Source organism: Streptomyces sp. NPDC058683, assembly GCF_042716195.1.
GTDB lineage: Bacteria > Actinomycetota > Actinomycetes > Streptomycetales > Streptomycetaceae > Streptomyces.
Genome location: NZ_JBHXSK010000023.1, coordinates 1 through 56842 on the forward strand (window position 1 = coordinate 1; position 56842 = coordinate 56842).

Genomic DNA, 56842 nt, shown 5'->3' on the forward strand with positions numbered 1-56842 from the left:
GGACGCTGCGCGTCCCGCGTCACCCGCCCTGCTGCGCAGGGCGGGTGACGCTCCGTCCGCTGCGCTCCCGGAGCTGCGGGGACTGCGTCCCCGCTTGGTGGCCTCCGCTGCGCTTCAGCCACCCTGTGGCGCTGCGCGCCACCACTGCCGGCCCCGCTGTACGGGATCGGCCAACGGGCCTACGGCCCGGGCAGCAAGGCGGGGATGGGTTGCCTCTTACTCGGGCTGAGTCACTGTCAGGGCCCAGCGGATTTTCTCGTCTGAAGCATCGACTCCTATGGTGAAGGATCCTGCCTGTACGACGCCTGCATCCATGGTCACCGAACCCACCCCCGCGGTGCCAGCGGGGCAGTCCACCGTGAACTCGGCCACTCGTCTCTGCTCTGACTCCATCGTCACCCCCACACTGCCCCCGCCTTCGCATGCCACGGTGAGCACGGTCGGCAGTCCCTCCCATGCCCCGCCGGATGCGACTCCCCCATCCCCGGTCATCTCTTCAACCCACACCAGCCCTTCCGGTCCCGGGTGAGGAAGAAGACCATCGGCCGCCATGGTGGGCGTAGCCACTAGGCCCACCATCCCGAAGGCCGCCAGCATCGCCGCCGCAGCGGTCTTCCTCGCACTCATTACGCCTGCCTCTCCTGATTACCTGTCATGACATGGGCATTCTGATGCGCGGGCAAGTCTCCGTGCATGAGTACGCGAACTCATGACAGTGGCAGCCACCCCCTGACGTTCTCTGGCACTCCGTGGTGATGCAGTGCGGATGTTGACCGAATGCTGCTCCCTGAGTTGATGCACCATGTAGAGTTGGGAAAACTGCGGCACACCTTCTCCTGGGTTGTTGTTGATTGGCGGGGCGCCTTGGTAGGGCAAGCTGTATTGGCGGAGATCTCCCGTCACAACTGGGACGGGATGGAGTGTGGCTGCAGGCGGGCCGCCGGTCACGTCCCTCAGGATTTCCTTGCCGCGTTGCGTGCGGCACCACCTGAGCGGGTGGGAGAGGGCTGGGACGCCTTCGAGCTTCTCGCGGGCTTCCCGGAAGAGAGGGAAATGCTCACCTCCTTCCGGGAGAGATACCGCGCGCACCTACCGGCGAACCTCCGTGCAGAGAATTTCGACGTGAACAGCATCGACGGGTGATGGGGCTCGGCATGAGGGCGATTACGCTCAGGGAACACCAGACCGACCAGAAGTCGAGTTTCCGTAAGTGGGTAGGATTTCCTGCAAGATTGTCTGTGCCCCCTCAGGGGGCGCGGGGCACGATCGTGTCCGCGACCGGATCGGGCAAGACGATCACCGCCGCCTCGTGCGCGCTGGAGTGCTTCCCCGGCGGCCGCATCCTCGTGACCGTGCCGACTCTGGACCTGCTCGTGCAGACCGCCCAGGCGTGGCGCCTGGTGGGCCACCGCTCCCCGATGGTGGCGGTGTGCTCGCTGGAGAACGACCCGGTGCTGAACGAGCTGGGGGTGCGCACCACCACCAACCCGATCCAACTCGCTCTGTGGGCGGGGTCTGGGCCTGTGGTTGTGTTCGCCACGTACGCCTCCCTCGTGGACCGCGAGGACTTCGACGACCCGACCGACCCGACGGGCCAGCGGAAGGTTCGCGGGCCACTGGAAGCCGCTCTGGCGGGCGGAGAGCGCCTGTACGGACAGCAGATGGACGGTTTCGCGCTGGCCATCGTGGACGAAGCCCACTCGACCGCAGGCGATCTCGGCAGGCCATGGGCGGCGATCCACGACAACGCCCGTATTCCCGCCGACTTCCGCCTGTACCTGACTGCGACCCCGCGCATCCTCGCCGTGCCCCGGCCGCAGAAGGGCGTGGACGGCCAGGAGCTGGAGATCGCGACCATGGGCCAGGACTCCGAGACGTACGGGCCGTGGCTGGCCGAGCTTGGGCTCTCGGAGGCGATCGAGCGGGGCATCCTCGCCGGGTTCGAGATCGACGTGCTGGAGATCCGCGACCCCTCCCCGGTCCTCGGGGAATCGGAGGAGGCGCAGCGGGGCCGGCGCCTGGCGCTGTTGCAGACGGCGCTCCTGGAGCACGCGGCGGCGTACAACCTGCGTACCGTGATGACTTTCCATCAGAAGGTGGAAGAGGCGGCGGCGTTCGCGGAGAAGATGCCGCAGACGGCCGCGGAGCTGTACGTGAACGACGCCTCCGACGACGACCTGGCGGCCGCGGGCCGGCTCCCCGCGTCGTCGATCGACGCGGAGTTCTACGAGCTGGAGGCCGGTCGCCACGTACCGCCGGGCCGGGTGTGGGCGGCGTGGCTGTGCGGCGACCACCTCGTAGCCGAGCGGCGCGAGGTGCTGCGGCAGTTCGCAGGCGGCATCGACGCGGCCGGCCGCCGGGTCCACCGCGCGTTCCTCGCCAGCTGTCGCGTGCTCGGGGAAGGCGTCGACATCACCGGCGAGCGGGGAGTGGAGGCGATCTGCTTCGCCGACACCCGCGGCTCCCAGATCGAGATCGTGCAGAACATCGGCCGCGCGCTCAGGCTGAACCGCGACGGCTCCACGAAGATCGCCCGCATCATCGTGCCGGTCTTCCTGCCGCCCGGCGAAGACCCGACCGACATGGTCGCCTCCGCCAGCTTCCGCCCCCTCGTAGCCGTCCTCCAGGGCCTGCGCTCGCACGATGAACGCCTGGTCGAGCAGCTCGCCTCCCGTGCCCTCACCAGCGGGAAGCGCAAAGTGCACGTCCGGCGCGATGAGGACGGGCGGATCATCGAGGCCGGCGGCGAGGGCGAGAACCAGGAGCAGGAGCAGGACGACACCGACGCCGCTGCCGAGTCGGCCCTGCTCCGCTTCTCCTCTCCCCGGGACGCGGCGACCATCGCGGCCTTCCTGCGCACCCGGGTCTACCGGCCGGAGTCCCTGATGTGGCTGGAGGGCTACCAAGCCCTCATCCGCTGGCGGAAGAAGCACCACATCACCGGCCTGCACGCCGTCCCGTATGACACCGAGACGACGGTCGGCGTAACCAAGGACTTCCCGCTGGGCAGGTGGGTGCACCAGCAGCGCAAGGCGCTGCGGGCCGGGGAACTGGAACCGCGGCGCAAGGAGCTGCTGGATGCCTGCGAAGCCGGGATGGTGTGGGAACCGGGCGAAGAGGCGTGGGAGAACAAACTCGCCGCGCTCCGCTCCTACCGGCAGGCCACCGGGCACCTCGCCCCGCGCCAGGACCAGGTATGGGGCGACGGCGACGCGTTGGTGCCCATCGGGCAGCATCTGGCGAATCTCCGCCGCAAGGCCGGCCTCGGGAAGGACGCCGACCGGGCCCGGGCACGCGCGGAGCAGCTGGCCGCGATCGACCCTGACTGGGACTGCCCATGGCCGCTGGACTGGCAGCGGCACTACCGCGTCCTCGCCGACCTGGTCGACGCCGACGGCATCCTGCCCGACATCGCACCCGGCGTCGTCTTCGAGGGCGATGACGTGGGCAAGTGGCTCGCACGGCAACGCGAGGCGAGCACCTGGGCGCAGCTGTCCGCCGAACAGCACGAGCGGCTGTCCCAGCTGGGCATCACGCCCGCTGAGGCGCCGTCTCCCGCCCCGGCGGCCCCGCGGTCGACGAAGGGGCCGAGCAAGGCGGAACTGGCGTTCCAGCGCGGCCTGGCGGCCCTCACACAGTGGGTGGAGCGGGAAGGCCATCGGCCTGTACCACGCGGCCACACCGAAGAGATCACGGCCGACGGCGAGACCGAGCCAGTGCTCGTCAAGCTGGGCGTATGGGTGTCGAACACCAAGTTTAGGCGGGACAGGCTTGCTCAGGAGCAGCTGGACGCGTTGCGGGAACTGGGCATGAAGTGGGCGTAGCGCTCCTTCACCTGCGCTACTGCCGTGCTGGGTGCTGGACCTCCATGATGTCGGGATGAACTTGCCGTCCGGAGTGCCTGTGTTCAAGCTGCGGGATGCCACCGCGGAGACTCTGTGGGCTCACGTAAAGGCTCAGCGGCTTGCGGCGGTGGCGAGTACCTGGGGCTCGACCCGCAGCAGCCAGACGAAGATCCGTACAACAGCAAGAGGTCCTACGTTCACGCCCGTCTGGAGGACAAGCCGCTCCCCGATCTGATGGCGATAGCCCGTCGAGTGGTCGATGAGTACGGCGACGACGACCTGCAACCGTTGCTGGCCCAGATGGGATTGCATGGCGTCTGCGGGGAGTTGAAGAACCTCATCTTCGCCGCCGACGGCCCCAAGCCGCAGATCGTGCTGCCGGACTCCATCAGCAACACCATCCGCATCGTCAAGAACGAGCAGTATTGCCTGGTGTACGACCAACCGCTGGAAGACCGCGGGCTGAGCTGGCAGGACTTGGTTACCTGGTGGGTCCGCCAGCAACTCAAGCACTCAGGTGACCCGAGGCAGGCGCGGATCTCTCTACGGGGGCGGTTGCGGCGCTCGCTGGACAACAACGGTGCTGAACTGCTGGTGTTCGACACCTACCTCAAACTCGGCTTCGACCTCCCGGCACTCATTCCCCAGGTCTACCTCCACTACGACCCCTACCCCAAGAGCGAGTTGGGCGGGGCCAACCGCCTTGCCCGGCAGAGGATGGACTTCCTGCTGCTGATGAACCATCGGGCCCGCGCGGTCATCGAGATCGATGGCATCCAGCACTACGCCCGCCCTGCCGACCGCGCTGCGGCGCAGCAGCCCGGCGCCGGCTGGCTTCCTGATCCTGCGCGCTACGCCCCAATGGTGGCGGAGGACCGCGAGCTCACGCTCCAGGGCTATGAGGTCTACCGCATCGGTGGCCGCGAACTGTGCGATGACACGGCAGCCGAAATGCTCACCGACTTCTTCGTACGTCTCCTGCGTCGCCACGGCCATACCGACTCGAGCTGACTACCGCTGACGGAGGCTCCACACCTCTCCGTCGCGCAACAAAACCGGTGAATCTCAAATGCCCATTTCACTACTGTGTTGTGATGACTGAGCAGGAAAAGCCGGCTTCCCTTCAACAGCGCAGAGCCGTATGCCCCTACCCGGACTGCGCCACTGGCACCGTGATGGACATGGTCGATCAGCGCATGATCGCTCCGGAGAGCCGCGAGTACGCGTATGGCGACTTCGGCGACGAAGGGTCCTTGCCCGTTCACCCCCACACCTCCTGGATGCAGCAGGAATGCTGGGTGTGTCAGCTGTGCGGTCGCTCGGTCCTGGAAGTCATCGAGTGCAAGCAGACAGGCTGGGGCAGAGACGCCCATGTCGAAGAGCTGACGCGGCTGGTGCTGTGGCCCTCTCCCCCACCCCGCGTGCTGCCCCCAGACGTACCGGAGCGGATCCGCAGCGCGTACGAGGAAGCCTCACGGGCAGAAAACGCTGGCGCGGCCCGGCTCGCCGGCGTCGGATACCGTTCGGCGGTGGATGAGCTGTGCAAGGACCAGGGCGCCACACATCACAACCTGCACGGCAAGATCCAGGAGCTCGCGGCCAAAGGCCTGCCTGCCGACGTCATCACGGCTCTGGACGAGACGCGAGTCGTCGGGAACGACAGTGTGCATCACGGCGTCGCGTACTCCGCCGGAGAACTCGCTGACATCGCCGAGTTGGTCGCCGAAGCCGCGGTTCTCCTCTACGTTCAGCCCGCGCAGCGTCGACGCATGGTGGAATCGCGCAGAAAGCGTCACGAAGCAGCTCAGCAAAACCCGTGAGGCACGCTTGCTGCAGTCGACTCATCGTTGGGCTCAGACGGCGGTTGACGCCTACGTGGTCTGCCTATGCCTCTGAGTCGTCTTCGGCATCCTCGGCCATGGCGATCGGTGTGCTCATGTCGAGTTCCAGACGCTGTGTAGGGAGGGACAGAGACCGCTCTTCTTTACCGCTGACGTTCGTCGCTGTCGCCCGCCATTTCCCGGCGACCGCGTCGGCGGCTGCTCCCTGGATGCTGTAGAGCGTGATCGGGTCGAGGGTGGCGGTTTCGTGGGGGCACAGGTCCACCGGATCGAAGCGGATGATGGTGCGGCCGTCTTCTTGTGTGATGTCTGGTGCATGCAGGGATGGCAAAGCGAAGGCCGGCGACCGCAGGGCGACCATACCCGCGATCATCCCGGCCCCGATGGGCATCGTCCCTGTTCCGTACTCCTTGGGCCGGTCCGGCCAGTCGACTTCCTCATCGTCGTCCGCGACCTGAGCCAGGACGGTGTCCGGAAGGCTCAGCACGACTTCGACCTTGGTGAGGTTCTCTTCGCCGGGGTTGGTGAGCTTGAGCGTCAGGGGTGCCACGAGGGCGCGGACCGCGTGTGCCAGGGACTGCTGCATGGCCTGGTCGAAGTCGTTCAGGTACTGCTCCACCTCCTGCCGGAATTCCTCGGGGGAGCGGTAGTCGGAGCTGGCGTTGTACAGCGCCGCGAAGGAGTAGGGACGTGCCGCTGCGCCCTGCCTCCTCGGGCATGCGGTGTCGAGCTGCTTCATCAGGTCTGCGCGCAGAGAGTCCAGGATGTGGTTGCGCCTCTCCGCCAGGGGAGGCAGCAGGGCGACGGTGCCGGTGACCGCGGCAACGTCGACGTTCACGCGCTTGGCTGCCCGGCGTGCCCGCTCGGTGAGGGCGTCGATCTCGGCTGCGCGGGCAGGCATGGTCTTGCCGGCATACCGGTGGAAGACCGTGCCGGGGTAGAAGTTCTGGTGCTCCTTGCGCAGAGGGTGGATGGGATCACCCCAGCGTGGAGGGAAGACATCGACGAGCATGGCGTGCCGCGTTCCCTCGCCGTTGTCGAAAGGGACGTAGGTGAACTGGTAGCGGTCGAAGTCGCCGATGTAGCGCCCCAGCCAGGCGTCGACCTTCTCGATGTCATGTGTGGCGACCCCGTGCAGCGCCTCTTCCTCAACCCCGACCAGGAGGTAGGCGTGACCTCCGGCCCGCTGCGCTGCTACGTCGGGCATCCGGTTGGCGAACCCGAGAATCGCCTTCGAGACGTCCAGGCGGGACTTCCACTCCAGCCAGCGCGTTTCGTCCGCGCTGCCCGCGTTGAGGACGGCTTCGATCAGCGCTCGCTGTCTCTTCAGCCCGACTACCGGTTGGTCTGCGTCGAAGTTGAGAGTCATGGTCGTCCCGTGGTCCTTCGTCTCAGTGGGACCTCCAGCATGCGGGGTCGCACTGACAACACCGACCGGATTTCAGCTGGGGCGGCCGTGCCAATAGCAGCGCACCACCGTGCCGTCGGCGTCACACCGTCGTTGAACAGCACGACTCCATAAAACCGGGCTCCGGGATGTAGCTATTCCCTGGGGCCCGTGGGGTGTCCGGACGCAGGTCAGGTGGCGGTGATATCGGCGGGCTGGCTGCGTGGCGGGGTGGTGGTGAAGAAGGTGCGCAGGGGCCGGTCGATGTGGTGTTCGCGGCCTGTGTCCTGGGCGGCGGCATCGAGCAGGGGCGCGAGGTCGTCGGTGTCGGAAGGGGTCAGTACGAGCCAGCGCAGGATGACCTGCAGTGTGAGGAGCCGGAGGGTTCGCAGCTCTTCCAGTTTCTCCTGCTCTGACTGGTCTTTGATCACGTCGCCGTGTACGTAAGCGGATCGAGCCGTGTAAGCACGTTGGACGATGCCCATGGCCTCTTTTTGGTGGTCAGGGGCGAGAAACAGTGCGGCCGCGCGGGAGCGGATGTTGTCGGCGATGCCTTCGCGTGTGTCGTTGGGGCTGATCAGCAGGGCTTCCAAGGCGATGACGTAGTCGAGATGCAGTTCGTCGGCCTCCACCTCCCATACGGCGTCGTCGTTGTAGGTACGCTGGTAGGCGGCCAGGAGGTGCCGGGCGGCGCGTTCGAGGCGCCTGGCTCGCCGGTTGAGGATGCGCCGGTTGTGGGTCGCGCCTGCCATGACCGCATCGATCTTCGCCGAGATCGCGACGCAGAAGTCAGCCAGGGCCGGAAGACATGCGGCCGGGACATGGAATTCGCTGGTGTCGCGGACCTCGACCTCCTCTCCTCTCCCGTGCCGGCCTTCATAGACCTGGATGGTCGTCGGCACATCTCTGGGGTTCAGATCAAAGCGGCGTCCGCGCGCGACGGTGAAGACCGAGTCCACCCGGAGAAGTTCGCTGTCCCACAGCATCAGAGGAAGAAGGGCCTGCCAGTGCTGGGCTTCCGCACGCGGGCCGGTGAAGTCGAACCAGGTCGGACGGCGGGTGACCGTGCGGCCGGGATCGGGAACATGGAGGAACGGTGCGCCGGTGATCAGGCCGAGATCGCGGCTCCGGGGCTGCAGGCCGTTCAGCGCCGGCATCGGGACCGTCTGACGAAGCTCGTCCTCGGTGAAGGTCTGCAGGGTGTGGCGCCCCAGCGGAATCCGTGTTCCCTGGGGGAAGGTGCCGTTGAGGAGCAGCCATTGCTCGGTGACCGGTGCCGGGCCAGTGCAGAAGGTGACGAAGCTGTCCGCGACCTCGGAGACGGGGACCGGTGCGCCCTGGGCAATCAAACGTGCCGCCGCAAACAGGCCCGACTCCTCCAGCAGCGTCAGGGGGTTTGGGGCCCCGTCTCCGTCGACCTTTGCGTAGAGGTCGGGGTGCTCTTCCCTGGGCGCCGCGGCGGCCACCGCTTCCACCACGGTGCTCCAATGGGGCAGGAGCATCAGCATCCCGATGGACTGAGGTGTAGGCGACAGGCTGCCAGCGTGCTCGAGCCACAACAGCACGGCCTCACGCAGGGGAAGATGCTTGCTCATACGGCCTGAAACTAGCTGCCCCAGTCGCCTGTGGGCAGCGGTTTTTCAACGGCGGAAGGTGCTGGCCCCGGGAGGCCATGGTGCCGCTCAACTACGGGGCGCCGAAGGCTGCAACTGGCCTCGCAGAACGAGCCCGGCATACCGCCGGCACCCGGGCCGACGGCCGCGGTCGCCGCACGCGCCTACGCCCTCAACCACCAGCCCGAGCAGGCCCGCGCTGCTCTCACCGCCGCCCACACCCTCATGGAACAGCTCCCCGGGCCTGAGCGGTCGGACACGTGGCTGGCGTACTCCGAGCAGAAGCACCACGTGTACATGAGCCACGCGCTGACCACGCTCGAGGACACCCGTCGCGCGAACGAGAGGCAGCAGCGTGCCCTGGCGCTGTCCGCGCCGACCAGCACCATGACACGCACCCTGCTGAGCATCGACGGCGCCGCCTGCTTGAATGACCGGCCGCGAACGGCAACGCAGTCCAGAGTCATTTCCACGATGGGGGTACGGCGCGCGTTGATCTCGGTGAGGCGGAGTGCCACCGTGATGACGAACTGGCGGCAGAAGTCGAACTCTTCCTGGTTGGGGGCGTATCCGGTCTCCACCGAGAAGCGGGGCTCTGGCGAATTGCCGTAGTAGCCCACAGACGGAGTGAGCTGGTTGAACCGCTGGTACTGGTGGAAGTCCATGCCCAGCACCATCAGACGCATGGCCTCTTGCAGGGCTCGGGCGACGTCGCGGATCTGCGTGTACTCATCGGCGAGCCTGTCCGCACTGCGCGCGGGCACACCGCGGCGCGAGGCGTGGTCCGGCTCGCGCAGGATCGCGCGGACCTCATCGGTGCGCAGGATGTGGCGTGGCAGCCGCTCGCCGAAGCCGTAGACCGACAACCGGCGCGGCACGTCCTCACCGTGGATCTGCGCGTCCATGAGGCCCTCGATCGCGACCGCCAGCGTGCCCATGGCCTCCATGCGGCTGCCCTGCGAGTCGAGTTGGGCAGCCGTTTTCAGGTGTTCGCGGGTCCGGTCGTGCTGGACGACTTCGGCAAGGTCGATGTCGTCGAAGGCGAGGCCGAAGACGCGGGGGGTGTTCTCTTCGAAGAAGTGGGCAGTGTCGGCTTTGACGTCCGTGATGGCCACCGGGCCGGGGAAGCCGGCCGTGTGTTTGAACCCGTTGCGCAGATCGTTCAGGCGCTTGATCCCGTACTGCCCCTGGAGTTCGACACCCTCGGCGAAGTTGCTCGGGTGCAGCCCCTCGAAGAACCGTTTGATGAACGGGTCCCGGTCTTTCACGACAGCGCCAAGGTGCTCGGCTGTGACGATGAGGAACAGTTCCACAGCGTCGTGGAACGTCAGTACCGAGGTGAAGGAGAGCGGCTCGGGAAGGAGCGACTGCTCGATCCCCTGGCGGTGCAGCAACCTGATGAAGGCCAGGTTCTTCATGTTCTGAGGCGAGACCGGCTGATGTCGGCGCTCCTTGCTGTGAGAGGGGTGGCGTCCCAGGGGGATTCTGGTCCGCAAGGCTGCCTCAGCGCCTCCGGTTTCAGCCGCTGCGGGGAAGGCACGCTTCCTTGCGGCCCAGCCGGGCATCTCGTCTGCCCGCCGTCGCGCGCGGCCCCGCCGTCGCGCGCGAGGAACACCGGCGGCGCCCGATCCCCTCGCCCGCCGCCCGTGGCCTGTCCCACCCACCCACTTCTCTGTTCTTCCTGCTGTGGGGCGTGGATTCGGGGGCGTAGAGGGGATGTCGGCCTCCCGACCACGGCAAGACCAGCATGGTGACCTGCGCATTCGAGGGCAGGCGCAGCAGAGGGTGCGGACGGTTGTCGGACGGGTTGTCGGACGGGTTGTCGGCGGGTATGTGGGCCTGGTCCACGGCGGTGTTGTCGCTTCGTGACCGTGGTCGGGCCTTCGTGGTCGGGATTCTGGTCGGGGCCGGCTGCTGCCGTGAGCGGTACGCGCGGGGCCGGGCAGGACGGCGCCGCACCGTACGGGAAGCGAGCAGATTCGTGATGATCGGCGTGGACGTGGGCAGCGGGGACCGGATGGCGCTGGGGGTGCTGGTGCAGTACCGGATGGCCACCACCAAGCAGATGCACCGGGTGATCGCCCCTGCGGTGCGCATCGAGCAGACCCGGCGGCGGCTGGCCCGACTACGGGAGGAGGGGCTGGTTGACCGCATCACACTGCCGCAGGCCGGTCGGATGAGGGTGTGGTTCCCGACCTCGTACGGCGTGCAGCTCGCCTCGGAGTGGCCCGAGATGCGCGGGCACCGGCCTTCCAGGACCGTGTCCGATCCGACCGCTGTGCGGCTGCGGGCCGGCCACACGCTGACCGTGACGGAGACCGCGCTCGTCTTCCTCGAGGACGCCCGCCGACGCGGTGATGTGTGCGAGCCGCTGGACTGGATCTGCGAGGTCCACCATCCGATCGGGAGCGGCGAGGCCGTCATCCCCGACGCGCTCCTGTACTACCAGCACGGCCCCGCCGCCGGTGACAACGGGCCGATGCTGCGGGCATTCGTGGAAGTCGACCGGGCCACCATGGGCCCCGAACGCCTCGCCGCCAAGCTCACCTCGTACGAGCGCCTCCACCGCTACGTGCCCGTGGTCCCGGGGCGCCGGCCGACGCTCCAGGAGACGGCGGTTGAGGAGTGGCGGCGGCGCTACCCGCTCTTTCCTCGCGTCCTGTTCGTCCTGGACGGCACCGGACCCGCCGGTGTCGAGAACCGGATCAGCGCCCTGCGCGCGGAGGCCGGGCTGCTGGCGCCGTCCCGCTTCCTCTACGACGTCCCTGTCCTTGCGGCGCCGCTGGACGACCTGTTCCATCGCGGCCCCTCCGCACCCGTGTGGCGCCCTGTCCACGACCCCGACGAGAGAGTCCCCTGGACCGGCTCCGGGTATGGGCAGGTGTGAAGCGCGGCCGCCGCACAGCTGCGTCGGCCGTGCGCTGACCAGCCATGGTCGGGGCTGGACACGGCATGGCCGTACCCGTGGTCGGCCTCATGGTCGGGGCCGGGTCGGGGCGTTGCAGCTGTGCTCCGGTCAGCGGTCCACGGCGGGCAGGTGGGCCAGGCCGGTGTCGAGCATGATGCGGTCGACGGTCTCATGCAGAGCGCTGCCGGCGCCGATGACGGTCTCGATGCCGCCGGGCAGCAGATCGCGTGCCCGGTACCAGTCGCGCAGCTGCGTCTCGCTGACGTCGTCGGCGATCGGCTTGGTGGCGTGCCGGGTGAGGGTTTCACCGAACGGGACGTCCAGGTAGTAGCCGTGGGTCGGGCCGCGGTGGTCGGCGCGCAGCCCGGTGAGCATGTCGCCGTAGCGGTCGGCGCAGAGGATGCCTTCGACGACGACGTGGAACCCGGCGTCCAGGGCGTAGCGGGCGGTCAGGCCGATGTTCGCGGCGCCGGGCCGGTCGCGCTCCCGGAGCACGATGCGGCGGAGGTTGTCCTGGCCGACCACGGCCAGGCCGCGGCCGAAGCGCTCGCGCAGACCGGCCGCGACGGACGACTTCCCCGAGGCGCTGTTGCCGCGCAGCACGACCAGCCGGGTCTCTTCGGTGCCCACCATCACGGCCCTCACGTTATCGACGGCCGGTGACAGCGCCAGGGGCGTTCCGGGACCGCGTCGGCGGCGACGCCCGGACGGGTGACTTCTGCGGGTATCTCAGCGCATACGCCCGGGTACGTGGCCTGTTTCTGAGCGGATCATGACATGACATCGCTCGGTTCCGGTGTTTGCCCGGCTCAGAATCCGAACGGCATGGGTGTGGACGGCGGGTCGGCTGGTCGACGGCTGACGGCCGGCCTCACGGTTGCGGATTGCCCCGCGCAGCATCGTCAGCACTGCGGCGGGCAGCTGGTTGCCGTCCAGGGTCTCGCAGTTCCGTCTCGGTCCCGGCGCCGCTCCGACGGCCGGCCGCGCGGCGCCGGCGGCCACGACGCCACCCGCGAGCAGCAGGGTGCCGGGCAGCACCCCGGCACTGCCGAGCTGCCCTGCCGATCCTGCACGCACGGGGCAGCGGCCACCTCGTGCAGATCTCGTCCATCGGCGGCGGGAACTTGGCCGTAGCCGAGGCTGGGGTCAGGGGGTGGGTGGGCCGGTTTCGGCGATGGCGCCGGCCCAGCCGAGCATGGCGCGGGTTTCGAGGCCGTCGTCGTCCCGGTTGAGGGCGTGGGCGCAGGAGTGGCCGGTGTGCTGGAGAGAGGCGTTGATCCAGGGGAAGGGAGGCCACCACGGGGCGCTGTCGTGTGCGGTTCCGCTGAGGGCCCAGAGGGTGACCAGTTCCCGGTCGCTTTCCGTGATCCGGTCCACCAGGCCGGCGTGGTGGATGGGCTGGCGGGTTTCGATGATGCGTGTGCCCCGGCAGTTCTTCTCGGTGCGTGTGGGGCTGCGGGGGTCGGTTTCGATGTCGACCTGGTCGGCGCGGGCGACGGCGGGGTCGGTGGTGATGCGCAGCAGGTTGAACTGATTGCGTGGAGCGTGGGCGAGGACAGTGGTCTGGGATTTCTCGTCGGGGCCGAGCCAGGCGTGGTCCCAGGCGACGGGGCCGACCTGGATCGTTTTCGGGTCGGGGTAGGTGGTGTAGGTGTTGTAGCGGGCGGCCGGCCCGTAGTTTTCCTTCACGGCCTCGGTGACGGTGTCGGTGCGGGGGTGGCGGCGGTTGCCGTCGGCGGTGACGGTGCTGCCGGTGATCTCATACATGGACACCAGGACCGCGACCGGCGTATCCCCGGAGTTCTCCAGTGTGATGGTGGCAGTGATCTCCAACTGGCCGCCCACGACGCGGACTTGTCTGATCTTGTTCTCCACCGACACCACCGGCGCGGAGGCGTACGGCTTGTAGCGCACGGCGTACCAGAACTGGGGCAGCGCAAGGCTTGCGGCCAGCAGTGTTCCCACGGCCCCCAGAGCAGCCGCGAGCATCGTGGCCCGAGCCGACAACGACTGGTGCGTGTCCGCAGCGCCGGCGGGTTGGGGGGTGGCAGGGGCGTGACGGGCCTGTTGGACGTCTGCCCAAGCCAGGAACGCCGCGATCACCAACGTCGTCGTCACGATGGCCAGCACGATGGTCAGACGCAGCTGCCAGACGAAGTTCGACTGGATGCGCGAGAGCAGCCACAGGTTCGTCACCAGCGCGCTGGTGTCGGCGGCCACAAGCAGGAAGATGCGTGGGCGCTGGGCAGCCTCCCCGGAGAACGACGCGACGCACCCCTGCACGGTCACGAGGGCGAGGCACCCGAGCACTGCTCCGTCCATACGGATGCTCAAGTCGTCCCCGGAGAGCAGATCCGCGGCGGCTACTGCCCCCACGGTCAGGGCATAGACGAGCAGAACCCAGCGAAGCGCGGACCTCAGGCGATTCCACAGTGGGCTGGTGGAGTCGCCGTCAAGCGTGGAGCCGCCATTGTCAGCCATCGCCCGCCCCCTTTGCGTGCCTGAGGCGGAATCGTAGGGAAAAGCGCCGAGGATGGGGAGAGCGCGACGACCTGACGCCATCCGTTGAACATCGTCCCCCTCGCGGGTGCTCAGGAGGCGCGCCGGGCCGCACCGGCCGGGCCGATCGCATGAGGTCCGAACTTGGCGCGGACTCGGTCAGCTGCCTCCTCCATGACCAGCCGGGCTTCGCGTCGGGGATCGAGGCTGAGCTGCTCAGCAGCGGTGCCGGCGGCGACCGCGTCGTCGCCCTTCAACACGATCCCTCTCAGGCACCCGCGCTGGAGACGCGTCCATCAGCTGGGAGACCGCCATGCGCAGGTCGTCCTCGTGCGCGGACGGCTCCCGCAGACGGCGGCTCTTCTCCCCCCGCGCGCCGCCGGCGAAGTGCAGGGTGAGCGTGACGGCCCGGGCGGCCCGGCCCCGGCCGCGCAGCGTGACGCCGAGCCGTACGACCAGCTCCAGCAGCCGGGCCCGTACCTCCCCGCCCCGTCCGGCAGGTCCCGCTCAAAACCAGCTGGGACGCTCACGGACACCGGCAGGGAGGCGGGGGTGACAGGGCGGGGATCCCAGCCACGGGCCCGCTCCGAGGCGGTCCGCCCGGCACGTGCTCCCAGGATCTGCTGCACCGTCCCCGCCGGCAGCGCGGCCAGCCGCGCCACCGTGTCGATGCCGTGGCGGCGCAGCACTGCCGCATGCCGGGGACCGGTCCCGTGCAGCGTCTCTTTCGGGAACTCGCAGCCACCGCCCTGCGCGGCCTGGCAGTCCAGTGCATCGACCTCGGCTACCACGCCGAAGCAGTCCAGCTCAGCGAAGCCTGCGTCACCTACGGCCGCGGACCCGACAACCCGCGCGCCGTGGCCTACTACAACGCCACACTGGCCAACGCCGCCGCCCAGGACGACGACCGCCGCCTTGCCTCCCAGCACCTCACCCTTGCCGGAACCGCCATCGGCCGCCCCCAGCCCGGCCCCACCGGCTCCTGGGCCGCCCCCTGCTCTCCCGGCCGCTGAGCCCACGAAACCGGCATGATCCCCAACCGCCTCGGCGACCTCAAAGCCGCTGAGGAACACCTCCTCCTCACCCTCCACATCCACGGCCTCGACCGCCGCCGCACCCGCGCCATCGTCACAGCCCACCTCGCGGGGGTCCGCCCGCGCCAAGGCGACACAGACGGTGCTCTCACGACGTGGGCCGACTTCCTCGACTGCGCGGAGGGCGTCCGCTCGATCGAGATCCGCTCGGCCCTCCAGGACATGTCCGTTCGCCTGCTCCGCCTCCCGGACAATCCCACGGCACAGGAACTCAGAAACCGCGCCGCCGCCTTCGCATGAGATCCGCCTCCGCACGTCCGCCTGGCTCACCCGGCCCAACAACGACGACTCCGGCGCAGCAAGACGTCGCGGCCGACGCGAGAACGACATGGCCCTTCGTCACTGCGCCCATCGTGCTCCCCGCCCCTCTGTCCTGTGCCGCGCGGCCATCCGGCTGACCGGCTGACCGCCCGCGGGACGTCGTACATCTTGGGACTCCTCGACAGCCCCGCTGCTCCGGGGCGGGCAAAGCTCATGACACTCGTCACTCCCCTCTCCCGGCCGCAGGCGCCAGCTGCTTCGGATCCGTCTGCACACCGTCCGCCTACGGGATCCCGCGGGCATCGGCCGCACGGCGGCCGCCGTGCGGCCGATGCCCGCACACCGCAGCGCGGCCGTCCCTCCCGGGCGCCCTGACCGCACTCGGCGGCATCGCCTCCGGCCCTGGGCAGCAGCAGGAAACCGACTGACGGAACCTCCCGCCCCTCTCGGCACGCGCGCCGTGCCGAACGCCCCGTGCCGAACGCCCCGTGCCGCAGGGGCCTTCCCTCCACGATCAGGTGTTTCACCGACCGGTCCAGCACGTCCGCGGGCGGGGCAGACGACATGTGGTCCGGTGCAGCCGGCCGGACAGGTCCATGGTCTGCCCAGGCACCGCCTGGGCAGCGCAGAGGCGTGGTCAGGGGCGGACGGCAGCGGCGGGACGGATCCTCCGAGCGCGTGCAGCTCACCTCCGGGGACCACGGCGGGCCGAAAGACAAGAAGCCACAGAGCGCGCGCAAGTCCACCACCCCGGGCGGCAAGGCCTCACGCGCCGCGCACCTGCGCGAGGGCGGGCGGTTCCGGGAATCCATCCGCGCCGCCGAGCAACGGCGCACCGCACGCCAGGACTCCCCCGCCGCGGCGCCCCCGGCCGGCCCGGACCAGCACCCACCGGCGCCCGAGCACCCCGCCGACGCGGACACCGCGCTGCAGGCTCACCTCGCCGCCTGCATCCAGGCGGCCCAGACCCACGACTGGAACAAACTGGCGGCCCGCGCCCGCCAACTCGCCGAAGCCGCCGGCCGACAGGGCGCCGAGGCCCGGCCGCGCGAAAGCACCCGCCAGCACAGTGAGACCGGTCAAGCACACAGGTCCTGCACCGTACGGCCCGGCCCTGGCCGCACGCTGCACAAACCGGCCGGCCCTCACCGCCGTCACCGGCGGCGCAGCTATCTCGGCCCAGGCCCGCAGAGGGATTTCGCGCGCCAGGTTGTCGCCGCGGCACCGAACTGTGGCACGGAGTATCCGGACGGGCCGGCCCCGGCCCGCCCCGATCAGCGCCATGAGGCGTCCACGCCGGCGGAAATACGGGCGGCCCGCACATCCCCCAGGCAGCCGCGGGGCCGCAAGGTCTCGTGTGTGGCGGGCAGCGGGTCCCTGACGGCGCTGGAGACCGACGACGTGCCGGACGACCGCCTTCGCTTCGGCCAGGGCCGCGGACCTGCCCTTGTGCATCAGCCGGCAGGCCGGAGCCGGGAGCAGCTCCACGACCTCGCGCCCGGCACTGCGACCAGCGCCGGGCGTCAAGAAGGCCGGTACGCCTACCGCGTGGCGAGTTCGCGTACCGTCGCCATGTCGCTGAACGGCAGCAGTTCCTCGTTGACGATCTGATAGGGCTCGCTGCCTTTGCCCGCGACCAGGACGACGTCGCCGTGCCCTGCGGCGGACAGGGCGAAGGAGATGGCACGGCGGCGGTCGGTGAACCGCTCGAAAGGGGTGCCGCTCGCGAGCAGGCCCGGGACGATCTGATCCATGATCGCCCGGGGGTCTTCGTTGCGGGGATTGTCCGACGTGAGAACGCACAGATCGGAGTAGGTGCCGGCGATCTCCCCCATCCGGGCGCGCTTGGTGACGTCCCGGTCCCCGCCGCAGCCGAAGACCGTGACGACCCGGCCGGAGGCGAAGCCGCGGATGGTGGTCAGCACCTTCTCCAGTGAGTCCGGGGAGTGCGCATAGTCCACGATGACGGACGTGCCGTCCGGGGTCTCGTAGCGTTCGAACCTTCCCGGGATCGGGGGCATCTGCTCGAGTGCGGCGACCAGTCCGGCCAGATCGCGCCCCATGAGGTGGCAGGCCGCGACAGTGGCCAGTGCGTTGGAGACGGAGAAACGTCCAGGCACAGGGATCGCCGCCGGATACTTGTGGCCGGCGTGGTGCAGGATGAAGCGGGTGCCGACTGCGTCCATGGCAAGATCGGTCGCCCGGTAGTCCGCCTCCGCGTCGATGCCGTACGTGACGACCGCGCCGGGCATCACCGCCCCGATGCAGGCCCCGACCGGATCGTCGGCGTTGACCACCGCACGCCGGCACAGCCCCTGGAACAGACGCAGTTTGGCGTCCCGGTAGTTCTCCATGGTGCCGTGGTCGTCCAGGTGATCCTGCGTCAGGTTGGTGAACACCCCTATGTCGATGAACGAGCGGTCGAGGCGGTGGGTCAGCAGGCCCATCGACGTGGCTTCGAACGCCACGGTGCCGACACCGCGGTCACGCATGTACCCGAGCAGATACTGGAAGTCCGGCGACTCCGGTGTGGTCAGTACCGACCTCGGCATCGGGATCAGTTCGTCGCCGATCCGGCTGCCGCCCGTCCCGATGACCCCCACCCTGGCGTGCTCGGCGACCCTCAGCACCGACTCCACCATGGAGGAAACCGACGTCTTCCCGTTGGTGCCCGTGACGGCCACCATCTTCATCTGCCGGCCCGGCTCCCCGTGGTAGCGGGAGGCGACGACCGCGGCCGCCTTGCGCGTGTCCGCGACGGCCACCACGCATACACCAGCTGCCGACGCCCAGGCCGCGCCCGGAAGTTGCGCCGCCGCGGAGTCAATGAGTACCGCCACCGCGCCGCGTGCCAGAGCCGGTCCGACGGACCCGGGGCCGCCCCCGCGATGACCGGGTACCGCGATGAACAGGGATCCCGGAGCGGCACGGTGGGCGTCGAAGCAGATGCCTGCGGTGATCCCCGTCCCCGGATCGCCCTCGACGACTTCATGATCGTGCCCGGCGAGCAGCTCGCTCAACTTCACAGGGGTCCTCTCGAAGATGCACCGGCCGCCGGTCCTCCGGCGGTCGGCGCGCAGGCGGCGCCAGGCCACCAAGGGATGAGAAAGCAGGAAATTGTGGCGAGGACCGTCGCCGCGCGGTCACAGAGGCGGGCAGGGACGGCCGCACAGAAAACGGCGCCTACAGGAGCGGAATGACCTGGGAAATCCCGAGAACTGCCCGGAATCGCTAGCCGTGGCCGTGCAACGCGCGACAGCAGACCGCCGGCGCGTTCACCGGGTCGACGGCCGTCGCGCACGCGGCGGACGGGCACAGGGCATGAGCGGCCCGGAACAGGCACTCCCTCACTGCGCACGTACGACCCATGCGTGGAGTGTACGTCCACCCGCAGGGGCGATCGCCCACCGCCACCCGTCCGCACATCTGCGTTACCGCTGCCGCGCCCTCTCCGCCACCCGCGCCGCGAGGAACGCCCTGCAGTCGCGCAGCCGCAAGCCCAGCGACTTGTACAGCCGGACGACGTCGGTGCTGCGCGCGGAGGTGTGCAGGAAGAGCCTCCCGCCGCGGACACGGACCCCCGGGGCCACCACCAGGACCACACGGGCGGCTGGACATTCCCGCCGCTCCTGCCGCGGTCCCGGCACATGTGGTGCCCCGCACGCCACAGGGCGGCCACCTGTGACAGCAACCTCAGCTCAGTGGCTATGTCCATGAGAACGAACAGCACCAGGACACCACGCTGTCGCGGCCGAACCAGGATGCCCAGCCACCGGCGAGCGGTCACAGGTCACTGAGCAGCTCTGCGACGAACACGTCGCCGCAGCCGTGCAGCCGAGTACCGGTGAGCAGCACCTCGACGGCGCGGCCCTCCGCCTCGACGGGGACGACGGCACCAGCCGGCGTCACCGTGTCCCGGTCGTTGCTCCACACGCGGGGCACCGGGGCGCCGGTGCCGTAGACCAGCGCCTTCGGCATTCCGGTCCCACCTGCAAGCAGGGGCTCGTGCACCACGGCTCGCACCAGGGTGAGTTGACCAGTTCCCCGGTGCACCGTCATTTCCGGGGGTGGCCACGGCGGTGCAGTCACGGACGGGGGACACATGACCGCACCGGGGTGGGTCGTCGTGGCGGCGGTCCTGTGGAGTGCGGTGGGTGCTCTGTGGCTTGTCCGGTATTCCGGGGGGTTGGACGTACGCGTTCCACGAGGAGCACCGGGAGGCACGCCAGGTCCTGGAGGATACCCGCGGAGCCGTGCGCGGGCTGCGCCGGACAGCTCGCCGTGAAAGGTGACAGGCACAGGCTGCGGTGAAGCAGGCGCAGTGGACCCACCGGCGCCGGGTCCGCCGGGCAGAGTCCGAACGGGAGCAGCTGCGCACGCCGCACCACGGGGCACGGACCGAGCAGCTGGGTGAGATCACCTTGAACGAGCATGCAGCCGTCGTCCGCGACGACGAGGTTACGCTGGCGGGCCTGCAGGTCCGGTCCGAGCCGGGCAGCTCCAAGGGCACGTCGTACATGCATCTCACTCCGCCCGACGGACGTGAGCGCATGGAGCGTCACGGTGACGCGGAGCACGCCCAGGACGCGGTGCGCCGGTTCGCCGTACAGGACCAGAACGCGGTCGCGGCGGCAACCGAACTGCGGGAACCGCAGGTCGACAGTGTCCGTGCGGCCAAGACCGGGCTGCGGAAGGCTCTTTCGGCGACGGAACAGGTGGAGGCGGCGAAGGAGCGGCCGGAGAAGATACCGGCCCGCCAGGACGCGGACGTCAGGCTCCCGAAGACGCGCGTGGCTCTCGATGACGCCCGAAGCGCGTGGCAAAGCCGTACAGGACGCCGTCCTCTCCAGCCCGCGGCTCAGCGGCGGACTGCCGCCGGCTCACATCGGCGTGTGTGCCACTTCAGGCTGCCTCATCGGCCTCCCGGCGTCCCAGGCCGAGGATCCACGGCCGTCCCGGCACATGCCCTGCCAGGCCAGGAACACGGCACCGGCGGACACCGCCGGGGGCGGTCGGCGACTCCGGCTCCGGCTTGAGGCCGCCGGCCATCGGATAGACAGTGAGAACCATGAACCGGCACCGGCAGCCATCACGGCGGACTCCGTGGATAGCGGGCGGAGCAGCCGTGGTCGCCCTGGGGGCCGGTCTGGCAGCCTGGGCGCTGGTGTCGTCCAACGACGACGGCAGCACCCCCCACTCGACACCGTCACCCTCAGTGAGGGCATCACCCCCGGTGACGGTATCGCCGTCTGTGACGATGTCGCCGACGCCGAGTCCGTCCCTGTCCCCTTCGAAGCGGCCGTCGGCCCCGAGTTCACCGGTCCCATCGGCCCCGAGTTCACCGGCCTCGGCGGCACCGAGACCGACACACACCCCCGCGCCCAGGCCGACCCGGACCGTACGGCCGGTGCCGACCGCCACCCGGCCTGCGCCCCACCGGACGACCCCGGCTCCCCCGCCGCCGGCGCACACGCCGACCACGAAGCCGGCACCTCCCCACACACCGACGCCCAGACCGTCCGTGACCCCGCCCCGGCCGACCCCGCCCCGGCCCTCGCCGTCCCCCACGACGCCCCGGCCCTCGCCGTCCCCCACGACGCCCCGGCCGAGCCCGCCCCCGGTCACCTCGCAGCCTTCGCAGACACCGGTGCCCATGACTCCCGCCCCGACGACCACCGGCAACGGACCGGGAACGACCACCTGGGTCACCTCGCCGCAGGCGGTGGCCGCCGCCAAGCGGATGGCCGCTGCCAAGGCGGTCGGCGACCCGGTCTGCTCGCTGTCGGCCGTGGGACAGCCGGACCCGAACCTCGTGCCGCAGGGCCGGCGTATCGCCATCGGGCACTACGGCGACTACTGGTGCCTGATCTGGTAGCCCGCCACGGACACAGCCGCGGCCGGCCCGCGCCGACGCGCAGCCGTTCCCAGGACCCCACCCGTGCGAGCCGGCGGCGGGGGTGGGCACGGCGCCGGGCAGGGCGCGTCCGGTGACGCGTTCACTCGACTGGGCGATCGGGCACCTCCCCGCCGCACGCTGCCCCCTGATCGGCCGAGCGCCGTCGGCCGGCCTTCCGACCTCTCCGACCGGCCCGCACCGGACGCCAGGCCGGGTGCCGCCGGCGGGAGGAGAGCGGCCCGGCGGCGCCGGCGCGAGGCGTCGAAAGGGTGAACGCGGGCGCGGTCTTCCGCCACGGCGCCGTGGCGGAACGCCCGGCGCCGCGTACCGCACACGCTCTCCATGCCCATCTCCTCACACTCGCAGAACACCGGTTCGACACAGCTCCGAGGCCGCTCCGTCCCACCGCGGACGGACGAGAACAGCTGACCTTCACCCCCGGCCACGTCGCCCCACCGCCCTTTCCTCGCCGGGTGATGACCGGGACCGCAGTGCAATCGGTGGAAAACCTGCTGCGGCACCCGCACGACGCCGGCGCGGCCATCACAGCTGACGAACACGCCGAGTGGCCCCGACCCCCTGGCCAACCCGACGGGAAGAACGATGCTGAGCCAGACCCATCGGACCGACGAGGATGGCCGAATGACGATCACCTCGCAGGCCCGTTCCTTCGACAAGGCTGCCGCCAGCTATGCAGCGAACCGCCCTTCGTATCCGCCCGCCCTGCTCGATGCGGTCGAGGAACTCGCCGACCGCCCCTTAAACGGCGCCCGCGTCGCGGACATCGGCGCCGGCACGGGACTGGCAACCGCCCTCCTCCACGCCCGCGGTGCCCACGTCATCGCGGTCGAGCCCGGCCCCGCAATGGCATCCCAGTTCCGCCTCACCCAGCCCGGCGTCCCCATCGTGCTCGGTGACGGCAACAACCTGCCACTGGCTTCAGAGTCCGTCGACATCCTCACCTACGCCCAGGCCTGGCACTGGACCGACCCGCACAAGTCCGTCCCGGAAGCCCTCCGAGTACTGCACCCCGGCGGCGCACTCGCCCTCTGGTGGAACGACTCAGACAGCTCCGTCGGCTGGATCGCCGCCCAGGACACCCGCCTGCGCCGCCTCTTCGGCGCCGGGGACACCGAACCCGACCCCATGGCCCGATTCCGCCACCTGCCGCACCAACTGAACTTCGTCACCCGGCAGGTGCCGTGGACGAGGAGCGTCCCACTCGAAACGCATCTCGCGAACCTCGCCAGCTACTCCGACTTCCTCGTCCTCGCCAAGAACGCCACCGAGACGTTCCTGGCCGCGGAGCGCGGCCTCCTGACGGAAGCCTTCCCCAACGGGACGGTCGAGGAGCGCTACGTGGTCAGCTTGGCCGTTGCCACCCGCTGACACGGCAGCAGGCCAGCGGACGGACCCGTTCCCGCGATAGAACCCCGACCTGTGCCGAAGCCCCGCTCACCTTGCCATGCGGGGCACGGACACAGACTCTCAGCTTGCTTTTCATGGTCCGGGACCCGCGCCACTGACTGTTCATGCCGATTGTCTTACGGCTATCGGCGGTGACTGAGCTGCTTCCTGAGTCCCCGTACCACCCCGACCCCGTCGCCACAGGCGTGATCATGCCTTCCCGCACCGCCTGCACCTGCTGTGGACAAGAACGCGGCTATGTCTACAAGGGCCCGGTCTACACTGCCGACGAGCCCGGAGGCCCGCTATGCCCGTGGTGCATCGCGGACGGCAGCGCCGCCGAACGGATCGACGCACACTTCACGGCGGGCACACGCCTGGGCGACGACGTACCCCTCGAGGTCTTCGCAGCGGCCGACCGGCACACCCCGGGCTTCACCGCATGGCAGGAACCCCAATGGATCTTCCACTGCGGCGACAGCACCGCATTCCTGGCCCCGGCCGGCTCCGCCGGCCTCGCCGCACATCCCGAAGCACTGGAGACGGTACGGCAGGAGACCAACGGCTGGGGCCGGCCGCCGGACCAGCTTGACCACTTCCCCGGCTCACTCGACAAGGACGGTGAAACGACCGCATATCTCTTCCGGTACCGGGTCTGCACAGCCCACCTCGCCTACACCGACTTCGCACAAGCCCTGCACACGAGTCGAACAGCACCCCGAACAGCGTCACCCACCCGGGAGTCAGGAGTACCCGCACGGCGGTCCTGCCGCGATCCTGCATGCCATCCACAGCACACTGTCCACCAAGTCCATCGGAACCAAGACCGCCACGAATGAGCCTGCCGCACCACAATCCCGGCACGAGACGTTCGACTTCACATCCCACTCCCGGAACGACCTCCACACCCGTCCGACCCGGCACGATGACACACCATTCGAACTGCGCGACACCATGCCCTACGAGAGCAGCCCCGTCACCACACCGGCCGACACCCGCCCCCAGCTGTCGACGAGCTGCGCCCACGCCAGCCCAAGGCGCCGGCCCATGACCCGGAAATAGCCGCCCATGTGCTGCGGGAGACCATGGAGGTGCCGACCAGCGACTTCCAGGACCTGCAACTGCGGCGCCGGCAGGGCGCCGATCTGGCAGCGGGACCGGCCGAGGAGTACCGGCGCCCGGTCCTGGCCCCCATGACCTTGGTCAATCCGGGTCATGTCAGTGAGATCTCCGGTGCGTTGAAGGATGCGGGCATCGACATCCACCACCTCTCCCTGAACGTCTCCCGAGAGGTTCTCGAGAAGCGGACCGACCGCCCGAGCTTCACCCCGGACACCCCTCAACAGGACAAGAAGGTTCGGCGCTGGTGCAAGGAAAAGAGCACGCGGTGCATGGCCGCGGCCGACACCCTGCCCAGTGACACGGTATTCCTGGACGGCGAGTTGGCCCCGCAGGAACTGGCCGACCAGGTGCCGGCCCGGGCCCGGGCCGGCGCAACCTCCGGGATATGACCGCGGCGGTGGCGGCTGCGGTCAGCCACTGTCCTGCTCGGCCCTGGCCCTGGCCCAGACGGCAGGAGTCCGTGCCGGACTCGATGATGTCACCGCCGACACCGGTGATCCCACCCCCGACTGCCGCATAGAGCCTTGAAACCGGCCCAGGGACCGGCCGGCGATGGGACCGCTTGAAGTGCCAGGGAGTGGTGTCAGTGGCGGCCGATAGCCTCGCGCCCCATGAGTGATCAACGGCATGAGGTGGTTGCCCGGAGGGCGGAGCACGCAGACGCCGACGGCCTCGTTGCGTGCAGTGGCGCCCTGATCGCCGAGGACGCGGGAACCCGTGATCCGAGCGTCAACGTCAACTGGCCGCGTGAACACCGACGAGAGCGTTTCACAGCCGGCATCGACGATCCGGACCGGTTGCTGCTCGTTGCCGACCAGGACGGCGAGGTTGTCGGGCATCTCACCGGCGTCGTGGCCGAGGGCTCAACGATGAAACCCATCAGGGTCGCCTCGCTGGTGAGCATGTATGTGCAGCCTGCTTATCGCCGGAAACACATCGGCAGGCGCCTGACCGGGGAGTTCACGGCCCGGGCGAAGGGGAAGGAAGCGGAACTGGCGGAAGTGACGGCGTACCCAAGTAACACCGAGGCCATCCGGTTCTATGAGAGCAATGGCTTCGCGGCCAAGTCAGTGACCTTGGAGACTCCTCTGTAGACGTATGCGGCGCGGCGCCGGCCGCCGCACGACCGGTGTAGCGGCCCGTCACTTCGAGTGCTTCTCCTCGGCTTGCGCCGTGGTCTTGGCCAGGCAGATGGACTCCGGTGCCGGTCTCGATAAGGGAAGCGTCACCGATCCGGTCCCCGTTCAACCGACCCTCAGCCTCGCCCCCCCATCGACGCCACCCGGAACACACGACTCCCGGCTACCGCCTCGCCTACCAGTTCCGGTGCCAAGGAGACCACGTCATGATCCACCGACAGCGTGACCCCCGCCTCCCGCAGTTGCTGCAAGGGAAGTTGCTCCAACAGCGTCCGCAGGTGACCTGCCACCACCGGATCCGCCGCGTCCCGGCCGGGATGAAAGGGGGGCGCGGTGCGGGAGTTGGGTGTAGCGACACGGCGGTCGGGTGATCGTCGTGTCGCCACCGGACCGCCACCGAAAGGCAATCTCATGCCCCTGCTGCGTCTCGGCGTCTCCCTCCAACCGCGCCGGCCGCTCAACGACGGAGCCATCGTGCTCCACACCGCACGCCATGCCGAAGAATTGGGCTTCGATCACGTAGCAGTCGGCAACCGCCTCCTGGACAGCGGTTTCGGCCTCGACACAGACCCGCTCGTTCTGCTGTCGGCCGTCGCAGGGGCGACGACCCGCCTGCGGTTGCTGACGTCCGTACTCGCCGCTCCGTACTACCCGGCACTGGTGCTCGCCAACCAGGCAGCCACCCTGGATGTCGTGTCCGGCGGTCGCCTGGTCCTGGGCATCGGCACCGGCAGGAACCCCGACGAACTCGCCGCCGTGGGCGTACCCGCCCGTGAACGCGGTGCACGCACCGACAACCACCTTGCCGCCGCCAAGGCCCTGTGGACACAGCGGCCCGCAGACTTCGACGGGCCGTTCACGACCCTGCACGCCGCGCACCTGGGAGTGCCCCCGTTCACCGCCGGCGGTCCGCCCGTGTGAGTCGGCGGCCACAGCGACGCCGCCCTGCGCCGTACGCTACGGTTCAGCGACAGCTGGTACGGCACCCGCACCCACGCCCCGGAGGTCACAGACATCCGGCGTCACCCGCGTAACCTCACCGGCGCCGAGAACACCGACCGCCTGACGCTCGCTTCCGCCGCGTTCCTCACTCCCCCGGATGTCCCCGCAGCGCTCACGCCACCAGGACAGCCGCTCGGCGGCCCTGAGCCCACCGCGGCAAGTGCCACCGACGACCTCCAGCAGCTCACCGAAGCAGGCCTCACCGCTCGCACCCTGTGGCTGCCCGTCACGGCTGAACATGCCAAGGAGGCCATCGAATGCGTCGCAGCCGAGGTAGCACCACAACTCACCTCACACCGTGACAGCCAAAGCCACCTGACGGACCAAGCTGGTCGTTAGTCGCACATCGACTCATTCAGGAATCCGGGGCAGTACCCACTGCGTTGACTATGCGGCGCGGTCATTTCGCAGGGCCTGGATGAGCCAGGGGTACACCGGGATCAGATTCGGTACCACCTGCCAGCCGTTGACGATCCACACCAGCCGCCAGTACCGGTCCACCCGGAGATCGTGCGCCTCTTCGAACTGCTGGGCCATCCAGTCCCGGAATCCCGTGTCAGGGATGCGCGCGAACACCTCGGCGAAGCGGTGCACGAGGTCGTCGATGACGGGAGCGCCCCCATCGCTGACCGGGTCGATGCCTGACTCCATGGCTTCGGCCACCCTCTGACGGGTGAACTCCATCAATCCCTCGCCGGCATCGCGCTCGATGTCGAGCAGGCGCCCGGCGGCCTGGCGTGCGGCCGTCCGGCGCATCCGGGCACGGAAATCCTCATCATCGACCAGCTCGGCGAGCTCCACCCACGCGGCGACCTGCTCGCTGGACGGATCATCAGGAAGGTCGGGAGTGGCAGCGCGAACCATGGCAACCGCGGCCGGGTCGGCGTCCACGTTGCCGAAGGTGCCATCCACGAAATCGTCGATCAACCGTCGGCGTTCCTCGCCGGACAACTGTGTGAGCCTGTGCACGAGCTTGATCTCCTTGGGATCGGACCCGTATCCGGCCACGACTCGCAGAACGCTCCGACGCAGTTGCAGCATCCGGATCTGGACGTCCATGGCGTCGGCATGCGCCGCGGCGACTTCCGCCACCGAGAGCTCACAGTCCAGTACCCGTTGAATCGTAGGCAGGTCCATGCCCAGCTCGCGCAGTGTGCGCAGGAGTTCCAGACGAAGCAGTGCGTTGAGGTCGTAGAGCCGATAACCGGCGGGACTTCGGGTGGTCGGCGCTACCACCCCCGAATCGGAGTAGAACCGGATCGTCCTCACAGACAAGCCGGTCCGCCGAGACAGCTCCCCGATCGAGTAGAGGGTCGTAACGTCCATGTCCCCCACTCTGCCGTCTCCAGTCACTGGAGACTCAAGGCTGTTCCCCAGCTGTCCCCCGACCGAGACGGCCTCCGAGTTGCTGAAGCATGCGTCGCGTGCTCTCCGCTGACCTCCAAAATGAAACGGGCACGCCCTGCACGTGCTGGGCGGGCGATGGCAGCGACAGGCGTCACCGCTCGCTGGCGGCCTACGGCTACGAGCCCTTGGCTCAATCATCTAGGCACGGCGAGGGCGATCACGGCTTAGGTATGGCGTTCCCCCTCAGCGCGCTTGCGGTCGTAGAACGTCCGGGAGTTAGGGTCGTAGCGGACACTCGTCAGGGCTGACATGTAGAAGATGCGCTGAAGGCCCCGGTGGTAGTGGCGGGGGCGGTGCAGGTTGCCATTGTGCTTCCCGGAATCGTTCGGTGCCGGCGCCAGGCCGGCGAATGCTGCCAGCCCGTCCGGGCTGGCGAAGCCCGCAAGGTCAGGGCCGATCGCGGCAAGGAACTCGGCGCCCAGCAGCGGGCCGATGCCGGGCATGCTGGCCACGATCTCGGCCAGCTCGTGCGCGCGGAATCGAGCCTTGATGAGCCGGTCGACCTCGGCGACTTTCTCGTTCAGAGCCCGGACCTCCTGGGCAAGCGTCCGAACGAGTTGGGCGATCACAGCCTCGCCAGGAACGACGGTGTGCTGCCGCTCTGCGGCCTCCACCGCCTTTCTTGCGAGCTCCTCGGGGCTGCGGACGCCGCGGGCGCGCAGCCATCGGGTGAGCCGAACGATGCCGAGGCGGCGGAGGGCTGCCGGAGTCTGGTAGCCGGCCAGCAAAACAAGCGGTCCGGCGCTGGTCAGGATGAGCGTACGTTCCAGCGCGGGGAACATGCCGGTCAGGGCAGAGCGCAGCCGGTTGATGGACCGAGTGCGGTCGCGGGCCAGGTCGGCGCGGTGGTTCGTCAGCAGTCGGGGTCGCTCGCCGCGCAGTCCGGCGTGCCAGCCGTCGTGCCGTTCGTGGACCGTCTTCCACCTGCAGAAACGCTCGGGAGGATCACGCCAGCTGATCCCAGTCCGCTTCCGTCGCAGGGCTGCCTTGATCACCCTCCTGTGACGGGCCCATCTCTCTCCACGCCGCCCGCTCAGCAGGCCCTGAGGCTCCAGCGACGCGACGCCGGGTATCAATGGCGCTTCCGCCGGCCGGGCAGGAACCGGGGCGGGAAAGCACTCCGGAGGTACAGCGGTGGCCCCAGGCCGCCGAGTGGCATATTCATGAAATAGCAAAGTCGGCGAACCAGGGAGAACGGTGCGATGACGTCAGGCGACAAAGCAATCACCTGTCCATTCGACTTCAGTAAGGGCCTGGAGTTCGATCCCTCCCTAGCGGCGCTCATGGACCGTGGATCCATCGCCCGGATCCGGCTCCCCTACGGTGACGCCGATGCCTGGCTGGTCACCGGCTTCGAGCAGGTGCAGCAGGTGACAACTGATCAGCGGTTCAGCCGGGCAGGGATCATGGGGTCCGACTTCCCCCGGCTGACGCCGGAGCCCATCGTCTCCGCCGAGTCGATCAATGTGATGGACCCGCCGCACAGCAGCCGCCTGCGCCACCTGGCGTCGCAGGCGTTCACCCAGCGGCGGGTGGACGCGATGCGAGCAAGGATCACCCGCCTCGCGGACGCCCTGCTCGACGAGATGGCTGAGCAGGGACCGCCGGCGGATCTCGTAGGCCATCTGTCGAACCCTCTCCCCCAGCACACCGTCTTCGACCTGCTCGGCATTCCCCGGGGCGACTGGAGCCGGATGCAGCAGAACCTGCAGCGACTCCTCGCCACCGGCCCGGACAGCCGCACGACCGCCGCAGCCGCCAAGACCGAACTGCGCGACTACTTCACCGCGCTGGTCGAACAGCGACGGAGTTCTCCCGGCGACGACCTGATCAGCGCGTTGGCCACCGCGAAGGACGGCGAGGACACACTCGACGACCAGGAAGTGGCCGTCATGGCGCTCACGCTGACACTCAGCGGGCAGGACACGGCCACCTGCCAGATCAGCGATATCTGCTACCTCCTCCTGACCCGGCCCGAACTGATGAAACGCCTGCGCTCCCGACCGGAGACCCTCACGGACGTCCTGAACGAGCTGCTCCGCGTCATCCCTTTCCGCAAGGGAGTCGGCATTCCCCGCGTGGCACGGGAGGACGTGGAGATGGCCGGGGTACGGATCAGAAAGGGCGACTTCGTCCATGTGTCGTACCTGACGGCGAACCGCGACCCGCAGCGATACCCGAACCCGCAGTCCATCGACCCCGACCGGCCCCCAGCACCGCACATGACCTTCGGCTGGGGCGGGCACCGCTGCATCGCCGTACCCCTGGCCATGGCAGAACTGGAAGTAGCCATCGGACGGCTGCTGGACCGGTTCCCCGGTCTGCGGCTCGCGGTCTCACCTCAAGAAATCGTCTGGGACACCCAGACAATCCGACGCTTCCCGATCGAGCTGCCCGTCGCCTGGTAGGAGACGCGCACTGATCCCGCCACACACGCCCACCCGACTCCGGCAGGCACACCCAGCACCTCGTAGCAGCCACAGCGCGAACCCGACACGCAAAAGGACTTTCCCCATCGTGATATCGAGCCCCACGCGTGACGGGACGTGGTCACGTCCGCGTTGATGTAGAGAGTGCTGTCCGGCGTCACGTTGACGGTGGCACCGCTCCCCGCCTGCGCCGCCGTCGGTTCCGTTCTGGCCTGCAGCGCCGGTGGCCGTGACGGACAGTTGGGTGACCCCTGCAGGGCGGCGGTGGAGGAGGTCGCCCCTCGGGAGCCGGTGATGGATGCCGTGATGGGGGCGCCGTTCAGGCGGGTGAGGACAGGCACCTGGCCGTGCAGCGGGACAGCGAGCGTACGGCCGCCTGATCCGAGCCGGTCTGCCGCACCGCCGAGCCCACCGCCGCCCCACCCGGCGTCGCAGATGGTCGGCAAATCCGGACGCCGGACGCCAGGGTCGCGGATCAGGGCTTCCAGGTGCGCAGGAGAGCGGCGATCTGTTCGGCGGTGCAGCGCGGACTGTTCAGCTCGCGGGCCAAGGCCGAGAGCTGTTCGCGGGTGGGGTCGACCGGGATGTTCGACGCCGCAAGGTACATGACGGCGACGGCGCAGGCGACGGTGAGGTTGGAGTGCTCCAGCCACCGGCAGCGTCCCAGCGAGTGCACGAGGGCCGCGGCACGCGCGTAGGGGCCGTCGTAGACGGGTCGGTCGAAGAACTCGCCGCGGTGACGGGCGACGGCTGCGACCGGAACGCCGTAGTCGTCCACGCTCGGATCGCGATGACCGGCCCGTTCGGCGACTTCCAGGATCCAGGACTCGTCGACGTGCACGATCACGCCGCGGCCCCCGGGCGCACGTCGCCGGCCGGCTCGTCGAACTGGCGCTCCAGGTCATCGAGGAAGCCGCCGTGCCGGTCGATGAGGCGCTGCGCTGCTTCCATGCCGGCGGCCCGCGCGCCGGTCGTGTCTTCCACGATCAGCCGCTCGACATACTTGTTGAAATCGAGTCCGCGGGCCTTCGCGGCGTCCTTGCCGGTGGCGAGGACGTCGGGCGAGAGGCGGAGCTGGGTCTGCTTCCGATCAGAGGCCATACCAAATGGTAGCAGGGTGGTAGCAGTCAGGAAGGTTCGTGACCAGATCACGGAGTGACCCAGCAGTCCATCCCGGCCCTGTCCCGGGGGCAGCTGCCCCCGGGGAGGCGGGCCAAGTATCCTCAGACCCACGCTTGGAAGGTAGGACAAGCTCGCGGCGGGCGCGAGCCGCTGGACCTGGGCGCCGCAATCGACACGCTGGTGACCGAGCGGGCCTGGGACCTCCCAGCGGCCGGCGCCGCCCTGCCGCGGCCCTGGTTAGAGCCGGTCACGTTGAGCGGGGCGGGCCGCAACCGGCAGCTCCAGGGAAAGTGTCTCAAGGGGATGTGACCGCACATCGTCCCCGACGCCGGACAGAGAAGCGCGGTCTGCGCCTGTGGCCGGTCGGCACCGTGCTCGCCCTGACCTTCGCCGCCGCCGTCCTCGTGGCGGCCGCCGTGTTCTACACCGGGTGGGACCTGCTCGGCGCCCGGGAACTCAAACCCGAGCACCGCATCGACTCCAAGACGCTCTTCGACCTGGTCAAGCTGTCCTTCGGTGTGGTCGCCGGCGCTGGCGCCCTGGTTGCCCTGGCGGTGGCCTACCGGCGTCAGCGTGTCGACGAGGACGGCGCCCTGCGCGAGGCCACCCGCCTGCACACCGAGCGCTTCACCGCCGCCGTCGCCCAACTCGGTGACGCGTCCCCTGCGGTGCGCCTTGGCGGGGTGCACGCTCTGGCGGGCCTCGCCGACGACGCCCCCACCCGGGACCTGCGCCAGACGTGCATCGACGTCCTGTGCGCCTACCTTCGCCTGCCCCACACCAACGAGGCCGACCTGCCCGCGAACGACACGGAAGCCCGGCACGCCTACCGGGCTGTGCGGGAAGTCCGGCACACCGTCATCCGCCTCATCCGCGACCATCTCCGCCTCGCCCCCGAAGACCCGCACTCCTGGCAGGGCCACGACCTCGACCTCACCGAAGTCAGCTTCGACGGCGGAGACCTCTCCTTCGCGGTGTTCTCCGGCATGGTTGACTTCCGCGGCCCGACGTTCTCCGGCACTACGGTCGACTTCGGCTTCGCCCGGTTCTCCGGCACGGTCGATTTCCGCGGCGCGGAGTTGTTGCTCGGTTGTGGGCCCAGCCCATGCAGTGGGGTCGGTCCTTAGGGATCTTGCTCATCAATCGGTTGATACATGAGTGGCGAAAGTGTACGGGGGCTCACGCGCTGCGGGCGCGGGCGGCCAGTAGGGCGGCCAGGATGCACGGCGCGAGCAGCAGTCCGAAGGCGGCACCGTAGCTGACGGCGTCGGTTGAGCCGGCGCCCAGGCAGGCGTTGAACAGGGCCGAGGAGACGCCCAACACTGTTGTCTGGCCCAGGTTCTGGGCGGTCTGCATCGCGCTGCTGGCATAGCCCTGCCGACCGGGCGGACTGTGGGTGAGTGACAGCACGGTAAGGGAAGGGGCATAGATGCCCATGCCGATGGCCGCGATGACCATGGCCGGTGCGGCGGTGTACGCGGGCGTCGCCGGAATCGTTCCTGTGACCGCGACCAAGACCGCAGCTGCCTGCACGAGTGCACCGGCCACGACCAGGCGGTGGCGAGGGCAATGCTCCAGCAGACGGCCTTGCACCCAGGAGGAGCCGGCCCAGGCCACGGCAGCACCGGTGAAGGCCAGGCCGATCATCAAAGGAGGCGCGCCCCGGTCGGTGACCAGCAGCAGGGGCACGTAAGCCTCCAGAGTGAAGAACACCCCCGAACCCAGGCCACACAGCAGCACCGTGGCAGGCAGGCCGCGCGCGGCACGCCAAGTGCCCGCAGGCAGCAGTCGTGATGCGAACGCCACCAGCAGGGCGGAGCCGCCCGCTGCGAACAGCAGATGGTGTATGTCCCAGCCCGAGACGCCGTACTGTCCCAACGCCGCACCCAGGCTTACCGCTGTCGCGACCATCAGCGCAGGGCGCGGCGGTCGGTGGTTCGACGGGGCGGGTGTGGCCGCCCAGGAAGGGCCGCACAGCACGGCCACCACCATCAGCGCGGGCAGCACGGTGAGCGCGGCCAGGCCGAAGAACACCGCGCGCCAAGACCACCACTCGGCCACAAGTCCCGCCAGCGGGGGACCGGTCAGCGACGGGACGATCCAGCAGGCACTCATCAAGGCCAGCGCGCGCGGCCGCAGGCGGTCCGGATATGCCTGGCCAATGGCAGTGTTGATCGACACCGCGACCATCCCGCCCGCCAGGCCGTCCAGGAAGCGTCCAGCCGCCAGCTGCCAGATCGACGTGCTGGCGCCCGAGACCAGCAGGGTGACCACGGCCAGCGCCATGCCCGCCGCCAACGGACGCTGCGGCCCGACACGGTCTGCCCAATGACCTCCCAGGACCCCGCCGAGCAGACTCGCGGCCACGAAACATCCCGCCACCAGCGGGTAGAGCGACACCCCGTCCAAGTCTCGTGCGGCCGTCGGCAGTGTGGGTACCACTGCCAGCGCGGCGAGCCCGGTCAGGAACATCACCGCCGCGAAACACGATGTGGCGGCAAGGTACGTCCCGGAGAACAATCCCTCGGCTGTTTCGGATTGCGCCAGCGGACGCTCAGCCGCCGTTGTCGTGTCGGAGACCTCCACGTTCGGTTCGGTGGGTGCAGGCGGCCCACTGGATGAACGCTTCGGATCATCAGTCACGAGCGCACAACCTATTTGGAGCACGCGATTGCGTGCCACGCCTTTTCGGCCTGCCCCGCACCTCGGACGCGGACCGGTCCCTGCTATCTGACCAGCGCAAGAAGCCTAGGGCGCCGGAGTCGTCCGAGTTGACTCCGAGGGCCTTTTCGGTCATGCGCCTGAGTGGAGGCGTACCGATCGTGGCGGATGGTGTGGTGCGGGACCAGCCGAAGCGGCCGCTCCCCGGGGGGGGCAGCGTGTGGCTGCCTGTTCTGCCCGGGCTTTGGTCTGGGCGAGGCAGTAGGAGTCCGTGCCGGTCGAGGTGCCGGAGCCGCCTCCGATGCTGTTACCGCCCGCGGAGCTTCCCCGTACCCAGATCATCGAACGCAACCGCCACCGCTACGAGGACATCCACCGCTTGGTGGACAAACGCTGGACCATCAGCGCCATTGCCCGCCGTCTGAACCTCGACCGCAAGACCCTGCACCGATTCCGTGACAGGGACCTCGACGAGTTGCCGGCCTCCGCCCGCGAGCGCCGCCCCAACAGCGTCCTGGAGCCGTTCAAGGCATACCTCAACTCCCGCTGCACCGAAGCCCAAGGCCAAATCAGCGGCACCCGGCTGTTCCTAGAGATCCAGGCTCGCGGCTACCGAGGCAGCCACCAGGTCGTCCGCAAACACCTCGCCGCCCTCCGTGCGGGCACGGTCGAACCGGTCCGGGCCGACATTCCCAGCCCTCGCAAGATCGCCTCGTGGATCATGCGGCCGCGCGAGACCCTCACTGAAAGCCAGGATCAGCGCCTGCTTCAAGTCCGGCTCGCCTGCCCAGACATCACCCGCGCGTGCGACTTGGCCCGCGCGTTCGCCGACCTGGTACGTCATCGGCGCGGAAACCTGCTACTGGAGTGGATCCGCCAAGCCGAGCAGGACGCCCCGAAGCCAATGCAGGGCTTCGCCGGCTTCCTCCGTCTGGACCTCGACGCCGTCACCGCCGGCCTCACCCTGCTCTGGAGTTCCGGCGTCGTGGAGGGACACGTGAATCGCGTGAAGACCCTGAAGAGAGCGATGTATGGCCGGGCCTCGTTCGAACTCCTCCGAATCCGCATCCTCACCCAGCCATGACTCGGCATACCCGATACTTACGCAGGTGGGCACACCTACCAGCGATGACAGCGACAGACCGCTCGATACCACCCTGGCCGACATGGCCAACAACGTCTGCGGCATCCTCGACGGGGGCATTGATCCCACCCAGGTGGCATCCCGATTGGGCTCATTTGGCTGGAGGACACGGTCGTCCTCCTGGTACTCCTACGAACGGAAACCGCTTGGTGCCGCATCGAAATCGATCAGACCGACGACGGGACAACCCTGATCAATGGCGTGATCGACCCTCAGCGGATCGACGACTTGGCCGCGCTCCTTACCAGACTCGACTGGCAGCACAGCCTCGAACTCTCTGACGAGAACGACAACGTCATCGAAGAGCGCCACCACTGACCGGCAACCTCACGAAACTGCGGACAGAGCCGTTTTCAAAGAGCGTCATCAACGTCGGGGTGGCAGTTCGGAAAGGCCCCTGTTGCGAGAGAGCCGGTGACAGATACTGACGTCCATGGCGATGAGCGTGGGCCTGGAGCCGAAGGAGCAGAAGGCAGCCCTTGAGGGTGTGATGCCCTGGCTGACCCCGACAGGTCTTGCGTCGCAGGCGCTGGAGAAGCTCGACCGACCGCTGCTGGCCTGGATGCAGGACACCGAGTTCCACATGTTTGACTCGGCGGCGCACTACGCCGAGTACGCAGACGAGCCAGGTGGCCTGTCCCGGCTGGAGCGGAAGATCGCGAAGCTGCCACCCCGCCCGGAATGGGCGATGGAACGCGTGTGGTCTCCGGACGAGGAGACCGACGAGGCGTATGACGCCGCCTACGCAAAGACGTCTGTGACGATCGGCGGCCGCCGGCTGCATCCGCGTGACCTCGATGCCTACACCACCATCGCCTACGAACTCGCCGACCTTGCCGACCAGGACGAGGACTTCGACCCGAATGACGTGGAGAACGAAGACGATCTCGTCCGTGGTGACCTGGAGGCCGGGTTGGCCTGGGCCGCCGCCGGGGTCTGCGTCCTGCAGCAGTCGCTCCCCTACCTCTTTGGTTTGGCGACGTCCTGCCGTACAGCCCGGTCGACAACCGGCCCGCTCACCGCCTGGTGTACGCCTATGCGAACCTGCTAGAGCTGAAGCACCCGCGCAAGGCCGCCGCATGGTTCACGGCGATGGTCTACTTCAGCCCGACGGACAACATGGGCGCCCGCTTCCTCGCCCCAGAAGGGCCGTCAGGCTCCTTGTCCTTTGGAAACTGACTCCCCCAGCGGTAAGGGAACCGGTGGTCCCGGCGCGTGAGTCAACGCTCTGCAGGCCGAACTGCCCCCGGACAGCGACCTGACGTTCACACAAGGCCGCCACCGCTGAGAGCAACTCACGTACGCTTTCCGGGACTTGGACGCATGGGGAGGCGACGCGCTGTGAGACGTAACGCTGCTCGGCTGGCTGCGGCCGGCGGACTGGTGATCCTTTTGGGGTCGTCGGCGGCCTGCTCGTCCGAAAAGGGCCCCTCGCGCAGCGGCAGTGCGGCTCCCTCCCCCAGCACATCGGCACCCGTCATCACCGTGGCGGAGGCTGAGCGGGTCTTCGAACAGTACGACCGTACGAACGCGGCCGCCGACGCCGCCCTCGACAGCTCAGCCATCCGTGGGGTGCAGACTGGTGTCCTGCTGAAGGAGTCACTCGCCACCTATGACATCCACCGCAGGGCCAAGACCACGGACACGGCTTCCCGCCTCACCCAACCCCGGTTCCTGATCCCGGCCGCAGACGCCTCCCACGCCTACCCCCGCTCCTTCGCCGTCCTGAGCAAGAGGAAGGGAAACGAGGACGACCGCTCCTCGTCGCTCTTCTACTTCACGCAGACGGAAGCGAAAGGCCCCTGGAAGGCAACCGCCGCCACCTGGGCAGTGACAGAACCCTTCACATCACCGTCGCCCTCGGCAGCCACGCCGACTCCTTCCCCCACCCAGGACGGCAAGACCGTAACCGTGAAACCGAAGCAACTCCCCGAGGTGAGTCAAGTCGCCTCCGGGACGGCACGGTTGTCGACAACGGCGGCGGCCGACCGTGCCGTGTGTAACAGCTTCGCCGACTACCTCAGCTTTTCACCCCCACACGGGCAACCCACCGACGACCGCTTCACGCAGGGCGGCTTCACCAGCCAGCTCGTCCGGTACTTCAACGGCTGGGCGAACGAGGCCCTCGAACGCACCATCAACTACACAACGACCGGCGCGGATCTTCCCGTGTTTCGCCTGTCCACCGGAAGCTCCCTCGTCGCCTGCACGTACGTCCGCGAACACCGCGTCTCAGGGGTCGGTGCGAGCGGCACCGTCCGCTTCGACAAGGGCACGGACACCGACGCGCTGCTCGGCGGCGGCAGCCGGCAATGGCACGGTGTGAGGGAAGTCAGCAGCATGACGGCACTGATCGAGGTGCCAGCCCGGAAAGCCGCACCAGCCACCGTCCTGGCGTGTGACTGCTATGACCCTCAACTGCTGTCAGCGACCGGTGTCCAGCCCGGAAGCTGAGCTTACGAATTGCGCGAAAACGGCCTGCACAGCCCGGATATGGGTGGATGCCGGCCCCGGGGATCAATCGAACCGTGTTTGGCGCTGAGATTGATCATGGCCGTCCAGCACAACTTCGAGATGCGGGGTCAGGCTTCTCCGGAAGCCCATTGGGCCCGGATGATGGGTGGCTACCCCCCGCCGGGTGCCGGTGGAATTTCTGACTGATGAGCAAGCGGCGGCGTTCGGACGATTCGTGGCGGAGCCGACGTGGCCCGAGCTGGAGCGGTTCTTCTCACCGCCAGTGTCCCGGACGCCGACGCCCTGCGCCCGCTGCGCGATCCTGACTTGCCGGAGCTGGACGAGGGCGACGACGGGAGCGGTCAGGAGTGACGGGCAGGACCTGGCCGGCGGCGCACGGCACGCGGCCCCCTACTCAGGGTGACTGCGGGGCGCCTTGTCGCAGGCCGTCGAAGAGGAGGGCGGTGATCTGCCGGGCCTCGACCAACCAGCCCTCCGTGGCGCGCATTCCGCAGATGCCGCCCAGGGCGCGCAACAGGGTGGAGCCTGTGACGTCGTCGCGGACGGTGCCGGCCGCGCTGCCGGCTTCGAGCAGCAGGGAGAGGGCGTTGGCCATACGGGTGCGTGCGTCGTCGAAGACCGGTGAGTCCGTCGCCATGATGCTTTCCAGCACACTGGACATCCCCTTGCCCACCGCCGCGTGGTCCACGAGCAGCAGCAGGAAGCGCCGCAGCGCCTCCTCCGGGGCGTGTTGGTCCAGCAGGAGGCCGGGCGCGGCGCACAGGTCGTCGACCTCTTTGCGGTAGACCTCCTCGATCAGCGCTTCGCGGGTTTCGAAGTGGCGGTAGAGCGTTCCGACGGCGACGCCGGCGCTGCGGGCGATGTCCTCGACGTGCGCGTCGGTGTCGCCGCCGAGGAACGCCTGGCGGGCCGCGGACAGCAGTGCCTCGCGGTTGCGTCGCGCGTCGGCGCGCAGCGGGCGTGATGCCGGCAAGAGAACCTCCATAAGGTGAGTCCGGTTCCGTTTACGTGTACCGTTTCCGGAGTCAGGTTCATCTTACGGAGGAGAGACCCCATGCCCATCACGGACAGCAGCCTCGACGGCCTTCGGGTACTAGTCACCGGCGGCAGCCGGGGCCTGGGCGCGGCGACCGTGCGCCGCTTCGTCGCCGCGGGCGCGATCGTGCTGACGGCCTCCCGCAGCCGGCCCGAGGAGGACAGCGGTGCCACATTCCTCGCGGCGGACCTCTCCACGCAGGAGGGTGTGGCCGAACTCGGCCGCCGCGTCGTCGAGCAGGTCGGCGGCGTGGACGTGCTCGTGAACAACGCGGGCGCGGCCAGCGCCCCGGCGCCGACCCTGAGCCGGTCGGACGAATCCTGGCAGGCGGACCTGGAGATGAACCTCCTCAGCGCCGTGCGCCTGGACCGGGCCCTGGTGCCGGGAATGGTTGAGCGGGGCTCCGGCGTCGTCGTGCACGTCTCCTCGATCGCCAGCCAACTGCCCCAGCGCACCGAGGCGTCCTACGCCGCCGCCAAGGCCGCGCTCAACACCTACAGCCGCGAACTGGCCACCGAGGTCGGCGAGCACGGGGTGCGCGTGGTCTGCGTCCTTCCCGGCTTCGTCGTCACCGACGGTGCCACCGCCCACCTGAAACACATGGCCGAGAAGCAAGGCATCACCACCGAAGAGGCCACGCGACAGATCGTGGACCACCTGAAGGTCCCCATGGGCCGCCCCGGAGATCCCGAGGACGTCGCCGAGATGATCGCCTTCCTCGCCTCCGGCCGCGCGAAATGGCTCACCGGAGCACAGTTCCGCGTCGACGGCGGCATCATCCCGACCGTCTGAGCAACCACCGACAGCACGAACGGGACACTCCCATGCCCATCATCCTGACCTCCGTGATCATCGACGCCGCCGACATCGAGAAGGAGAGCTCCTTCTGGCACCGGCTGCTCGGCGGCTCCCTCACCCCCACGCCGACCCACCACTTCATTCAGACCCCCGGCCTCCCGGTGATCGTCGTCCAGTCCGCCCCCGGACACACCGCCCCGAACTGGCCGGACGGCACCTCCCAGCAGATGCACCTCGACTTCGGCGTCGACGACCTCGCAACCGCCGACTGCACGGCCACCGACGCCGGCGCCACCCGACTGCGGCCCACCGACGAGATCACCCCGGAAACCCGCACCGGTAGCCGCGTCTACGCCAGCCCGGCCGGACACCCCTTCTGCCTGCGCTCGACCTGAGCCGGTCGCCGATCTTCAGGCTGTAGCCGACGGCAGTGCCTCGACGGAGACCGACGTGAACACCAGCGGTCGGCCCGTGGTCTCGTCACGTCCGTAACGCGTCTGAAGAGCGGTGACCACCACTTCGCTCCAGTGAAGACCGATCACGTCCCCGCTGGCCGGCACGGGGAGCAGGCCCTCAACCCGGTAACTCACCAGCTCTGTCTCGTCTGGGGACAGGAACGTCATGCCGTGCTCCGGCAGTTGACCCATCAAATCGGGAGTCGAGTCCTCGACCTTCCCGATTTCGTCGTACACAGACAAAGCACTTCTCCTTCGTCCGCCGCGGTGACCACCTTGCCGCCACGAGGCGCAGGGGTTCAGAAACTCCCAGGACCTGCCAGGTCTACCGATGGCCTTGAGGGTCTCGGGGCGTTTGACGGTCTTGCCGACGTCGTAGCGGGGTGCCCGGCGTTCGTTCTTGGAGCCAGGTGGCCGTCCGGGGCCGGTGCCTGTGAGTTTGGGAACACGGGTCGGGCAGGCGAGGCGAGCGCGGATGTTCCTGAACCCCCGACGGACCCGGGCCGGGGTGAGTCGGTCGGAGACGGTGGATTTCTCCCAAGGCCGACGGAGGTCCGCGGCGAGGGGCCGGGCGAGCCGGAGCTGAGTGTGAGCGACGATCACAATCCTGGTCCAGTGGTCCGCCGCCTCGGGAGTACGGAGTTTCGGGGTGGTCCAGCCCAGGGTCTGCTTCGCGAAGCGGAAGGTGTTCTCCAGATCGAAGCGGCGGAGAAATGCCGCCAGCAACGGTCCACATCGTCCGGGATGGCGCCGGTCTTCGAGGACCACAACCACACCGGCGGGGCATCCCGGTCCTTCGACAGATGCTCGGCCCTCAACCGCATCAGAGTTCCCTCAACCAGCGGAAGTTCACCATCATGGTCGAGCCGTGAGGAACGGTGAGTGAGTCACGGGTGGACCCGGTCCCAGGCCTGGGTTTCGGCCTTGCCGTAGTTGGTGGTGTGAGTGACCGTGGTGATCGCGGGCTCGGGCCAGGTCTCCGGCTTGGCGAAGCGGAATTCCGGGCCGTGCTTGGGCGGCCGGCCGTTGACGCCGTGCATCCGCGGTGGCTTCGGCAGACGCATGACGCGGTCGGAGCGGACGCGGCCGACCAGCTCGACCGGCAGGTCACGCAGGACCCAGGCCAGGCGGGTGACGTCGTAGCCGGCATCACCGACGATCACGATGTCCGGGTCCCCGGCCTGCCACTGGCCCGCGGTGATGAGCCGCTCCACGACACCCCGCACCTGAGCGGCGGTGATCGCGGTCGCGTCGTCCGCCGGGCCGAGCCGAACCGCGTCCAGGATCGCGGTCCATGACGTGGCGCCCGGCTCCAGCACAGCGACGAAGGAGTAGGGCCAGCCCGGAATGAACTGCGACGCCGTCTTCGCACGGCCGTAGACGTGGCAGAACAGGCGCTCTGCCGAGCATGGCGCGTCAGAACGCAGCCACGGCGGCACATCGACCGCCAGGACCAGGCGCCCGCCGTCGAATCGCGGAAGCGACAGCCTGGCCAACACCGCCCGCAGCCGATCGACGTCGTTCCAGCCGTGGTTCAGGCCGCCGTACATCGCTCCGAGCCCACGACGATGCTCGGGCAACAGCGTCAGATCGACCACGGAATTCACCGCACGGTCCGCACACAGCACCGCGTCCACCAGCTCGAAATTCGTCGCGCCGAGCGGTCAGACACCCGTAGAACTCTCCCCAAAAGGCTGACGCCTCCACGAACGCTTCCCTCCGGACAGCATCAGCCAGCAGACTCACCCTCACGGCCTTCGTCTTGGTCATGTGCACCTTGGTCGGAGCACAGGATCAGACGAAGGCCGCCCCCACGTCTGGCGAATCCCCATGCGACCGAATCCGTTCGAGACGCCATTCGAGACCGTGGCACCATGTACCGCATGACGACGAACCGAAAGGTCCATGCCGCGTAGACGGCCAGGACAGATCCGTGCTGGCGCCCCCGCCAGCCACCGGACAACGGGTGCAAGGCCAGTCATCGACGGCCTGTCTTCGCGTGCACTGTCCGAGATCATCCGTCTCGAGCACACCCGCAACTATCTGCAGCCAGGCGACGTCAGCGCGGCTGTGGGCCTGTGGAAGGACTACGTCCACCAGCCCGAGCGCGATCTGTGGCACGACTACGAGTGGGGCAATGTGCACTGGTACTGCTGCGGCAACCCTCTCGAAGCCCGAGCCCTCCTCGACACCGTGATGCTGGCCGTATCGCCACGAAGCGCCCGCGAGCTTCGAAAGATCATCAGCCGGTCAGACGCCGTCTGGAACCTTCCGTCCCCGCCCTACGACGCGGACGGAAGATAAAGAACAAGCTCAAACGCCGGGCCGGCAGAGGACGTCAGGACGGTGCTTCGGGGACAGTTCCGACCCAGTCGTGCGCGTCATAGCCAAGAGCCACCCGGGCTGCTGCGCGGAAGTCACGGAGCGCGGCCTGCTGCCACGCCGAATATTCCCCAGGCTGGATACCGCTGGTGTCCTGTAAGACGTACGCACGCGCCGTCACGAGGCGGGTCGCGTGCTGGTGCAGCTTCCGGGCGGCTGACACCACGCGGGCCGGGCCGCACAGTTCGACCAGGGAAAGCGCGTCGTAGGACGCCCCCCACGCGGCCTGGCGCACCTCTTCCAACTCCGGTGGCAGACGCGGGTCGTTGTTGGGCGCATTCCCCTCCAGTTCCATGCCGGCCTTCTCGCACTCCATGCTGGCCGCCAACATCGCGTGATAGGCCACCTGCCGCTGATCACGAATCCAACGCTCATCGTCCCGTCGCAGCTGCACGGAGAAAATCTCCAGGCTCGACCGTGCGGTCGCCTTCGCGCCCCACAGGGCTGCTACCGCTCCAACTCCCGCGCCCAGCAGGCCGAACAGCCCACTCATCCATTCACCCATGCGGCACAGTCTCGTCGCCCCGGCGGCCCACAAGTACGCCACCAACCGGCTCGACGGCTCTCCAGGAGATCAAGCCTTCAGATAGCGAGCAAAACGGGCGTTCGCCCCGCACGGGCAGGGTGCATCGTGCAGTACGGCAGCGGGGCAGTCCTCGGCGTGCTCAAGCGAGCCCTCGGCCGGCGCGAAGTACATGGCCATGGGGCCCGTGGGCTCCATGAGGGGAGGCTGTGTCACCGTGCCGTACGCGTCGCTCCATCCCGCAGTGCGGCAGTCCTCGCGCAGAGGACCACGGCTCCGAGAACTCGCCATACCCGAGGCACTCTCCGTCAGCGGGCGGCAGCACGAACACGCCATCAGCCCGCATACCGGGGTGACGAGTGCCGGGATACACGATCGTGTAGTAGCCCTTGCCGTTGTCACGGACCTCACCCCACGTAGTGCCGTCAATCCCGATCGGCTCTCCGCTCTCGTCACCGCACTCGGTATAGACGTACAGGTCCACCCATGTGCGGGGGTCGATCATGCTGCCGGGGCGTCGGTCGACGTGGACGAGCCGCCGCGGGCACCGCTCCTCATCCACCGCGAAGCTCCTGTCCAGAGAGGCCGGGCAGGGCCCATCGTGTTCGCACACTTCACGCGGGAACACGCCGTCGTAGGAGCCCCCTGAACAACGACACGGGAGCTCAGGCGGACTGGGGCGCAACAGCGCCTCGGCTCGCGCCCGGCCCGTCTTGCCCAGGAGCGGGAGCGGGACAGCCAGCGGCAGCCGTGCCGAGCAGTCCGGTCAACGCAGGGCTCGGATCCGGTATCCGTCCTGGTGGCCCGAGCACCACCTACTGAGTGGGGAGCACCTCCGGGACCTCATATTCCTCGTGCTGAACGTGCTGGTGGTCCTGTGGGTGGTGCTCGACCAATACTCGATCTGGATCTTCCAGCCGTACACAGCGGGGGCCACCGACTCGAAGATCGGTGGCCCCCGCCTTTCGAGACCGCTCAGCCGAGCCAGACGATGTCCACGACGTACAGGCGTCCGGCGGGACCGTTGATCCAGTAGACGGCGGTGAGCTGTCCGACCGCGGCGGAGTGGACGTCCTCGCCTTCGGGGTCGCGCGCGTTGAAAGGCTGGAAGGACCACGGGTCGCGGCCGGCGATGTCCAGGACGTTCCTCAGCATCTCGCGGACGTGGTCGGGCAACTCGGCTGCGGTGCCTGCGGCCTGGGGCGACAGCGGGCGGGCCAGGGCGGTTATCCGTCACTCACGTACAGGCTCCGAGGACCTGGTCCAGGTCGATGCCGTCGGAGTCGTCGCAGCCGCCGGCGAGGAACGCATCGACCGCCGGGACAGCGGCGAGGCGGGCCTGCCAGGTGCCGATGACGGTGTGGACCGGGGCGAGACTGAAACTGTGCCGGGCGTCGTCCAGGGCACGCGCCCAGCCCTGCTCGAACAGGGGCACCCAGGTGTCGGCTCGGCGGTCGGCGCGCAGCGCCTGGAGCAACTGGGCGGCGGCCGGGGCTGGCTGGGCGCGAGCTTCCTCGGGCTGCGCGCTCATCGCATCCTCCAGGCGGGTCGTATCGCCACCGTACGCGGAGTGCGGGGCGGCGGGGACGGACATGAGGTGATCCCTTTCCCGTGGGGCGCCGGTCGACGCCCGGGCGGTGGTCATGCAGGCTGCTGGGCGGAGTCTTCCCAGGCACCGCACCGGCAGCGTGCGGCGCGACGTACGAAACGTGATCACCTCAGCGGCCGGCTCCACCGGCTCCACCACCACACCGGCTAAATGCGGCTACCACCGCCCCAAATCGCCTGAACCGTAAAGCCAGTTGATGCCCAGTTCAGACCGGCTCTGTCACAAGATCTCCGACAGAGCCGAAAAACTTGATGGCCGACAGTTGCCGCCTTGTTGTTCGTCAGGAGCACCGGAAGGGCGGCGCTGCGGAGCCGCCTGCGCCGAACGCCTGTACGCCCGCCGGCCCCGAAAGTAGTGCCAGGATCGCAGTGATGAGCGTGAACAGGACCCATACCGTCCTCGCACTCCGAAGTGGATGCTGCCTTCCCATTTGCCTTCCGGCATTTCCTTGAGCCTGGGGACAGTCACGCATGGACGGACGGCCTCATCCCCACCACGGACTGCAGTAGGAGACTCCGGAGTTCAGGCCGATGGGCACGCCGCTGCGATGCAGGCAGATACGTGCGGAGACCTTCTTGCGGTGGTTGTACGCCTTGTTGAAGGACACGGTGCTCTTGGTCACCTTCGACTGCCCGCCGAAGCGTCCGTCGACCCTGAAGATGACGACGACCTCGCGGTTGCGCGGCGCGTAGTAGTGGTGCAGCGTGCCGGTCATCTTCCCTGTGTAGTTGCCGGTGTACGTGTGCTTGATGTCGACGTATCCGTTCGCGCCACCGCCAACCTGAGTCCACAGCCGGGTCTGGTGAACAACACGAGGCGCTGCTGTCTCGGCGCTGGCCTGGGATGGGATAGCGGCGGCCAGACCTGCGCCCAGAGACAGTGCGGTGCAGGCAAGCCCGATCCGCTTGCACACGGCGGTGATGGCCATGTTGCGTCCTTTCGTTGTTGACGTAGGTGTCTGGACACCGAGTAAGAAAGACGAACACCTGGCTCGGTTTCCCTTCCAATGCGGGACGCCGTCGCCCACCCCCGTGAGGGCGACGGCGTCCCGCACCGGCGCCGCTGCGAGGCGGCGCATCACCGAGTTCAGCGGGTCCGGAATTGAATGGGCAGCCGGTTTTGCCCCCCGGTCAACCGGATCTTGAACTCTCCGAGGTTTCCACTGCCGGACGGCCGCGGCTTCCCCCCTCACGTCGCGACCGTCCGGCGGTGTCCAGATTGGACGGCTGATGGTTGAAGGCACGACCTGATTCGGTCTAGACCGAACAAGGACAAAGCGGAATGATCTCAACGCTGTGCACGGCGTGTCAGGGGATCCCATGGTTTTTCGTATTCACTTCACGGCTGAAGACTTAGCGCGGACGAAGGTGGCCGAAGCGCCGATGCCACTGGTGGAGTTGAACCAGGCAGCGCGGGCCCTGCAAGGTCGCGATCAATCGGCGCGGCTGAGCAGCTGGCGCAACCGTTCCCTGACACAACTGTCTGCGACGGCACGGACGGCTCTGGACTTCATTCCGTCCGTGGGCTGGTCGCCGACTTTCATCGGTGCGCCGCAGGCCGGCTCACCGCAGGAGCTCATCGAACAGGTACGCGCGACACCAACCCGGCAGATTCAGACGGCGCTGGAGACAATCCTCCCTCAAGACAGCCGCTCGAGAGTCCCGTCCCTGACGCGCCGCCTCACCGACCCTGACTTCCTCGGCCTGGTATGCGATGGCCTCGGCGCCCTCCACGAAGTCCTGCTCGCCCCCTACTGGCCGCAGATAGTCGACGCCTACACGGCCGATCGGTCCATGCGGATGCGGCAGGTACTGCACGGCGGCGTGGAGCAGTTGCTCATCCAGGCCAATCCGACACGCATGCGCTGGAAAGCCCCCGTGCTAGAGATCCGCACGCCGACGGACAACACCGAATACGATCTGCATCTGGAAGGCCGGGGCCTGCTGCTCCTGCCCTCGATGTGGATGCTGACGTCACCCGTCATCCACTACGACGCCGAACCCCAGCCCGCCATCAGCTACCCGGCCCTTCCAGACCAACCCCTGCGCCGGTTGACCGCCTTCGCCTCCACCGCCTCCCCCGCCAAGGCCACCGCACCAGTTGCCGCGCTCCTCGGAGCCACACGAGCCGCCGTCCTCACGGCCATTGCCGAGCATCCAGGCTGTTCAACGACCGAACTCGCAACCTACGTCGGGCTGGCCTCATCCAGCGCCAGCGAACACGCCACCGTTCTGCGAGAAGCCGGACTCATCACGACCATCCGGCACCGCAACACAGCGCTCCACAGCCCCAGCCAACTAGGACTCAGCCTCTTGAACCGCACGTCAGCCAGGTTCGTCTAGGACTTGTCCGGGCGATCATGTCGGGGCTCGGCGATTTCGGCCCAGGGGTGGCTTTTCACCCCTGCTCGGTGATCATCTTGAGCATGGCCTGGGCCGTGTTGTTTTCGGAGTCGATCCCGTGCACCTCGGTGCCGTCAAAAGTGACTGCCTCGGCGCCGCGGGCGAAGAGGGCCTGTTCGTACTCGGTGAGCGCGGCCTCGACGTCGTCGGGATTCGCGGCGAGGGCCCTGCCGAGTTCGGCGCCGTCGAGCATGGCCAGGTTCGCGCCTTCACCGTTTGGGGCCGCGAGGTGAGCGGCGTCACCGAGCAGGGTCACCCCCGGCCCTCGGTCCCACCGATGCTCGGCCGGCAAGGCAAAGTGGGCGCGCAGAACAGGCGTGACATCGGCGTCCGTGATCAGCGCGGTGAGCTCCGGCGCCCAGCCGTCGAACTCCTGCGCAATCCGCGCGGCCGCGACGCAGGCATCGGTGAAATCGATGGCGGCAAACCAGTCCCGCGGCCTGGACAATGCCACGTAGGCGTGCAGGGTGTCACCGCTTTCCCGGTGAGCGAAGATCTCCTTGCCCGGCGAGGGCGCGATCATCGACCCGCCGCCGACCACCTTCGCCGTCCGGGTGTGCCGGGTGTCGGCGTCGAACAGGTAGGTCTCGACGAACGACGTGCCGGCGTACTCGGGTGAGGCGTCGGAGAGCAGCGGCCGGACCCGCGACCAGGCGCCGTCCGCGCCAACCAGCAGACTGGCGACGCCGGTCCCGCCGTCGGCGAACGTCACCTCATAACGGCCCTCGCCGAGAGCACGGGTGCCAGTGACCTTGTGTCCCCACCGGACGGTGCCGGCCGGGAGCGAGTCGAGCAGGATGCGTCGCAGCTCCCCGCGCTGCACTACGGGGCGTCCGCCCGTGCCGTCCTCGGCCATCTCGTGCAGAACGGTCCCGTCCTGCTCGACAAGCCGCGGTGTCTGGCGGCCCTCGATGACGATGGTGTGGAACTCCTCCATCAGGCCGGCCGCCTTGAGGGCGAGCTGCCCGTTGCAGTCGTGGATGTCGAGCATCCCACCCTGCGTGCGCGCCGACGGGGAGAACTCGGCCTCGTAGACGGCGACCGGGATTCCGTGGAGATGCAGGACGCGGGCCAGCGTGAGGCCGCCGAGTCCGGCACCGACGACCGTGACGGGCGTGTCCATGATGGCTCCTTCGGGAACAGGACCGCCCAGCGATCTCCAGCGGCCGTCCCAGGAAAGGTGCCAGGCCCCGCCGACAACCCGCCGACATCGGTCCGACAGCCCCCGACAGACTGCCCACACCCACCCCGAACGGCGCTCGGCTCGACATCCGGACCGATCCCGTTCATGGCCCGCGCTCTCGCGTCGCTCCCCTCAGCGCAGACGCCACTACTCCCCGCCTGGGCTGGCGCGCCTCAGCCACGGATAGCCCGGAGCTACCAGGCCTGAACGGGGACCCTGAGTAGATTGTTCCGGTTCAACCCGCCCGGACTCGCGACAGCCCCGGCCGTCGGTGTCGATGGTTGCGTCCATGGAGATGGTGTACGGGTTCGACCTGATCCGGGGGTTTGCTCCGGCGTCGGGGTGATGCCCGCATAGACGAACGGCCACCGGCTGATCTTCGAGGTGTCGAAGCCCGAAGGAGATCAGCACGATGACCGCTCCAGACAGTCCGCCGCTGCATGCCCTCGCCGAGGACACCTCGCCGCGGCGAGTCCCGATCTGCTGCGCGCGATGGTGAAGACGTTCACCGACGCGCTCATGTCCGCGGAGACCGATGCCCTCTGCAACGCCGAATACGGGCAAGTCAGCGAGGAAAGAGTCAACCACCGCAACTGGGGGTTGCCCCCTCCGGGGACTACCGCCCGCGCGAGTGGGACACGAGGGCCGGCACCGTCGAACTCGCCATTCCCAAGCTCAGGTCCGGCAGTTACTTCCCGCACTGGCTCCTCCAACGCCGGCGCCGGGCCGAACAGGCCCTCATCTCGGTGGTCGCCACCGCCTACCTGCTCGGCGCGAGCAATTGCCGGGTCGAGAAGCGCGCCGCCTCCCCCGGCGTCACCCAGCTGTCGAAGTCTCAAGTCTCGGCGATGGCCAAGCACCTGGACGAGCAGGTCGCAGCCTTCCGCAACCTGCCCCTGGACCAGAGCCCCTACGCGTTCGTCTGGGTGGACGCACTGACTCAGAAGGTCCGCGAGGACGGCCGGATCATCAACGTCCACGCCTTGATCTCGGTCGGCGTGAATGCCGACGGACACCGCGAGATCCTCGGCATCGCCGTCGCCACCGCCGAGGACGGCGCCGGATGGCTGGCCATCCTGCGCTCGCTTGTGGCCCTTATCTTGCTTCGGCTCACCACAATTTTGTGGTCGGGTAGCCGGATCACGTTTCAAGACCAGGCTGTTCAGAGCCCGGCTTCTACAGGTCGAACTCCAGGTGTTCGATGTCCGTGAAGCGGACCTCCTCCAGCTGGCCGGCGCGGCGGCCGTCGTCCTGGAAGTAGGTCTCCTTGAGCGCTTCGGCGGCGATCTCCTGAAGCTGCTGGTCGGAGGCACCCTGTTCCTGAGCGGTAAAGAGGCGGGCGGCGTACTGGGGCGGCAGTGCCACGGTCAGGTGACGCAGCCGGTCCTCGTCGGTCGTGCCGATGGGGGCGGTGTAGCCGATGCGGGCGCGGGTGTCGATGACGATGCCGTCGGTAGTGACCGCCTTCTTGCGGGCCTTGGCACGGATCTGGGGCTGCCAGTGCTTGTTGACCTCAGTCTTCAGCCGGGCCGCAAGTTCGGGGCGGGGCTTCTTGGCCTGACCTGCCACATACCGTTCCACCTGACGCTGGGAGATCCCGAGCAGCCCTGCAACCGTTTTGGTGTTCTTGAGCTGCTTAACGAGGTAACGCATCTGCGGGCCGGCCGACTTGGGTGCCGGACGGGTGAAGGACTTCTGGACAGCCTTGTCCAGGCTGTCCCCGAACAAGCTCATCGCGTCCTACTCTCCTGTGTCCTGGTTGGTGACCTCGCCGGTCTTGATGTATCGGGCGAGGTTGAGTTCGGGGGCGTTGAACTGTTCGCGGATGCCCTCGCCCCACAGCACGCTCTGGGTGCCTTCGTGTTTGACCATGCCGGGTGAGACGCCGATCCTCCAGCCTCCCGGGAGCGGCTTGCCGTCCCGGTAGGGCAGGAAGTCGATCGGGCCGGTGCCGTTGACCGCGTAGACGACGCAGTCCGAGAGGATCGCGACCGGGTACTGCCCGGTGAAGGCCGCGTGCTTGAGGATCTTGCGGTGCATGTTGGTGCGGGTACGGGAGATGACCGCGGCGCGGATGTCGGGGCGCCAGGTCGGCCGGGCGAGGGCCCGCCACGGCTGGCCGGGCTTCCAGCCCTCGCCGCGCGGGCGTTCGGCGAACTTGCCGATGGTGCCTTTCGCGGTCATCTTGATCGCGTCGACGACCACCGCCAGCTGCGGGTCACGTTCCCGCAGGCCGTGCCGGGCCATGAGGAACTCCTCGGGGGTCATGTCGGTGTGGACGCCGAGGTCGGCCATGGTGGCGATGTAGGCGTCGCGCAGCCGGTTGTACCAGCCGTCCAGGTAGCGGCCGTTGTCGTAGCGCACCCAGGCCTCGACCGGCGTGATCTCGTAGCCGAGTTCCGCCGCATAGGCGACGGTCGGCGTCGCATACCAGGCCGGTCCTGTGGGTTGTTCGCCGCTGGGGGTGAAAGGGCTGGGCAGCAGGCCGCCGTCCAGTTGCACCCACTCCTTGCCCAGCTTCACCCGGGACAGGTCGACGTGGGACAGGTCGACCAGCCAGGTTCCGGGCAGCTTCGGATCGAACACCGGTGCCTTGACGTGGGTGGGCGCGCCGAGGCCGACGGTCAGGCCGTTGGCGCCGGCCGCGAACGCAAGGTTCACGTCGATGCCGACCAGGTTGGGGCGCAGGCATTCGTCGTCGGTGAGCGGGCGGGCCCAGTCGAGTGCTTCCTCGAACAGTTTCTCCGCCGGGGTGCGGCGGTGGAAGCGGGGCAGGTCGGCGAGGACGGGGTGTCCGTCGGGGGCCTCGCACGGTGCCGGGTCGACGGGGTCCTTGCCCAGGGAGCCGGGATTGTGGACGCTGTGCCGGCGGCCGGTGTCGTCCGGGGCGCTCGCGCGGGTCGGCGGGTGCAGTGCGGTCAGCAGTTCCAGGCCTGTCACCGCGGTCGAGCCGCGCGGTGTCATCACCCGCGCCGCGTAGACGCCCAGAAGCCGGGCGAGGTCCGCCGGTTCGAGCTGCCCGGTATCCCCCCAGCTGCGGGCATCGAGCGCGTTCCAGGACGGGATGCACAACTGTACGCATGAGCGTTCCGAGCCCTGCGCGGGGCGGTAGATCCGCGCCCACGGCCCGAACCCGCGCTGGGTCAGCTTCCAGTCCGCGCGGACCAGTTCCTTGATGACCTTGTGGCCCTCCGGGAGCCGCCCCGCGAGGCGCTGCTCGTCGGTGAGGGTGACTGGCAGGCCATAACGCCGGCATGCGGTCTCGGTCAGGACGATCAGCGGGTCGCCGTCCTTGCCCGCCCCGGACAATCTCGGCTGTCCGAGCCTCGCCTCCTTGAGTGTCCACTCGACCAGAGCCGGAAGGGACTTGGCGGGCACGTCCATGATCAGGCCGCCAACGCCATAGCCGGTTGTCTGGTGGTCGTCGGCGTCGACGACGAGCAGCGGCCCGTTCGTGAACCGCGCATCGGCGCCCGTCACAGGAGCGTTCGTCGAGGCCGCGTCCTGTGTGGACGGACTCCGCGACGTCGATGTCTTGTTGCTTGCGACAGTGGCAGAGGCCGTCGGTACTGCTGCGGGCACCGCCGCTGCCGTATACGGTCGGCGAGCACTGTCACGTTGGCTTGGCGCGGGTGCGGGATAGCGCCGGGCGAGGCCTTCGAGCAGTCTGCGGTAGGCCTCGAGCCGCTCGCCCCTGGGCTCGGAACGGCCCGCCTCCCATGCCTGGATGCTCGGCACACGCACGCCGAGGGCCTGCGCGACGGCGGCCTCGGTCAGCCCGGCCGCCTCGCGCAGTCTGACCCTCTCATCCGGGGCGGGCAGCACGGTGCCGTCATCGACTGCGGCGAGCAGCGAGTCGACCGCGGTGAACAACTCCTGCGGCTGGTCCGTCATCTTCTGCTCCTCTCCCCTACCGGACGCCTTGGCGGATTTCTTCGAGGCGGGTCATCAGGCGCTGGTAGCGCTGCGAGGCTGCCTGGGAGGAGTTCAGCCTCTGGTGTTGGGCGATCTGCCGCCAGTCCATGCTGCGGCGCCGGGCTTCGATGACTATCTGGGTCTCTAGCCGGTCCAGGGTCGCGCGCATGTCCTCGAACAGGCTCAGTCCGGCCCCCAGATCGTCAGCTGTCAGATCAGGGGTGTGTCCGCCGCTTTGCTGATGGTTGGCGGCGGTCATCAGTAGGCGTCCCAGGAGCGCGGCGTCTTGCTCCAGACGGCGAGCGGGAGCCCAGCTGGCAGTGGGATCCTCCGCGAGGGCGGAGAGTCTGCTGCGAGCGGTGTTCTGAGCATCGGATGCCATGCGGCCATCCTATCCAGTTTCCAACAGAACAACATTCTGTTGTTCTGTTGGTTATGGAGGTGAGGTCTGGGCTGCCGCATCCTCAAGCGTGCTGTGCTCCTTGTTCTGATGTCTCTCGGTGCTGCTCAAGGATTATGTAACCGGGCCTCGATGAGCTTGTCGATCTCGGCGACCTGCTGGTTGAGGGCAATCACCTCCTGCGCCAGCGTGCGCACCATCTGGGCGGTCAACTTCTCCTCGGGCGCGCTGGTCTGCTGGCGCCCGGCGGTCTGGAGGGCGGTCTCGGCCAACTGATCGGCGTTGCGAACGCTGCGGTTGCGCAGCCAGGTCCCCAGGCGCTTGGCGCCGATTCGGCGCAACGCGGCCGGGGTCCGGTAGCCGGTCAGCAGGGTGAGAGGGCCGACGTTGGTGAGGTCCAGGGCCCGTTCCAGGACGGGGAAGATGCCGGTGAGCTGGGCGCGGAGGCGGTTGACGGTGCGGGTCCGGTCGGCGACCGGATCCATGCGGCGGCCGGTGAGGATCTTGAGGTCGGTGACGGTCTCATCTCCGGTGCGTAAAGGGTGCAGGTCACGCCGGAGGCGAACCTGGTCGGCGATGACCGCGGCGTCCCTGGCGCCGGTCTTGCCCTCGCCGCGGTAACCCTCGGAGGCACAGTGGATGGCACGGCCGGATAGGTAGAGCACCGACTGGTCGTGGTTGAGGAGGATCGCGATGGCCAGGGCGGCTCCGTCGCACTCATTGTCGGCTCCTCGGCTCCAACGGTGCGCGGCGCGGCGATCCCTACTCCGTTTCACTACGGTTCTCCTGACCGGCCGCCAGCCATGCCGAAAGCCAGGGATCCAGTTCGTAGGCGAATATCTGACTCGGCTCACTGTGACGAGAGTCGAGATCAGCGGTGACGCACTCCGGGGCGCGTGTGCGACCGGACGGGGCGGGTTCTGATTCGGTCGGCATGTGTCCTGGGGCGGTATGCGTGGCGCTCATCGTGCAACACACTCTCTATTCCGACGGAGCAATGACTACCAACACAGCCAGTGTTGATCGGGAAGGCATTCGAGGCATCGCATAATCTGGTGAGTGCTCGGTGTACGGTCAGGACTTCCTGTGCGTCATCGCATGGCCATGAGACTGTCGCCGGATGAGCGGATCTTCGCTCGCTCGCGCGCAAGGTCATGAGTCGAAACGGTCGGGATCCGCGGCTTTCCAGTTCGCCGCCCAGGACTCGGGCGGTTCGATCAGAAACGGCCCGAGAGCCAGCCATTCGTAGAGCTCCGCGTAGGACTGGCCAGTAACCGGGTCCAGGCGCCGGCGCAGCATGTGGGGGCGCAGATCAGCGGGTTCGCGCACGCCCAGCGAGGCGATGATCTGCTGTGCGCTCCTCACGGTCGCGGACTGGAAGCGGTGGACCCGCGCCGATTTGTCGTGGCCGTTCACGCGCGTGGCGCGGGTCCTGGGTGGCGATGCCGACGGGGCACGCATTCGTGTGGCAGCTCTGCGCCTGGATGCACCCGATGGCGAACGTCATGGCGCGTGCCGAGTTGGTGAAGTCGGCGCCCCGCACCAGGCGCTTTACGATGTCGGCTCCCGTGGCGAACCTTTCCACTGGCCGCGATCCTGATCCGGTCTCGCAGGCCGGTGCCGACCAGGGCGTTGTGGACGGTGATGAGTCCCTCGGTAAGTGGACTGCCGAGGTGGTCGGCGAACTCCAGCGGAGCTGCTCCGGTACCACCCTCCGCTCCGTCCACGATGATGAAGTCCGGCGCGGTGCCCTCTTCGATCACGGCCTTGCACCCCGCCAGGAACTCACGCTGGGAGCCCACGCACAGCCTGAAGCCGACCGGCTTGCCCCCGGCCTGCTCACGCATCTCCGCGATGATCCGGATCAGCTCGCGGGGCGTGCCGAAGGTCTGGTGGGAGGACGGCGAGATGACGGTCTGCCCGTCGGGACCGTCGCGTACCCGGGCGATCTCGGCCGTGACCTTCTCGCCCGGCAGCACTCCCCCGATGCCGGGCTTGGCTCCCTGAGACAGCTGGAGCGACACACATTTCACGTGGTCGTGAGCAGCCTTCTCGGCGAACCTCGCACGGTCGAAACCGCCGTCCGCCGTGCGGCAGCCGAAGTATCCGGTACCGATCTCCCAGACCAGGTCGCCGCCGTGACGCAGGTGGTACTCCGACAGGCCGCCCTCACCGGTGTCGGCTGCCCCCGGTTGAGGGAGAGGATGGCCTTGGAAGACAGCGAACCGAAGCTCATCGCCGAGACGTTGAGCAAGGACATGTTGTAGGGCTTGGTGCAGTCCGGGCCGTCGATGCGGACCCGGGGCTCTTCGCCCCCCGCCGGGAGTGGTCTGATCGAGGTCTCGACATATTCGTATCCCTCGGCATAGACGTTCCGCTCGGTACCGAATGGAAGCTCGGCTTCGGCTCCCTTGGCGCGCTGGTAGACGAGACTGCGCACATCCCGGTCGAATGGCCGCCCATCGTAGTTGCGCTCGATGAAGTACTGCTGCAACTCCGGCCGGATCGACCCCAGCATGAAACGGGCATGCCCCAGTACCGGATAGTTGCGCAGGACTGAATGGCGCCTTTGGAGCAGGTCGTGAGTGCCTGTTCCGGCTATCGCCGCGCACAACAGGGCTATCGGCCACCACCATGGGGAGACGATCGATGCCATGGCACCAAGGGCGATTGCGACGGACCCGATCACCGCAGTTCTGATCATGTGCGGAACGGGTGTCTTTCCCCGGTACGGGCGAACCTCCAACCGAGGTCCAGTGGTTGACGATGTCGGACCTACGGGTCAGCTGACGTACCCGAACGCCACGAGCTGGCCCCGGATCCAGGGATCGTGCGCCTCCGCGACGACACCTGCCCTGGTGGGGGCAGAAGCTGCCGGTGGAAGGGTGGCCGCTGTCGCGGTACCTCCGGCGGTGAGGAGAGCGCCTCCGACGACGGCGAGAGACGCGGCTGCGGTCGCGATGCCCCGTACGAGCTTTTCCATTGCCATTCCTCCTTGCGTGAGCAATCGCTGACACAATGAGTGTTGACCGGGACGGGGTCGGGTACATCGCGCAATCTGGCGATTGTCCCGTGCACCGCACATACCTGGAAAAGTCGCATCCCTCGCCGATCACTTCACCCCGGGAGTAAAGGACGAGGGCGCAGTCTTCGGTATCCACCAGGTAGATGCGGCCGTCCAGTGCATAGGCACCGGGACGCTTCACTGACCTGCGTTTCCTCTGCGTTCGCCGGGGCTTATCAGTGGTGCCGGCGAACCGCGAAGCAGTGGAACTGGACGCTGACACCGAGCAGGTACACCGACGTCGTGGTCACTCCGACGAGCCCCCACAGGAGGGCTCCGGAACAGCACCGGGTCAGCAGCAGGCCGACCAGCGCGGCGCAGGCTGCCATGGGCAGATGGAAGGCCGCCCAGATCCGTGTGCCGGTCCGACCGCGCCCGTCCGGCGTCATTGCGGCACCGCCGTACGCGACAGCGCTGAGCGCGACGAAGGCGAGCGTCGCACCGGCGAGGAGCGCCAGCACTTCGGCCGGTCCTGGGGCGCCGCGCCCGGAAGACGTGACCGTGGTGGCGGTCCACAAGGCGAGGGTGTATCCGTGTGGGGCCGCGCTCGCGGACACGGCGGTGCGGAGCTGGTCGCGGTATGTGCGCTCCTGGCCCGTCGGGGAACCGGATCCGGCTGCCCCGGGCCGCGACCGGCTGTTCGTCTGCGACCTCGATGCGCGTCCGGGCACGCCGCTGCTCCTGTCGGTCTCGCTCCGCCGGCTCGTCTTCGGTCACGCTCGGATCCGGCGGCGTTGCCGGTCCGGAGGACGCCGTGCCGGAGGCCGCGCCGTCGCGTCCAGCGTCGCCGGTGCGGCCGGAGCCGGGCGTCACCTATTCAGGGGATCTCTGTCACCTGACTCCCCGGTCGGTGCACCCGGTCAGTCGGCCGCTTCGGTGCCGGTGCCCCGCTCGATCGCCAGCCGGGTCAGCTCGACCCGTGAGTTGATGCCGAGCTTGGCGAAGATGTGCTTCATATGGGTGTTGACGGTGTGCACGGACACGTAGAGCCGGTCGGCGATGGCCCGGTTCGTGAGGCCCCCGACGACGAGCGGGATGAGTCTCCGCTCGGATTCGGTCAGGTCCTCCCATCCCTGGGGGCCGGCCGTGTGGGTCCGCACGGGGCCGGACCGCACGCCGAGCCGCCTCAGACGCCCCCGGATTCGCTCCTGGTCGCGCCCGGCCCCTGAGGCCGACGTCAGACGGCCCGCTTCTTCGAAGTACGGGATCGCCGATGTCGTGTCGCCCGCTTCCGCCATCAGCTCGGCGAGGTCCTCACAGGCCGCCGCCAGGGCCAATGGCCTGCCGGTGTTCCGGTAGCCGGTGACGGCGGACGCCAGCGCGCCGGAGTCGTGCTGGAGCAGTCCGTCCACGTGGGCGCGGACCGCCCCGATGATCTGCCGGCTCTCATCCTGTGCGTCCAGGCTGAGCAGGGCGCCCGACACGGCGTGGGCGAGCGACGGGTTCCCGCCGCGGAGCGCGGTGCGCACGATCTCGGGCCAGTGGCACGGGGGCAGTGCCAGCAGCCGCGCCGGTTCCTGGGTCTCGAAACTCTCCGCGAGTACCGCCGCCGCTGCGCCGGCGTCGCCCTCGGCGTCCGTCAGGCAGGCGCGGGCCAAGGACACCCAGGGGCCGTACCGCTGGGTGTGTGTGCCGGAGCCGGTGTCGGCGGTGCCGAGGTGGTCCTTGGCCTTGGCGAGGTCACCGCGTCTGATGTCCACCAGTGCCAGGACGGCGCGGGCCTGCGGATTCGGCAGGGTGATCTCCAGTTCGTCCGCCACGGCCAGGCTGGCCTCGGCTTCCACGGCCGCGTCGTCCAGCGCTCCCTGTTCGAGGAGCGCGCA

52 protein-coding genes and 6 pseudogenes (1 of these 58 cut by a window edge) are annotated in these 56842 nt (G+C 68.5%); 24 read left to right on the forward strand and 34 right to left on the reverse strand.

Translation table 11 applies throughout. The features are described from left to right. Positions 1-777: 777 nt before the first annotated feature. The 4 genes from ACFWXC_RS25145 to ACFWXC_RS25160 all read left to right on the forward strand — a co-directional run bounded on the left by ACFWXC_RS25145 (position 778) and on the right by ACFWXC_RS25160 (position 5665). Entirely contained in the window at positions 778-1143 is a 366-nt protein-coding gene (locus tag ACFWXC_RS25145) for a hypothetical protein (protein WP_384482138.1), read from the forward strand. 11 nt (positions 1144-1154) lie between these two features. Beyond that, entirely contained in the window at positions 1155-3824 is a 2670-nt protein-coding gene (locus ACFWXC_RS25150) for a Helicase associated domain protein (RefSeq protein ID WP_384482140.1), read from the forward strand. Between the two features lie 114 nt (positions 3825-3938). After that, the gene (locus tag ACFWXC_RS25155) at positions 3939-4856 is read left to right on the forward strand and encodes a hypothetical protein (protein ID WP_384482142.1); all 918 of its coding nucleotides are present in this window, start codon (positions 3939-3941) and stop codon (positions 4854-4856) included. An 83-nt stretch (positions 4857-4939) separates the two neighbouring features. Continuing rightward, a complete protein-coding gene (locus ACFWXC_RS25160) occupies positions 4940-5665 on the forward strand; it encodes a DUF4145 domain-containing protein (protein ID WP_384482144.1) in 726 nt (241 codons plus the stop codon). A gap of 64 nt (positions 5666-5729) precedes the next feature. On the opposite strand, the gene ACFWXC_RS25165 is transcribed toward ACFWXC_RS25160, so the two are convergent. The 3 genes from ACFWXC_RS25165 to ACFWXC_RS25175 form a co-directional block, all read right to left on the reverse strand. Beyond that, positions 5730-7055 carry a hypothetical protein gene (locus ACFWXC_RS25165; protein WP_384482146.1) on the reverse strand — a complete coding sequence of 442 codons (1326 nt, stop codon included), beginning with the start codon at positions 7053-7055 and terminating at the stop codon, positions 5730-5732. Positions 7056-7264: 209 nt separating this feature from the next. Continuing rightward, positions 7265-8668 carry a hypothetical protein gene (locus ACFWXC_RS25170; protein WP_384482148.1) on the reverse strand — a complete coding sequence of 468 codons (1404 nt, stop codon included), beginning with the start codon at positions 8666-8668 and terminating at the stop codon, positions 7265-7267. A 182-nt stretch (positions 8669-8850) separates the two neighbouring features. Then, positions 8851-10104 (reverse strand): hypothetical protein, encoded by a 1254-nt coding sequence (locus ACFWXC_RS25175; RefSeq protein ID WP_384482150.1) that lies wholly within the window; start codon positions 10102-10104, stop codon positions 8851-8853. A 566-nt stretch (positions 10105-10670) separates the two neighbouring features. Between ACFWXC_RS25175 and ACFWXC_RS25180 the strand changes: the two genes are divergently transcribed. Then, positions 10671-11573, forward strand: a complete 903-nt coding sequence (locus tag ACFWXC_RS25180) for a replication-relaxation family protein (RefSeq protein ID WP_384482152.1) — start codon at positions 10671-10673, stop codon at positions 11571-11573. Between the two features lie 129 nt (positions 11574-11702). Here the strand turns inward: ACFWXC_RS25180 and ACFWXC_RS25185 are convergent, their stop codons facing one another. The 5 genes from ACFWXC_RS25185 to ACFWXC_RS25205 all read right to left on the reverse strand — a co-directional run bounded on the left by ACFWXC_RS25185 (position 11703) and on the right by ACFWXC_RS25205 (position 14561). Then, positions 11703-12227, reverse strand: a complete 525-nt coding sequence (locus tag ACFWXC_RS25185; protein ID WP_384482400.1) for a kinase — start codon at positions 12225-12227, stop codon at positions 11703-11705. A gap of 96 nt (positions 12228-12323) precedes the next feature. Next, positions 12324-12671 (reverse strand): hypothetical protein, encoded by a 348-nt coding sequence (locus ACFWXC_RS25190; RefSeq protein WP_384482154.1) that lies wholly within the window; start codon positions 12669-12671, stop codon positions 12324-12326. Positions 12672-12740: 69 nt separating this feature from the next. Continuing rightward, positions 12741-14075 (reverse strand): hypothetical protein, encoded by a 1335-nt coding sequence (locus tag ACFWXC_RS25195; RefSeq protein WP_384482156.1) that lies wholly within the window; start codon positions 14073-14075, stop codon positions 12741-12743. Between the two features lie 110 nt (positions 14076-14185). Continuing rightward, a complete protein-coding gene (locus tag ACFWXC_RS25200) occupies positions 14186-14353 on the reverse strand; it encodes a hypothetical protein (protein WP_384482158.1) in 168 nt (55 codons plus the stop codon). After that, positions 14310-14561: a hypothetical protein gene (locus tag ACFWXC_RS25205; RefSeq protein WP_384482402.1), complete on the reverse strand. Its 252-nt coding sequence runs from the start codon at positions 14559-14561 to the stop codon at positions 14310-14312. Before ACFWXC_RS25205 ends, ACFWXC_RS25200 begins: the two co-directional genes overlap by 44 nt. Before the next feature lie 245 nt (positions 14562-14806). Here ACFWXC_RS25205 and ACFWXC_RS25210 point away from each other — a divergent pair, with 245 nt between their 5' ends. The 3 genes from ACFWXC_RS25210 to ACFWXC_RS25220 all read left to right on the forward strand — a co-directional run bounded on the left by ACFWXC_RS25210 (position 14807) and on the right by ACFWXC_RS25220 (position 17059). Further along, complete coding sequence (locus tag ACFWXC_RS25210; protein ID WP_384482160.1) at positions 14807-15106, forward strand: hypothetical protein; 300 nt, start codon at positions 14807-14809, stop codon at positions 15104-15106. Between the two features lie 15 nt (positions 15107-15121). Beyond that, complete coding sequence (locus tag ACFWXC_RS25215; RefSeq protein ID WP_384482162.1) at positions 15122-15427, forward strand: hypothetical protein; 306 nt, start codon at positions 15122-15124, stop codon at positions 15425-15427. Positions 15428-16126: 699 nt separating this feature from the next. Then, complete coding sequence (locus ACFWXC_RS25220; RefSeq protein ID WP_384482163.1) at positions 16127-17059, forward strand: hypothetical protein; 933 nt, start codon at positions 16127-16129, stop codon at positions 17057-17059. On the opposite strand, the gene ACFWXC_RS25225 is transcribed toward ACFWXC_RS25220, so the two are convergent. The 4 genes from ACFWXC_RS25225 to ACFWXC_RS25240 all read right to left on the reverse strand — a co-directional run bounded on the left by ACFWXC_RS25225 (position 16990) and on the right by ACFWXC_RS25240 (position 21103). Then, positions 16990-18474 carry a UDP-N-acetylmuramoyl-L-alanyl-D-glutamate--2,6-diaminopimelate ligase gene (locus tag ACFWXC_RS25225; protein ID WP_384482165.1) on the reverse strand — a complete coding sequence of 495 codons (1485 nt, stop codon included), beginning with the start codon at positions 18472-18474 and terminating at the stop codon, positions 16990-16992. The two genes, ACFWXC_RS25220 and ACFWXC_RS25225, sit on opposite strands and share 70 nt — an antisense overlap. A gap of 405 nt (positions 18475-18879) precedes the next feature. Beyond that, positions 18880-19050: a hypothetical protein gene (locus ACFWXC_RS25230; RefSeq protein ID WP_384482166.1), complete on the reverse strand. Its 171-nt coding sequence runs from the start codon at positions 19048-19050 to the stop codon at positions 18880-18882. Positions 19051-19231: 181 nt separating this feature from the next. Further along, complete coding sequence (locus tag ACFWXC_RS25235) at positions 19232-19426, reverse strand: hypothetical protein (RefSeq protein ID WP_384482167.1); 195 nt, start codon at positions 19424-19426, stop codon at positions 19232-19234. A 924-nt stretch (positions 19427-20350) separates the two neighbouring features. Beyond that, positions 20351-21103 carry a hypothetical protein gene (locus tag ACFWXC_RS25240; RefSeq protein WP_384482169.1) on the reverse strand — a complete coding sequence of 251 codons (753 nt, stop codon included), beginning with the start codon at positions 21101-21103 and terminating at the stop codon, positions 20351-20353. Here ACFWXC_RS25240 and ACFWXC_RS25245 point away from each other — a divergent pair. From ACFWXC_RS25245 to ACFWXC_RS25270, 6 genes are all read left to right on the forward strand, one after another. Continuing rightward, the gene (locus ACFWXC_RS25245) at positions 21102-21323 is read left to right on the forward strand and encodes a hypothetical protein (protein WP_384482171.1); all 222 of its coding nucleotides are present in this window, start codon (positions 21102-21104) and stop codon (positions 21321-21323) included. The genes ACFWXC_RS25240 and ACFWXC_RS25245 overlap by 2 nt on opposite strands. A gap of 663 nt (positions 21324-21986) precedes the next feature. After that, positions 21987-22733: a class I SAM-dependent methyltransferase gene (locus tag ACFWXC_RS25250; protein WP_384482173.1), complete on the forward strand. Its 747-nt coding sequence runs from the start codon at positions 21987-21989 to the stop codon at positions 22731-22733. A gap of 143 nt (positions 22734-22876) precedes the next feature. After that, positions 22877-23590 carry a CbrC family protein gene (locus ACFWXC_RS25255; protein WP_384482175.1) on the forward strand — a complete coding sequence of 238 codons (714 nt, stop codon included), beginning with the start codon at positions 22877-22879 and terminating at the stop codon, positions 23588-23590. Between the two features lie 246 nt (positions 23591-23836). Then, positions 23837-24262: a TmrB-like protein gene (locus ACFWXC_RS25260; RefSeq protein ID WP_384482177.1), complete on the forward strand. Its 426-nt coding sequence runs from the start codon at positions 23837-23839 to the stop codon at positions 24260-24262. A gap of 222 nt (positions 24263-24484) precedes the next feature. Next, a complete protein-coding gene (locus tag ACFWXC_RS25265) occupies positions 24485-24967 on the forward strand; it encodes a GNAT family N-acetyltransferase (protein ID WP_384482179.1) in 483 nt (160 codons plus the stop codon). 456 nt (positions 24968-25423) lie between these two features. Beyond that, on the forward strand, positions 25424-25933 hold the full coding sequence (locus ACFWXC_RS25270; protein WP_384482181.1) for an LLM class flavin-dependent oxidoreductase: 510 nt from the start codon (positions 25424-25426) through the stop codon (positions 25931-25933). 468 nt (positions 25934-26401) lie between these two features. Here the strand turns inward: ACFWXC_RS25270 and ACFWXC_RS25275 are convergent, their stop codons facing one another. The 3 genes and pseudogenes from ACFWXC_RS25275 to ACFWXC_RS25285 all read right to left on the reverse strand — a co-directional run. After that, positions 26402-27340 (reverse strand): MerR family transcriptional regulator, encoded by a 939-nt coding sequence (locus ACFWXC_RS25275; RefSeq protein WP_384482183.1) that lies wholly within the window; start codon positions 27338-27340, stop codon positions 26402-26404. A 251-nt stretch (positions 27341-27591) separates the two neighbouring features. Then, a pseudogene (locus tag ACFWXC_RS25280) lies at positions 27592-28284 on the reverse strand (transposase); the annotation flags it as partial. A 33-nt stretch (positions 28285-28317) separates the two neighbouring features. Beyond that, positions 28318-28596: pseudogene (locus ACFWXC_RS25285) on the reverse strand (transposase); the annotation flags it as partial. A 27-nt stretch (positions 28597-28623) separates the two neighbouring features. Here ACFWXC_RS25285 and ACFWXC_RS25290 point away from each other — a divergent pair. Further along, positions 28624-29829, forward strand: a complete 1206-nt coding sequence (locus ACFWXC_RS25290; protein WP_384482185.1) for a cytochrome P450 — start codon at positions 28624-28626, stop codon at positions 29827-29829. 496 nt (positions 29830-30325) lie between these two features. Here ACFWXC_RS25290 and ACFWXC_RS25295 read toward each other — a convergent pair whose 3' ends face one another. Together ACFWXC_RS25295 and ACFWXC_RS25300 are read right to left on the reverse strand one after the other, a co-directional pair. Beyond that, on the reverse strand, positions 30326-30697 hold the full coding sequence (locus ACFWXC_RS25295; RefSeq protein WP_384482187.1) for a fic family toxin-antitoxin system, toxin component: 372 nt from the start codon (positions 30695-30697) through the stop codon (positions 30326-30328). Beyond that, on the reverse strand, positions 30694-30951 hold the full coding sequence (locus tag ACFWXC_RS25300; protein ID WP_384482189.1) for a hypothetical protein: 258 nt from the start codon (positions 30949-30951) through the stop codon (positions 30694-30696). The genes ACFWXC_RS25295 and ACFWXC_RS25300 overlap by 4 nt, the downstream gene beginning before the upstream one ends. Before the next feature lie 326 nt (positions 30952-31277). Here ACFWXC_RS25300 and ACFWXC_RS25305 point away from each other — a divergent pair, with 326 nt between their 5' ends. Further along, a complete protein-coding gene (locus ACFWXC_RS25305; RefSeq protein ID WP_384482191.1) occupies positions 31278-32099 on the forward strand; it encodes a pentapeptide repeat-containing protein in 822 nt (273 codons plus the stop codon). A gap of 52 nt (positions 32100-32151) precedes the next feature. Here ACFWXC_RS25305 and ACFWXC_RS25310 read toward each other — a convergent pair whose 3' ends face one another. Next, positions 32152-33444 carry an MFS transporter gene (locus ACFWXC_RS25310; protein WP_384482404.1) on the reverse strand — a complete coding sequence of 431 codons (1293 nt, stop codon included), beginning with the start codon at positions 33442-33444 and terminating at the stop codon, positions 32152-32154. Between the two features lie 460 nt (positions 33445-33904). Between ACFWXC_RS25310 and ACFWXC_RS25315 the strand changes: the two genes are divergently transcribed. The 4 genes from ACFWXC_RS25315 (at position 33905) to ACFWXC_RS25330 (ending at position 37603) form a co-directional block, all read left to right on the forward strand. Further along, a complete protein-coding gene (locus ACFWXC_RS25315) occupies positions 33905-34717 on the forward strand; it encodes a transposase (protein ID WP_384482192.1) in 813 nt (270 codons plus the stop codon). 493 nt (positions 34718-35210) lie between these two features. Then, a complete protein-coding gene (locus ACFWXC_RS25320; RefSeq protein ID WP_384482194.1) occupies positions 35211-35828 on the forward strand; it encodes a hypothetical protein in 618 nt (205 codons plus the stop codon). A gap of 434 nt (positions 35829-36262) precedes the next feature. Next, on the forward strand, positions 36263-37231 hold the full coding sequence (locus ACFWXC_RS25325; RefSeq protein WP_384482196.1) for a hypothetical protein: 969 nt from the start codon (positions 36263-36265) through the stop codon (positions 37229-37231). A 249-nt stretch (positions 37232-37480) separates the two neighbouring features. Beyond that, the gene (locus ACFWXC_RS25330) at positions 37481-37603 is read left to right on the forward strand and encodes a hypothetical protein (protein WP_384482410.1); all 123 of its coding nucleotides are present in this window, start codon (positions 37481-37483) and stop codon (positions 37601-37603) included. A 43-nt stretch (positions 37604-37646) separates the two neighbouring features. On the opposite strand, the gene ACFWXC_RS25335 is transcribed toward ACFWXC_RS25330, so the two are convergent. Further along, on the reverse strand, positions 37647-38225 hold the full coding sequence (locus ACFWXC_RS25335; protein ID WP_384482198.1) for a TetR/AcrR family transcriptional regulator: 579 nt from the start codon (positions 38223-38225) through the stop codon (positions 37647-37649). Between the two features lie 81 nt (positions 38226-38306). Here ACFWXC_RS25335 and ACFWXC_RS25340 point away from each other — a divergent pair, with 81 nt between their 5' ends. Continuing rightward, positions 38307-39080: an SDR family oxidoreductase gene (locus tag ACFWXC_RS25340; RefSeq protein WP_384482199.1), complete on the forward strand. Its 774-nt coding sequence runs from the start codon at positions 38307-38309 to the stop codon at positions 39078-39080. 32 nt (positions 39081-39112) lie between these two features. Continuing rightward, complete coding sequence (locus tag ACFWXC_RS25345) at positions 39113-39481, forward strand: VOC family protein (protein ID WP_384482201.1); 369 nt, start codon at positions 39113-39115, stop codon at positions 39479-39481. A gap of 15 nt (positions 39482-39496) precedes the next feature. Here ACFWXC_RS25345 and ACFWXC_RS25350 read toward each other — a convergent pair whose 3' ends face one another. The 6 genes and pseudogenes from ACFWXC_RS25350 to ACFWXC_RS25375 all read right to left on the reverse strand — a co-directional run bounded on the left by ACFWXC_RS25350 (position 39497) and on the right by ACFWXC_RS25375 (position 44983). After that, positions 39497-39778, reverse strand: coding sequence for a hypothetical protein (locus ACFWXC_RS25350; RefSeq protein ID WP_384482412.1), 282 nt, complete (start codon positions 39776-39778; stop codon positions 39497-39499). Between the two features lie 72 nt (positions 39779-39850). Then, positions 39851-41311, reverse strand: a pseudogene (locus ACFWXC_RS25355) (NF041680 family putative transposase); the annotation flags it as partial. A 568-nt stretch (positions 41312-41879) separates the two neighbouring features. Next, positions 41880-42428: a hypothetical protein gene (locus ACFWXC_RS25360; RefSeq protein ID WP_384482203.1), complete on the reverse strand. Its 549-nt coding sequence runs from the start codon at positions 42426-42428 to the stop codon at positions 41880-41882. 993 nt (positions 42429-43421) lie between these two features. After that, positions 43422-43622: a hypothetical protein gene (locus tag ACFWXC_RS25365; RefSeq protein ID WP_384482205.1), complete on the reverse strand. Its 201-nt coding sequence runs from the start codon at positions 43620-43622 to the stop codon at positions 43422-43424. A 61-nt stretch (positions 43623-43683) separates the two neighbouring features. Then, entirely contained in the window at positions 43684-44040 is a 357-nt protein-coding gene (locus tag ACFWXC_RS25370; RefSeq protein ID WP_384482206.1) for a DUF6247 family protein, read from the reverse strand. Between the two features lie 499 nt (positions 44041-44539). Next, on the reverse strand, positions 44540-44983 hold the full coding sequence (locus ACFWXC_RS25375; protein WP_384482208.1) for a hypothetical protein: 444 nt from the start codon (positions 44981-44983) through the stop codon (positions 44540-44542). A 391-nt stretch (positions 44984-45374) separates the two neighbouring features. On the opposite strand from ACFWXC_RS25375, the gene ACFWXC_RS25380 reads away from it, so the two are divergent. Then, positions 45375-46397: a winged helix-turn-helix domain-containing protein gene (locus ACFWXC_RS25380; protein WP_384482209.1), complete on the forward strand. Its 1023-nt coding sequence runs from the start codon at positions 45375-45377 to the stop codon at positions 46395-46397. A 55-nt stretch (positions 46398-46452) separates the two neighbouring features. On the opposite strand, the gene ACFWXC_RS25385 is transcribed toward ACFWXC_RS25380, so the two are convergent. Then, positions 46453-47580: an FAD-dependent oxidoreductase gene (locus tag ACFWXC_RS25385; RefSeq protein ID WP_384482211.1), complete on the reverse strand. Its 1128-nt coding sequence runs from the start codon at positions 47578-47580 to the stop codon at positions 46453-46455. Between the two features lie 472 nt (positions 47581-48052). Between ACFWXC_RS25385 and ACFWXC_RS25390 the strand changes: the two are divergent. After that, positions 48053-48734 (forward strand): annotated as a pseudogene (locus ACFWXC_RS25390) (transposase); the annotation flags it as partial. 82 nt (positions 48735-48816) lie between these two features. Here the strand turns inward: ACFWXC_RS25390 and tpg are convergent. The 8 genes and pseudogenes from tpg to ACFWXC_RS25430 all read right to left on the reverse strand — a co-directional run. Beyond that, complete coding sequence (gene tpg, locus ACFWXC_RS25395) at positions 48817-49374, reverse strand: telomere-protecting terminal protein Tpg (RefSeq protein WP_384482213.1); 558 nt, start codon at positions 49372-49374, stop codon at positions 48817-48819. Positions 49375-49380: 6 nt separating this feature from the next. Beyond that, positions 49381-51534: a telomere-associated protein Tap gene (gene tap, locus ACFWXC_RS25400; protein ID WP_384482215.1), complete on the reverse strand. Its 2154-nt coding sequence runs from the start codon at positions 51532-51534 to the stop codon at positions 49381-49383. Between the two features lie 16 nt (positions 51535-51550). Next, on the reverse strand, positions 51551-51937 hold the full coding sequence (locus ACFWXC_RS25405; RefSeq protein WP_384482217.1) for a hypothetical protein: 387 nt from the start codon (positions 51935-51937) through the stop codon (positions 51551-51553). 140 nt (positions 51938-52077) lie between these two features. Next, positions 52078-52671: pseudogene (locus ACFWXC_RS25410) on the reverse strand (IS110 family transposase); the annotation flags it as partial. A 436-nt stretch (positions 52672-53107) separates the two neighbouring features. Next, positions 53108-54659: pseudogene (locus ACFWXC_RS25415) on the reverse strand (FMN-binding glutamate synthase family protein). A gap of 78 nt (positions 54660-54737) precedes the next feature. Then, complete coding sequence (locus tag ACFWXC_RS25420) at positions 54738-54938, reverse strand: hypothetical protein (RefSeq protein WP_384482218.1); 201 nt, start codon at positions 54936-54938, stop codon at positions 54738-54740. 257 nt (positions 54939-55195) lie between these two features. Continuing rightward, complete coding sequence (locus ACFWXC_RS25425; RefSeq protein ID WP_384482220.1) at positions 55196-55690, reverse strand: hypothetical protein; 495 nt, start codon at positions 55688-55690, stop codon at positions 55196-55198. A 189-nt stretch (positions 55691-55879) separates the two neighbouring features. Continuing rightward, positions 55880-56842: the final stretch of an AAA family ATPase gene (locus ACFWXC_RS25430; protein WP_384482222.1), read on the reverse strand. 1890 nt of this gene lie beyond the right edge of the window; the window shows 963 of its 2853 coding nt (coding positions 1891-2853); the start codon falls outside the window, past its right edge; the stop codon is at positions 55880-55882.

Coding starts and splice junctions, on each gene's coding strand:
- ACFWXC_RS25320 (WP_384482194.1), top strand. CDS start 35,211: ATGGCGATGAGCGTGGGCCTGGAGCCGAAGGAGCAGAAGGCAGCCCTT.
- ACFWXC_RS25170 (WP_384482148.1), bottom strand. CDS start 8,668: ATGAGCAAGCATCTTCCCCTGCGTGAGGCCGTGCTGTTGTGGCTCGAG.
- ACFWXC_RS25215 (WP_384482162.1), top strand. CDS start 15,122: ATGATCCCCAACCGCCTCGGCGACCTCAAAGCCGCTGAGGAACACCTC.
- tpg (WP_384482213.1), bottom strand. CDS start 49,374: ATGAGCTTGTTCGGGGACAGCCTGGACAAGGCTGTCCAGAAGTCCTTC.
- ACFWXC_RS25250 (WP_384482173.1), top strand. CDS start 21,987: ATGACGATCACCTCGCAGGCCCGTTCCTTCGACAAGGCTGCCGCCAGC.
- ACFWXC_RS25370 (WP_384482206.1), bottom strand. CDS start 44,040: ATGTCCGTCCCCGCCGCCCCGCACTCCGCGTACGGTGGCGATACGACC.
- ACFWXC_RS25310 (WP_384482404.1), bottom strand. CDS start 33,444: ATGTTCCTGACCGGGCTCGCCGCGCTGGCAGTGGTACCCACACTGCCG.
- ACFWXC_RS25160 (WP_384482144.1), top strand. CDS start 4,940: ATGACTGAGCAGGAAAAGCCGGCTTCCCTTCAACAGCGCAGAGCCGTA.
- ACFWXC_RS25165 (WP_384482146.1), bottom strand. CDS start 7,055: ATGACTCTCAACTTCGACGCAGACCAACCGGTAGTCGGGCTGAAGAGA.
- ACFWXC_RS25245 (WP_384482171.1), top strand. CDS start 21,102: ATGACTCCCGCCCCGACGACCACCGGCAACGGACCGGGAACGACCACC.
- ACFWXC_RS25260 (WP_384482177.1), top strand. CDS start 23,837: ATGGAGGTGCCGACCAGCGACTTCCAGGACCTGCAACTGCGGCGCCGG.
- ACFWXC_RS25270 (WP_384482181.1), top strand. CDS start 25,424: ATGCCCCTGCTGCGTCTCGGCGTCTCCCTCCAACCGCGCCGGCCGCTC.
- ACFWXC_RS25385 (WP_384482211.1), bottom strand. CDS start 47,580: ATGGACACGCCCGTCACGGTCGTCGGTGCCGGACTCGGCGGCCTCACG.
- ACFWXC_RS25145 (WP_384482138.1), top strand. CDS start 778: ATGCTGCTCCCTGAGTTGATGCACCATGTAGAGTTGGGAAAACTGCGG.
- ACFWXC_RS25180 (WP_384482152.1), top strand. CDS start 10,671: ATGATCGGCGTGGACGTGGGCAGCGGGGACCGGATGGCGCTGGGGGTG.
- ACFWXC_RS25240 (WP_384482169.1), bottom strand. CDS start 21,103: ATGGGCACCGGTGTCTGCGAAGGCTGCGAGGTGACCGGGGGCGGGCTC.
- ACFWXC_RS25175 (WP_384482150.1), bottom strand. CDS start 10,104: ATGAAGAACCTGGCCTTCATCAGGTTGCTGCACCGCCAGGGGATCGAG.
- tap (WP_384482215.1), bottom strand. CDS start 51,534: ATGACGGACCAGCCGCAGGAGTTGTTCACCGCGGTCGACTCGCTGCTC.
- ACFWXC_RS25300 (WP_384482189.1), bottom strand. CDS start 30,951: ATGGCCTCTGATCGGAAGCAGACCCAGCTCCGCCTCTCGCCCGACGTC.
- ACFWXC_RS25290 (WP_384482185.1), top strand. CDS start 28,624: ATGACGTCAGGCGACAAAGCAATCACCTGTCCATTCGACTTCAGTAAG.
- ACFWXC_RS25255 (WP_384482175.1), top strand. CDS start 22,877: ATGCCGATTGTCTTACGGCTATCGGCGGTGACTGAGCTGCTTCCTGAG.
- ACFWXC_RS25195 (WP_384482156.1), bottom strand. CDS start 14,075: ATGGCTGACAATGGCGGCTCCACGCTTGACGGCGACTCCACCAGCCCA.
- ACFWXC_RS25275 (WP_384482183.1), bottom strand. CDS start 27,340: ATGGACGTTACGACCCTCTACTCGATCGGGGAGCTGTCTCGGCGGACC.
- ACFWXC_RS25380 (WP_384482209.1), top strand. CDS start 45,375: ATGGTTTTTCGTATTCACTTCACGGCTGAAGACTTAGCGCGGACGAAG.
- ACFWXC_RS25375 (WP_384482208.1), bottom strand. CDS start 44,983: ATGGCCATCACCGCCGTGTGCAAGCGGATCGGGCTTGCCTGCACCGCA.
- ACFWXC_RS25340 (WP_384482199.1), top strand. CDS start 38,307: ATGCCCATCACGGACAGCAGCCTCGACGGCCTTCGGGTACTAGTCACC.
- ACFWXC_RS25235 (WP_384482167.1), bottom strand. CDS start 19,426: ATGCCGAAGGCGCTGGTCTACGGCACCGGCGCCCCGGTGCCCCGCGTG.
- ACFWXC_RS25360 (WP_384482203.1), bottom strand. CDS start 42,428: ATGGGTGAATGGATGAGTGGGCTGTTCGGCCTGCTGGGCGCGGGAGTT.
- ACFWXC_RS25345 (WP_384482201.1), top strand. CDS start 39,113: ATGCCCATCATCCTGACCTCCGTGATCATCGACGCCGCCGACATCGAG.
- ACFWXC_RS25420 (WP_384482218.1), bottom strand. CDS start 54,938: ATGGAAAAGCTCGTACGGGGCATCGCGACCGCAGCCGCGTCTCTCGCC.
- ACFWXC_RS25265 (WP_384482179.1), top strand. CDS start 24,485: ATGAGTGATCAACGGCATGAGGTGGTTGCCCGGAGGGCGGAGCACGCA.
- ACFWXC_RS25405 (WP_384482217.1), bottom strand. CDS start 51,937: ATGGCATCCGATGCTCAGAACACCGCTCGCAGCAGACTCTCCGCCCTC.
- ACFWXC_RS25185 (WP_384482400.1), bottom strand. CDS start 12,227: ATGGTGGGCACCGAAGAGACCCGGCTGGTCGTGCTGCGCGGCAACAGC.
- ACFWXC_RS25150 (WP_384482140.1), top strand. CDS start 1,155: ATGAGGGCGATTACGCTCAGGGAACACCAGACCGACCAGAAGTCGAGT.